The organism is Segatella copri (genome assembly GCF_019249795.2).
Classification (GTDB): Bacteria; Bacteroidota; Bacteroidia; order Bacteroidales; family Bacteroidaceae; genus Prevotella; species Prevotella copri_B.
This window is the reverse complement of record NZ_CP156891.1, coordinates 2,428,530-2,486,200: the sequence shown is the minus strand read 5'-3', so window position 1 is coordinate 2,486,200 and position 57,671 is coordinate 2,428,530. Positions and strand designations below refer to the sequence as shown.

General features: G+C 45.2%; 48 protein-coding genes and 1 pseudogene (1 of these 49 only partly in view). 14 read left to right on the top strand and 35 right to left on the bottom strand.

Features of this window, described 5'->3' with window-relative positions; genetic code table 11:
• Positions 1–13 precede the first annotated feature (13 nt).
• Together KUA48_RS10395 and KUA48_RS10390 are read right to left on the bottom strand one after the other, a co-directional pair.
• Positions 14–2,194 carry an alpha-galactosidase gene (locus KUA48_RS10395; RefSeq protein WP_218431824.1) on the bottom strand — a complete coding sequence of 727 codons (2,181 nt, stop codon included), beginning with the start codon at positions 2,192–2,194 and terminating at the stop codon, positions 14–16.
• Positions 2,195–2,258: 64 nt separating this feature from the next.
• Positions 2,259–4,538, bottom strand: a complete 2,280-nt coding sequence (locus KUA48_RS10390; RefSeq protein WP_153073302.1) for a TonB-dependent receptor — start codon at positions 4,536–4,538, stop codon at positions 2,259–2,261.
• A 330-nt stretch (positions 4,539–4,868) separates the two neighbouring features.
• Here KUA48_RS10390 and KUA48_RS10385 point away from each other — a divergent pair, with 330 nt between their 5' ends.
• The 6 genes from KUA48_RS10385 (at position 4,869) to KUA48_RS10360 (ending at position 12,364) form a co-directional block, all read left to right on the top strand.
• Positions 4,869–6,485 carry a DUF6377 domain-containing protein gene (locus tag KUA48_RS10385; protein ID WP_218431826.1) on the top strand — a complete coding sequence of 539 codons (1,617 nt, stop codon included), beginning with the start codon at positions 4,869–4,871 and terminating at the stop codon, positions 6,483–6,485.
• A gap of 118 nt (positions 6,486–6,603) precedes the next feature.
• Positions 6,604–7,740, top strand: a complete 1,137-nt coding sequence (locus KUA48_RS10380; RefSeq protein WP_218431828.1) for an ATP-binding protein — start codon at positions 6,604–6,606, stop codon at positions 7,738–7,740.
• Between the two features lie 165 nt (positions 7,741–7,905).
• Positions 7,906–8,082 carry a hypothetical protein gene (locus KUA48_RS10375; protein ID WP_006847554.1) on the top strand — a complete coding sequence of 59 codons (177 nt, stop codon included), beginning with the start codon at positions 7,906–7,908 and terminating at the stop codon, positions 8,080–8,082.
• 725 nt (positions 8,083–8,807) lie between these two features.
• On the top strand, positions 8,808–10,094 hold the full coding sequence (locus KUA48_RS10370; RefSeq protein WP_218431830.1) for a glutamate-5-semialdehyde dehydrogenase: 1,287 nt from the start codon (positions 8,808–8,810) through the stop codon (positions 10,092–10,094).
• Between the two features lie 57 nt (positions 10,095–10,151).
• A complete protein-coding gene (locus KUA48_RS10365; protein ID WP_022121112.1) occupies positions 10,152–11,114 on the top strand; it encodes an ornithine carbamoyltransferase in 963 nt (320 codons plus the stop codon).
• A gap of 182 nt (positions 11,115–11,296) precedes the next feature.
• On the top strand, positions 11,297–12,364 hold the full coding sequence (locus KUA48_RS10360) for a Rid family hydrolase (RefSeq protein WP_153073286.1): 1,068 nt from the start codon (positions 11,297–11,299) through the stop codon (positions 12,362–12,364).
• An 18-nt stretch (positions 12,365–12,382) separates the two neighbouring features.
• Here the strand turns inward: KUA48_RS10360 and KUA48_RS10355 are convergent.
• The 6 genes and pseudogenes from KUA48_RS10355 to rpmH all read right to left on the bottom strand — a co-directional run.
• Positions 12,383–12,661 (bottom strand): annotated as a pseudogene (locus tag KUA48_RS10355) (hypothetical protein); the annotation flags it as partial.
• Positions 12,662–13,256: 595 nt separating this feature from the next.
• Positions 13,257–14,405 (bottom strand): 1-acyl-sn-glycerol-3-phosphate acyltransferase, encoded by a 1,149-nt coding sequence (locus KUA48_RS10350; protein WP_117694657.1) that lies wholly within the window; start codon positions 14,403–14,405, stop codon positions 13,257–13,259.
• Positions 14,406–14,476: 71 nt separating this feature from the next.
• Positions 14,477–15,472: a D-alanine--D-alanine ligase gene (locus tag KUA48_RS10345; protein ID WP_006847565.1), complete on the bottom strand. Its 996-nt coding sequence runs from the start codon at positions 15,470–15,472 to the stop codon at positions 14,477–14,479.
• 5 nt (positions 15,473–15,477) lie between these two features.
• On the bottom strand, positions 15,478–16,536 hold the full coding sequence (locus tag KUA48_RS10340) for an RluA family pseudouridine synthase (protein WP_194253082.1): 1,059 nt from the start codon (positions 16,534–16,536) through the stop codon (positions 15,478–15,480).
• Between the two features lie 141 nt (positions 16,537–16,677).
• Entirely contained in the window at positions 16,678–17,412 is a 735-nt protein-coding gene (locus KUA48_RS10335) for a PASTA domain-containing protein (protein ID WP_153080081.1), read from the bottom strand.
• 226 nt (positions 17,413–17,638) lie between these two features.
• Positions 17,639–17,794 (bottom strand): 50S ribosomal protein L34, encoded by a 156-nt coding sequence (gene rpmH / locus KUA48_RS10330; protein WP_004351099.1) that lies wholly within the window; start codon positions 17,792–17,794, stop codon positions 17,639–17,641.
• A 221-nt stretch (positions 17,795–18,015) separates the two neighbouring features.
• On the opposite strand from rpmH, the gene efp reads away from it, so the two are divergent.
• The 5 genes from efp (at position 18,016) to KUA48_RS10305 (ending at position 21,694) form a co-directional block, all read left to right on the top strand.
• Positions 18,016–18,582 carry an elongation factor P gene (efp, locus tag KUA48_RS10325; protein WP_022121096.1) on the top strand — a complete coding sequence of 189 codons (567 nt, stop codon included), beginning with the start codon at positions 18,016–18,018 and terminating at the stop codon, positions 18,580–18,582.
• Positions 18,583–18,645: 63 nt separating this feature from the next.
• Positions 18,646–19,704 carry a glycosyltransferase family 2 protein gene (locus KUA48_RS10320; protein ID WP_218431832.1) on the top strand — a complete coding sequence of 353 codons (1,059 nt, stop codon included), beginning with the start codon at positions 18,646–18,648 and terminating at the stop codon, positions 19,702–19,704.
• 52 nt (positions 19,705–19,756) lie between these two features.
• Entirely contained in the window at positions 19,757–20,446 is a 690-nt protein-coding gene (gene radC, locus KUA48_RS10315) for a DNA repair protein RadC (protein ID WP_118063483.1), read from the top strand.
• 101 nt (positions 20,447–20,547) lie between these two features.
• On the top strand, positions 20,548–20,868 hold the full coding sequence (locus KUA48_RS10310) for a metal-sulfur cluster assembly factor (protein WP_006847572.1): 321 nt from the start codon (positions 20,548–20,550) through the stop codon (positions 20,866–20,868).
• A gap of 61 nt (positions 20,869–20,929) precedes the next feature.
• Positions 20,930–21,694, top strand: a complete 765-nt coding sequence (locus tag KUA48_RS10305; protein WP_153094877.1) for a UDP-2,3-diacylglucosamine diphosphatase — start codon at positions 20,930–20,932, stop codon at positions 21,692–21,694.
• Positions 21,695–21,729: 35 nt separating this feature from the next.
• Here KUA48_RS10305 and KUA48_RS10300 read toward each other — a convergent pair whose 3' ends face one another.
• The 6 genes from KUA48_RS10300 to KUA48_RS10275 form a co-directional block, all read right to left on the bottom strand.
• Complete coding sequence (locus KUA48_RS10300; protein ID WP_118154631.1) at positions 21,730–22,776, bottom strand: sugar kinase; 1,047 nt, start codon at positions 22,774–22,776, stop codon at positions 21,730–21,732.
• Between the two features lie 75 nt (positions 22,777–22,851).
• Positions 22,852–24,054, bottom strand: a complete 1,203-nt coding sequence (locus KUA48_RS10295; RefSeq protein ID WP_118154628.1) for an acetate kinase — start codon at positions 24,052–24,054, stop codon at positions 22,852–22,854.
• 106 nt (positions 24,055–24,160) lie between these two features.
• Positions 24,161–25,207 (bottom strand): phosphate acetyltransferase, encoded by a 1,047-nt coding sequence (gene pta, locus KUA48_RS10290; protein ID WP_118154625.1) that lies wholly within the window; start codon positions 25,205–25,207, stop codon positions 24,161–24,163.
• 245 nt (positions 25,208–25,452) lie between these two features.
• The gene (gene cdaA, locus KUA48_RS10285) at positions 25,453–26,223 is read right to left on the bottom strand and encodes a diadenylate cyclase CdaA (RefSeq protein WP_006847577.1); all 771 of its coding nucleotides are present in this window, start codon (positions 26,221–26,223) and stop codon (positions 25,453–25,455) included.
• On the bottom strand, positions 26,220–27,065 hold the full coding sequence (folP, locus tag KUA48_RS10280; protein ID WP_218431834.1) for a dihydropteroate synthase: 846 nt from the start codon (positions 27,063–27,065) through the stop codon (positions 26,220–26,222). The genes cdaA and folP overlap by 4 nt, the downstream gene beginning before the upstream one ends.
• A gap of 121 nt (positions 27,066–27,186) precedes the next feature.
• Entirely contained in the window at positions 27,187–27,408 is a 222-nt protein-coding gene (locus KUA48_RS10275) for a hypothetical protein (protein WP_089544490.1), read from the bottom strand.
• A gap of 143 nt (positions 27,409–27,551) precedes the next feature.
• Between KUA48_RS10275 and murF the strand changes: the two genes are divergently transcribed.
• Complete coding sequence (murF, locus tag KUA48_RS10270; protein WP_218431836.1) at positions 27,552–28,853, top strand: UDP-N-acetylmuramoyl-tripeptide--D-alanyl-D-alanine ligase; 1,302 nt, start codon at positions 27,552–27,554, stop codon at positions 28,851–28,853.
• A gap of 619 nt (positions 28,854–29,472) precedes the next feature.
• On the opposite strand, the gene pdxT is transcribed toward murF, so the two are convergent.
• From pdxT to KUA48_RS10215, 11 genes are all read right to left on the bottom strand, one after another.
• Positions 29,473–30,042: a pyridoxal 5'-phosphate synthase glutaminase subunit PdxT gene (gene pdxT / locus KUA48_RS10265; RefSeq protein WP_119227584.1), complete on the bottom strand. Its 570-nt coding sequence runs from the start codon at positions 30,040–30,042 to the stop codon at positions 29,473–29,475.
• Positions 30,043–30,108: 66 nt separating this feature from the next.
• A complete protein-coding gene (gene pdxS / locus KUA48_RS10260; protein ID WP_153073281.1) occupies positions 30,109–30,984 on the bottom strand; it encodes a pyridoxal 5'-phosphate synthase lyase subunit PdxS in 876 nt (291 codons plus the stop codon).
• Between the two features lie 486 nt (positions 30,985–31,470).
• On the bottom strand, positions 31,471–33,672 hold the full coding sequence (locus tag KUA48_RS10255) for a peptidase domain-containing ABC transporter (RefSeq protein WP_218431838.1): 2,202 nt from the start codon (positions 33,670–33,672) through the stop codon (positions 31,471–31,473).
• 2 nt (positions 33,673–33,674) lie between these two features.
• Entirely contained in the window at positions 33,675–36,311 is a 2,637-nt protein-coding gene (locus KUA48_RS10250; RefSeq protein WP_218431847.1) for a carboxypeptidase-like regulatory domain-containing protein, read from the bottom strand.
• Entirely contained in the window at positions 36,308–37,897 is a 1,590-nt protein-coding gene (locus KUA48_RS10245) for a thioredoxin domain-containing protein (RefSeq protein ID WP_218431848.1), read from the bottom strand. Before KUA48_RS10245 ends, KUA48_RS10250 begins: the two co-directional genes overlap by 4 nt.
• 10 nt (positions 37,898–37,907) lie before the next feature.
• Positions 37,908–38,750 (bottom strand): GLPGLI family protein, encoded by an 843-nt coding sequence (locus tag KUA48_RS10240; RefSeq protein ID WP_218431853.1) that lies wholly within the window; start codon positions 38,748–38,750, stop codon positions 37,908–37,910.
• 61 nt (positions 38,751–38,811) lie between these two features.
• Positions 38,812–38,967 (bottom strand): hypothetical protein, encoded by a 156-nt coding sequence (locus tag KUA48_RS10235; RefSeq protein WP_153096325.1) that lies wholly within the window; start codon positions 38,965–38,967, stop codon positions 38,812–38,814.
• A gap of 28 nt (positions 38,968–38,995) precedes the next feature.
• Positions 38,996–39,157 (bottom strand): hypothetical protein, encoded by a 162-nt coding sequence (locus KUA48_RS10230; RefSeq protein WP_218420224.1) that lies wholly within the window; start codon positions 39,155–39,157, stop codon positions 38,996–38,998.
• A gap of 26 nt (positions 39,158–39,183) precedes the next feature.
• Positions 39,184–40,008 carry a GLPGLI family protein gene (locus tag KUA48_RS10225; protein ID WP_218431854.1) on the bottom strand — a complete coding sequence of 275 codons (825 nt, stop codon included), beginning with the start codon at positions 40,006–40,008 and terminating at the stop codon, positions 39,184–39,186.
• Between the two features lie 73 nt (positions 40,009–40,081).
• Positions 40,082–40,240 (bottom strand): hypothetical protein, encoded by a 159-nt coding sequence (locus tag KUA48_RS10220; RefSeq protein ID WP_153096323.1) that lies wholly within the window; start codon positions 40,238–40,240, stop codon positions 40,082–40,084.
• A 132-nt stretch (positions 40,241–40,372) separates the two neighbouring features.
• The gene (locus tag KUA48_RS10215) at positions 40,373–40,504 is read right to left on the bottom strand and encodes a hypothetical protein (protein ID WP_256624401.1); all 132 of its coding nucleotides are present in this window, start codon (positions 40,502–40,504) and stop codon (positions 40,373–40,375) included.
• A 421-nt stretch (positions 40,505–40,925) separates the two neighbouring features.
• Between KUA48_RS10215 and KUA48_RS10210 the strand changes: the two genes are divergently transcribed.
• A complete protein-coding gene (locus KUA48_RS10210) occupies positions 40,926–42,089 on the top strand; it encodes a sensor histidine kinase KdpD (protein WP_218431855.1) in 1,164 nt (387 codons plus the stop codon).
• A gap of 46 nt (positions 42,090–42,135) precedes the next feature.
• A complete protein-coding gene (locus tag KUA48_RS10205; protein WP_153072517.1) occupies positions 42,136–42,816 on the top strand; it encodes a response regulator transcription factor in 681 nt (226 codons plus the stop codon).
• Between the two features lie 145 nt (positions 42,817–42,961).
• Here KUA48_RS10205 and KUA48_RS10200 read toward each other — a convergent pair whose 3' ends face one another.
• The 10 genes from KUA48_RS10200 to KUA48_RS10155 all read right to left on the bottom strand — a co-directional run.
• The gene (locus KUA48_RS10200) at positions 42,962–43,915 is read right to left on the bottom strand and encodes a hydroxymethylpyrimidine/phosphomethylpyrimidine kinase (protein ID WP_218431856.1); all 954 of its coding nucleotides are present in this window, start codon (positions 43,913–43,915) and stop codon (positions 42,962–42,964) included.
• A 95-nt stretch (positions 43,916–44,010) separates the two neighbouring features.
• Positions 44,011–44,493, bottom strand: a complete 483-nt coding sequence (locus KUA48_RS10195; RefSeq protein ID WP_182000867.1) for a lipocalin family protein — start codon at positions 44,491–44,493, stop codon at positions 44,011–44,013.
• Positions 44,494–44,540: 47 nt separating this feature from the next.
• The gene (locus KUA48_RS10190) at positions 44,541–45,278 is read right to left on the bottom strand and encodes a DUF1573 domain-containing protein (protein ID WP_218431857.1); all 738 of its coding nucleotides are present in this window, start codon (positions 45,276–45,278) and stop codon (positions 44,541–44,543) included.
• A gap of 11 nt (positions 45,279–45,289) precedes the next feature.
• Entirely contained in the window at positions 45,290–47,377 is a 2,088-nt protein-coding gene (locus tag KUA48_RS10185) for a subtilase family N-terminal domain-containing protein (RefSeq protein ID WP_218431858.1), read from the bottom strand.
• Between the two features lie 31 nt (positions 47,378–47,408).
• Positions 47,409–49,457, bottom strand: a complete 2,049-nt coding sequence (locus KUA48_RS10180) for a BACON domain-containing protein (protein ID WP_218431859.1) — start codon at positions 49,455–49,457, stop codon at positions 47,409–47,411.
• A gap of 21 nt (positions 49,458–49,478) precedes the next feature.
• Positions 49,479–52,163 (bottom strand): DUF4458 domain-containing protein, encoded by a 2,685-nt coding sequence (locus KUA48_RS10175; RefSeq protein ID WP_218431869.1) that lies wholly within the window; start codon positions 52,161–52,163, stop codon positions 49,479–49,481.
• Positions 52,163–53,770, bottom strand: a complete 1,608-nt coding sequence (locus KUA48_RS10170) for a DUF5003 domain-containing protein (protein ID WP_218431870.1) — start codon at positions 53,768–53,770, stop codon at positions 52,163–52,165. Before KUA48_RS10170 ends, KUA48_RS10175 begins: the two co-directional genes overlap by 1 nt.
• 18 nt (positions 53,771–53,788) lie before the next feature.
• A complete protein-coding gene (locus KUA48_RS10165; protein WP_218431871.1) occupies positions 53,789–54,691 on the bottom strand; it encodes a DUF4984 domain-containing protein in 903 nt (300 codons plus the stop codon).
• Positions 54,692–54,706: 15 nt separating this feature from the next.
• Entirely contained in the window at positions 54,707–56,233 is a 1,527-nt protein-coding gene (locus tag KUA48_RS10160) for a RagB/SusD family nutrient uptake outer membrane protein (protein WP_218431872.1), read from the bottom strand.
• 17 nt (positions 56,234–56,250) lie between these two features.
• Positions 56,251–57,671 carry the 3' end of a TonB-dependent receptor gene (locus KUA48_RS10155; protein WP_218431873.1) on the bottom strand. It continues 1,516 nt past the right edge of the window, so the window shows 1,421 of its 2,937 coding nt (coding positions 1,517–2,937); its start codon lies beyond the right edge, outside the window; it ends in the stop codon at positions 56,251–56,253.

Sequence of the window (57,671 nt, the reverse complement as noted above, 5' to 3'; positions counted from 1 at the left end):
AATAGTTGATACGTTATTCTAATACCAATACATGGCTGGTTCCATCTGTCTGGCTGAATACATTCAAGCCGACCTTCATCAGATAGTCACCGCTGTACTGCTTGCCATTGCACTCCAAATCAGATTCCTTGCCAGGCATCAGATTGGTCTCCTTTACGGTATAAACCTTATCGGCATCCAATCCCTGCATCTTCACATTCATCACAGGCTCCTTGTAGCGTGGATGCAAGTCGTAAGCAAAGAGAACGGCACGCTGCTTGTCCTTACTTACATAGTTAATGGCACAGTGGTTGCCTTCGTATGGAGAAACCAGGCGATACTGGTCGCCCTCGAGAATCATAGGCTTCATGCTATCATAGTTCTTGACAGCATTCTGCACAAACTTGTATTCATCACCAGAAAGCGACTTGAGGTCGATATCAAAGCCCAACTTACATGAACTGCAAACATCGGTGCGGAACTTCACACTGGTATTCTTGTTCCAGTTGGTTACATGCGAACCCATGGTCTTGGCTGGGAAGAACTTTGACAGGCTCCACTGGATGTAGAGGCGCTCGTATGGATCCGTATCGTCTGAACACCAGAACTCTGTGAAATACTTCAGCATCTCGTAATCCATTCTGCCGCCACCACCAGAGCAAAGCATCATCGGCAACTTAGGATACTTCTTATGAATACGGGTAAGCACCTTGTAGATACCACGCACATGATCAATATAGAAATTACCCTGATTCTCCTTATGATATGGAGAATAGATATTGGTAATCACACTGTTGCAGTCCCACTTGAAGTAAGCCACATCCGGATTCTCAGTCATGATACGGTCCACGATGCCGAACACATAATCCTGTACCTTAGGATTACTGATATCAAGTACCAGCTGGTTGCGGTAATAATAGGTATCACGCTTTGGCTGCATGATGACCCAGTCAGGATGCTTCTCGAAGAGTTCACTCTTAGGATTCACCATCTCAGGCTCAATCCAAATACCAAACTTTACACCAGCCTTTTTGGCATCTCTTACCAATCCTGGTATTCCATCAGGCAGCTTGCTCTTGGTAGCCTCCCAGTCGCCGAGACCTGCATGGTCGTCCTTACGAGGATACTTGTTGGCAAACCAACCATCATCAAGCAAGAACATATCTACACCCAGGTCCTTGGCATCCTTCATCAACTCAGCAAGACTCTGCTGGTTGAAGTCGAAGCCGGTATTCTCCCAGTTGTTCAAGAGCGTAAGACGATCTTCCATACCCATGTTTACCTGATACTGACGAGCCCAATTGTGCAAATTACGGGAAGCCTCACCGATACCATTATCGCTCATGGCAAAGATAAACTCAGGGGTAGTGAACGTCTCACCAGCCTTCAGTTTATAATTAGAGGCGTATGGATTGATGGCAGGAATAACACGAAGGACTCCCACGTTATCTACCTCGAAGGTAAAGCGGAAGTTGCCAGGCCATCCGATGGTTCCAAGCATCACCTTGCCCTCATTCTCCTTGGCAGGCTCATCGAATCCCAGTTCAAAGAAAGGCTCTTCCTGCATGGCTGCACGGGTACCCAACTTGGTATCAACAATCTTCTTACCAGCAGTCAACTGGCAAGTTTCAGGCTGTCCTTCCTTAGCCCAGTCGCTATGATAATTGGTAACGAAATACTTGTTTGCCTTGAAATAAAGCATTGTAGAGCTATATCTCCAAAGCGTAACCGGAGCTTTCTCCTTATGAGAGATTTCGCTCCATGCCTTGATGACATTCTCCTTAGGATAAGCTGCATAGTGGAGTTTCACGGTCAGCGGATACACCTTGTCCTTAAGCGTGATGATGGTCTCAACACCTCCACTGATAGCCTTTTCTTCAGAAGACTGATAATATAAATAGGTGGTCATATTACCATCTGCATGGGTCACTGCCACTGCCGGCTCGAAGAAATCTTCAGCACCAGAGGTTGCATAAACCTCATGACCTCGCTGGCAGACGGAACCATCAGAGGCTGCATATACATCCCACTCCAGATGATTGTAATCTGAAGGATTCTTCAACTTGTCACCCAGATACACTTGGTAGAGGCGACCCTTAGGAGAAACCTGCATCACGAGGTCAGTCTTGTCTGTTGACACTCTGATGGTCTTTTGAGCAGATGCCATAATAGATGTCATGCACATCGCTGCGATAATCATAAATACCTTTTTCATCGTTCTTTGGTTTTTATGTGATTGCTTTGTTATAATTAAACGCTATAATACTTTCGTTATTATCTTAGAATTTGATTCCTGCAGAGAATTCCACCGTGAACGGACGGAGATAGCTACCACTCATGTACTTGCCGTCATATTTGCCAGCTTCCTGCTTGGTAATCAGCTCAGAGCCGCTAATGGTACCCTTGGCACCCTTCTCGTTAAAGATATTGATGACACTCACGCCAAGGCTCAACTTCTTGTTCACATTCCAGTTGATTCCGCCGAAAGTCTCCCAGTGACCATTGAAGTAGAGTGCCTCCTGAAGGTTGGCATAGGTCTTACCAAAGTAACGGAAGCTCAACCAGGCATTCAGATTCTTGGTGATATCATACTTAGGGTCCAACTCGATAAGAACCTGAGGAATCTCCTTGACAATCATGTTATTGGCATTCACACCCATAGACTGACCGTCACTGAACGTTACGCTCGCATTATAGTTCTTATACACCGGCTTCTGATAAGTGAAGAGTGCATGCATGTGGAAGTTCTTGAACGGATTGATTTCTGCCGAGGTTGTCCAACCCAAAGTCTGGATGTTATAGATGAGCAACACGGTCTTGCCCTCTGTAGTGCCAGGCTTGGTAAGATTCTGCTGGTCGATATTGTTCGACTTTGATATGTAGGTCACCATTGAAGAAAGGTCAATCCAATCGTTCTTGTAGAAAATACCACCACGAATCAATGGAATGGTTACTCGCTTATACTGCTCCTCGGTAGGTCCTGTTCCTGCATACTCGCTGATGCGTGGGAAACGGGTGGCGATGGTAGCATCGGCTGTCAGACCAAACTGGCGGGTAAGGTTATACGTCAACTGCAAGGTGGCTGCATAATTCAATTTATCCTTGGTTACGTTCTTTGCTTCGATGCTGTGCTCAGTAGCAACAACAGAACCATCAGCAGCTGTGGCGTATGTATTATAGTTACCCATGTGGAATCCTGAGAAACGTGGGGCAGAAATCTGCTCGGCAGACATGCGGTAGTACTCCAATCTACCACCATAGAACACCTTGAACTTAGGACTTACCTTCCATTCGTCGGTAAAGTAGAGTGCCAACTTGTTCTCTGAACCCTTGGTGTATTCTGGACTCAACTCATTATAACCGAAAGTCTCAGAACGACGGGCTGTCTGTGTAGGATCAAGCGGATTGACATACATCTGGCTCAATGTGCGTGGATAAGCTTCTACGGTGCCTGCCCACTGGAACGAAGACGAATAGTAATTGAGATGGTAATACCACTCGTTCAATCCTATCATTAACTTATGGTTGTTCAACTGCTTAGAGATTTCGGTAGTCAAAAGCGCATTGCTCACCTTACCAACATGCAACCAGGTGCGACGGCCTTCAATGTAACCACTGTAGGCAGACCCATCAGAAAGCTGATAGCCATCAGCCTCGCTCACCTGAGAGATGGTACTTCCTCCGTAATCCACATAATTGGCACGTGGAGCATTCATATACTTGGCGTTGAATTTCCACAACCATCCATTATCAAACTGATACTGGCTGATGAGGGCAATTTCGTTGGCATGATTCTCACTGCCATCGCTCATATTCCATGTCTCCATCTTTCCTGACTTTGTATTCAAGTATTGGAAAGAACCTTGACGCTGCACGTATGAGTCCATACCAGGGTCAAAGCCATCAATCTTCTTGATACTGCCGTCGCCTGAATAGATAAATGGGGCTGCATTGGCAAAATTGCCAGGGTTCTTGCTGTTGGAATACTTATATAATAAGGAGACACGTCCCTTTCCATCATTCAAGATGCGAGTGATACCGAAATGATAAAGTTGGGTACGGTCGGCATAATCAGTAAAGCGAAGCTTGAAACTACCTGGATCGAAATTCTGATACATACTGGCTGTATAAAGCCAATTGGCACCGATTCCACCAGACAGGTTGAGGTCTACATTCTGCATACCAAAATGGTTTGCCTTATAGTTGAGCTTACCTTTGAACTCTTTCTGTCCCAACTCGCTGAAAGAAGAAACTGCATACGCAATATTACCTGTAGCAATGGCAGACTCAGATGGAGTCATCAAGTCGGTACCTTTCAGTGAGGCATCGCTACGCCAATGTGCAGACAGTTTGTGTACGGAAGAAGAGTAAACGGCAGGAAGACCGTTTTCATATACGGTTACATCCTCGCTTGGCAATCCTATCTGGATTTCACGAGGCTTGTTGGCATCAGATGCGTTGAGCATCACATTACGCTCTTCCTTTTTCTCCTTGTTTTCAGATTCGTCGGAAGGAAGTGCATACACTTGGCTTGCAGCAGACATCGCTACCAAAGCCATAGAAAATGTTCGGATTCTTAAGTTCATAATCTTACAGTTGTTTATTCTTAGTTTTACATGATTTCACTTGCTACCGAATGCGATTCGATTGCGGTTGCAAAGTTAAGGAGATTTTTCAGACATTGGCATCATGTGTAGGTTATGAGTAGATAAATATTAGGTTTGTTAAGTCTATAACCTTCTAATAATCAAGCTATCAAAGATATTAATACTTTTTAATAGAGTAGATGGTAAAAAGAGAAATAAATGTAGTATCTTTGCAGAAAAATACAATTATAAGGCACTCTAATAGCCTATCAGATAGTAACAAAAACAATTAAAAAAATAGTTATGAAAGTAGTATTGTGGTTCTTAATGATGTTTATGCCATTAATGGCAAATGCTTCTTCCGTAAACGAGGAACAGCTGTTCCATCGTTTAGACAGTTACATCGCTCAGCGAAGCAAGTTTACCCAAAGAAAAGAAGCGAAACTGCTAAGACTCAAAAAGCAACTATACATGACTTCCGACAAGCGCAGCCAGCTTAGTCTCTATAACCAAATCTACAGGGAGTATTATACCTACCGTTACGACTCTGCCATGACATACGCCAAGAAGGGCTACCAGCTGGCAGCACAGCTTCAGGATGATTATTTCATCAACCTGAATAAAATCAATCGTGCGGCAGTGCTGTCAACAGGCGGTTTCTACAGCCAGGCAGAAGACTTAATGCTCGCAATGGATGTGGAGAAAATGTCACCTAAGTTATTGCAATACTATTATTATACCTTGACTTGGGTATATAACTACTGGGAAACTTTCTGCAACAAGTCGGAGTTTCAAGAAGGATTAGAAGCCAAGAAACGTTTTTATTTAGGCAAGACTCTTGAGCATATCGGCAACAAGGAATCCGCTCTTTATTACTATCTTTCAGGAGAGTTTGAATTTCTAAAGCAGCGTACAAGCAAAAAAACACTTCAGTTCTACATGAAGGCGCTTTCTGCCAGTCCCCTGAACAGCCGTGTGCATGCCTCATCGGCTTATTGCATAGCCCGCTATTATTATGATACCGACCAAAAGGATTTATATGAAAAGTATATTGTAGAAGCAGCCATCTCAGACCAGATATGTCCCCTGAAGGAGAATCTTGCCCTTCAGGAGTTTTCCACCTATCTATATAATAAGGATGCCTCCTATGCAAAGAGGGCTTCCAAATACATCTATTGCTCCATGGAGGATGCCCAATTCTACAACAACCGTCTCCGCATGGTAGAGATTTCCCGCATACTTCCCCTTATCACAGAAACGAACCATCAGGCAGAAGTACGCAAGAACCACATCGTAACAGCATCCCTCGTCATCGTGAGTATCCTGTCGCTAGGATTCCTTGCCATGGCTTTCTTTGCATTCAAGATGAACAAGCATCTAGCCAAGAGCCGTAGGGAGATAAAAAGCCAAAATACACTCTTGGACGAACTGAACCAGAAGCTGCTCAACACCAATAAGCGAAGAGAGACCTATATGCATTTATTTATGGACATCAGTGCCGTATATATCAAGAAACTGGATGATTATCGCAAATTGGTAAGCCGCAAAATCAAGGCAAAGCAAACTGCCGATCTTCTGACTGCCATCAACAGCTACAAGCTGGCAGAAGAAGAGGCAGCCAACTTCTATATTCGCTTCGACAAGGCATTCATTGACTTGTATCCGAATTTCGTGGAAGAGTTCAACCAACTGCTGTTGCCAGAAAAACAGATAGTTCTCCCTGCCCCTAACAGTCTCACCAAGGAACTGCGTATCTATGCACTGATGCGACTGGGAATTACGGATGGGCAGGAACTGGCCACCCTCCTGTTCTATTCTACCCAAACCATCTATAATTACAAGGCAGCCATCAGAAAGCGAGCCAAAGACCTCACCACTTTTGATGCAGCCATCAACCGACTATGCAATGTGATAGGCTAATAAATGGCAGAAAATTGAGAATGTTCCTCAATTTTCTGCCATTTTCTTTTGCCCATTCAAGAAATAGTTGTATCTTTGCCATTACATAAAAGTTGTAACACTAAAGATGTAATGGCGTATGAAACTAAGAAACAAGAAATTAGCAAATCCTTTCATCTATCAAGGTTATGAAAGTCCTGAGTATTTCTGCGACAGAGAAGTGGAAACAAAGACTCTAATGTCGCACTTGAAGAATGGAAGAAACGTTACCCTCATTTCTCCTCGAAGACTAGGAAAAACTGGGCTTATCAAGAACACTTTCTATCATCTGGAAAAAGATGAGAAGGATTCCGCATGCCTATACCTCGACATATTCGCTACCAAGAACTTGCACGACTTTGTGGAACAATTTGGAGTAATGGTTATCAATGACATCGTCCGCAAGAACACCTCATTCATAGAGAAAACCATCGCCTTCTTCAGTGCCTTGCGCCCTGTACTCAGCATGGATCCATTGACTGGTGAGCCTAGTGTATCAATCACAATTGAGCCATCCCAAGAAGACATCACCATCCGCAGCATCTTCAACTATCTCAACGAGAGTGGGAAAGAGGTATATATCGCCATCGATGAGTTTCAGCAGATTGCAGAATATCCGGAGAAAGGCACAGAGGCATTGCTACGTTCTTATATCCAGTTTGCCCAACATGTGCATTTCACCTTCTCTGGCAGCAAGCATCATCTGATGGCTGAGATATTCGGCTCGCCGAAACATCCATTTTACCAAAGCACTGAGATGATGGGACTTAAACCATTGAGAAACGATGTTTATTATGAGTTTTGCCAAAACTTCTTCAAGCAGAAAGGTGGCAACTTATCAAAAGAAACCTTCGACTACATCTATCAACAATTCGAGGGCCACACATGGTATATCCAATGCATCATGAATCGCCTCTATGAAACCGAAATACAAGTTGATAGTATCAAGCAAGTAAATGCAGCAATTCTTTCAGTACTCGAAGGTAGAGAACCACAGTTTGAGAATATGGTACAGTTCTTCACAGAGAACCAGTTCTCGCTTCTGAAAGCTATAGCCAAGGATAGCATTGTTGCCCAGCCTACCTCTGGCAAGTTCATCAAGGAGCACAAGCTGAGTGGAGCCAGCAGCGTAAAGGCTGCCCTCAAAATCTTGGAAGACAAGGAATTAGTATATAGGACTAATGAAGGATACGTCATCTACGACAGATTCATGGATCTGTGGTTAAAGAGAATATAAACAAAAAAATGTGCTTTAAACGTGCGGAATGTGCTTAAAAAAGACACATTCCGCACGTTTAAAGCACATTTCTCTCCTAGAAAGCCGTACATCTTACAATGATTACGACCATGGGATTATCCGGCAATCCTTATGCCTGGGATGTTCAGTCGGCAGTAACAATGGATGACTTGTTTGTTCTCTAAACGTCCTAACTATATTAAGTTGGAGGAGATGGCAACAGAATCTGTTCTGAAAGCATTCTGCAAGGCATTAAAGATAAAGCTCGTAAAAGAGCGCCTCCCTTTACGTGATTTGAACGATGCTTGGGAATATCTTCACAACTACACTATGGATATGTAGATTCCCTAACTGCTTTAACAAGCCAGAGAATATGGTTGCTTAAGTAAGAGTATGTGGTTGCTTAAGCTTACGGACACTGAATCTCGGATTAACGGAGATAGCTTCTTGAGTTAGCGGAGACAGTTTCTTGGGTAAGAGAATACTGCTTCTCGGAGTTTGCCACTAGGCTCAGCAGCTCTGCCGACTGCAGTCAGCACATCTGCTGACTATAGTGACAACACCTTATTGTTGTACAATAACACACCTTATAATTGTACAACTTTATCCCCCATAGTTGTACAACCTTATACACTATAGTTGTACAACTACAAACTCAGATACAGAGATACTACTTTCTTTTGGAAATACAATTATTATCTGCAACTTTTTATCGAAAAAAGTGAAGAGAAAGATTGCTTTTTCGATATAAAATCGTATCTTTCAAGAAGTTCTATCTGAAATTCAAAGAGTTAACAATTCCTCAGACACTGTCTGAGGAATTCAAAAAGCAAAAACAGCAGACACTGTCTGCTGAATCTTCTTTGCTACCCCAAAAAGGTCAAACGCTGTTTGACCTTTTTTAATATCATTTTCCGTATAACTATCCATTTATCTATAAAATCATCATTTTTTCTTGCATAAAGTTTGCAATTTCCGATATTTATGCTTACCTTTGCCGTTGTTAAGAGGGAACTCGTAACACATTACAAAATATCTTATCATAAAAATAAGAAAGGAAATAACGAATGGAACTGAAAGAGACTTTCCAAAAAGTGAAGGCAGCTAGCAAAACACTTGGTTTGCTAACAGATGAACAACGTAATAAAATTCTGCAGGCGGTGGCTGACGCTATCATCGCTGAGACTCCTGCGCTTCTCAAAGCGAATGCAGAAGACTTGGCGAAGATGGACAAGGCGAACCCGCTCTACGACCGATTGCAACTCACAGAGCAGCGACTCCAGGATATTGCTTCGGATATGAGACACGTCAGTACACTGCCCTCACCGCTCGGAAGAGTTCTCAAAGACAAAACACTCGAAAATGGTTTGCACCTACAGCGAGTAGCCGTTCCATTCGGAGTTATCGGTATGATTTATGAAGCCCGTCCTAACGTAACCTACGATGTTTTCTCACTCTGTTTCAAGAGCGGAAATGCGTGCGTACTGAAAGGAGGAAAGGACGCAAACGCCTCAAACTCAGCGGGTGTCGAACTTATCCACAGGGTGCTGATAACTTTTGGTATTGATCCGAATGTTGTTACACTACTCCCTGCTACCCATGAGGCTACCGGCGAAATGCTGAATGCCGTGGGCTATATCGACCTCTGTATTCCTCGTGGCGGAAAGAAGCTTATCAACTTCGTCCGTGATACTGCCAAAGTTCCGGTTATCGAAACCGGAGCCGGTGTGGTACATTGTTACTTCGACAAGGATGGCGACCTGGAGATGGGCAAGCGCATCATCACCAATGCCAAGTGCCGAAGAGTGAGCGTATGCAATGCGCTCGACTGTCTGCTGATTCACGAAAGCAGATTAAGCGACCTCCCTGCCCTCTGTGAAGGACTCGCCGAGAAGCAAACCAAGATTCATGCAGATGCCAAGGCTTACGAAGTCTTAAAGGGACACTATCCAGACACCTTATTATATAAGGCAGAGGAAAGCGATGCAAAGATGAAAGAGGCTGATGCCAACGTGAAGAGTATCTGGAACACCGAATGGCTCAGCATGCAGATGGGAATCAAGGCCGTGGTTTCAGAAGATGAAGCACTCGACCATATCGCCACTTACGGAAGCGGACACAGCGAGAGCATTGTTTCCAACAATGAAACTGCCCAGAAGAAGTTCCAGGCGATGGTAGATGCAGCCTGCGTTTATGTGAATGCTCCAACCAGTTTCACCGATGGCGCACAGTTCGGATTGGGCGCAGAAATTGGCATCAGTACCCAAAAGCTTGGAGCACGCGGACCAATGGCGCTAGAAGAAATTACCACCTACAAGTGGCTGATTACAGGAAATGGACAAACAAGGAAGTGAAGAGTGAAGAATTCAATAGCTTTATATTAGAAATAACAAATAAAAAACGAAATAACAATGAAGACATTCTTTAATGTTGAAGACCTTGGCGACCTGAAAGCAGCGCTCGCCGAGGCACAGGAAGTGAAAGCAAACCGTTTCGGTTATCAGGAGTTGGGCAAGAACAAAACCTTGCTGATGATATTCTTCAATAACAGTCTCCGTACCCGACTGAGTACACAGAAGGCTGCGATGAACCTGGGCATGAATGTTATCGTACTCGACGTGAACGCAGGTGCATGGAAACTGGAGACAGAGCGTGGCGTTATCATGGATGGCGACAAGAGCGAGCACCTGCTGGAGGCTATCCCTGTGATGGGTAGCTTCTGCGACCTTATCGGTGTTCGTAGCTTTGCCGGTTTGAAAGACCGAGAGTATGATTATGCCGAAACCATTGTAAACCAGTTTGTAAAGTACAGCGGCCGCCCTGTCTTCGCTATGGAGACTGCTACCGTTCACCCACTCCAGGCATTCGCCGACCTCATCACCATTGAGGAGCATAAGAAGGTGGCTCGTCCTAAGGTAGTCCTGACCTGGGCTCCTCATTGCCGTGCCTTGCCTCAAGCTGTACCAAACTCATTCGCCCAGTGGATGAATGCAGCCGATGTAGATTTCGTGGTTACTCACCCTGAGGGATACGAACTCGATCCTAAGTTCGTAGGCAATGCCAAGGTAGAGTACGACCAGAAAAAGGCGCTGGAAGGTGCAGACTTCGTTTATGCCAAGAACTGGAGCTGTCCGGGCGTGAAAGACCCAGCACAGTATGGCGAAATCCTGAGCAAGGATATGAGCTGGACCATCGACGAGGAGCACATGAGCTGGACCAACGATGGTTGCTTCATGCACTGTCTGCCAGTTCGCCGTGGCTTGATTGTAACCGATGATGTCATTGAAAGCAAGAACAGTCTGGTGATTCCAGAGGCAGCCAACCGTGAGATTTCAGCCGAGGTTGTCATCAAGCGTATGCTCGAATCACTCTAAAGCAGGAAATAAGAAAAAGATAGGGGGAAGTAAAGGAAAACAAGCCTTTATTTCCCTCTTTTCCGTTCTATCCAGCCTGTTCCTATCCCCATATCTCGGTATTTTTATCTTTTCATCCTGTCTATATTCTTATATCTCAGATATTATCCGTACCTTTGCTGCCGAAAAAAAAGAAAAACAAGATGGACAAATACATAATACTTTCACCAGAAGCTAAGGGTTCATTCAATGATCGCCTTAACTTTCTGTATCTAAAACTAGGTAACTTTCTCGATACAGAGAAACTGGAAAACCGTACCTTGCAATATTGTAAGGTATTCCTCAGCGATGCCCAGAACCAGATAAAAGAGTTAGAAGAATCTCTCCTTTATCAGGAGTTTCTGAAAGGCGCAAACCTCACTATCGTGGAACAGACTCCACTGAATGGCAGCAAGGTGAGTCTGCTGATCAAGACAACGGACTCCCAGACTCCCATTCTCTTCCACAGTCTTCGCCTTACAGAGGAGGAGGCTAAGGGAAAGGATTCGTACGAACAGACCCGTCTTCTCTTCAATAAATACCTGAAGACTATCGAAGGTACGGATATGACAATGGAACGCAACCTGATTCGCACCTGGATATACGTCACCAACATCGATGTAAACTATCAAGGCGTAGTAGAAGCCCGTAATGACATCTTCGATAAAGAGGGATTGACAGCCGACACCCACTACATCGCCAGCACAGGTATCGGTGGCGCCACTCCGGTACGCCATGCAGCTGTAGCCATCGACTTCCTCACCATCCCCCATATCAAGGAAGAGGACAAGAAGTATCTTCAGGCACTCGAACATCTGAATCCTGCCCATGAATATGGAGTAGCCTTCGAACGAGGAACCCGGCTTACGCTACCTACCCATACTCTCCATCCAGAAGGAAGCCAGCAGTTCAAGCAACAATACTTCATCTCCGGTACAGCCAGTATCGACAAGCATGGAGATGTGGTCTATGAAGGAGACATCGTGCGCCAGACCGGCAGACTGCTTGAGAACATCGGCGCCCTGCTGAAAGATGGCGATGCCACGATGAATGATATCCAATACTTCATCATCTATCTGCGCGACATCTCCGACTATCATACGGTTGACAGACTGATGCAGCAGTTTTATCCACAAATCCCCCGCATCATCGTGGAGGCAAAAGTATGCCGCCCCGGCTGGTTGATAGAAATGGAATGCATTGCAGAGAAGGAATTATGTTCTACAGAATAAGGAATTATAAAGATTCTGTTATCTAACCTTTGTCGGAATCCTCTTATCACTCATGATTTCATTTCCTGCCGCACGGGCATCCAGCTCTACTGGCTTGGATGTGAAATCAGGGGTATTATAGGAATCCAGCAACTCATCGTAGTATTTCTTCGGATTGCGCTGTGGCAAGAGGAACGGCTTGCTTACATTGCCCTTGTCATCAATGCAGGCAAGATAAAGACGGGTATAGAGACCGTCACCGCGACGGGATGTAAAGACAAACCAATGGGAATCCTTGCTCCAGTTGTGCCAGCTATCGATGGCACTGCCCAGAATATCACGACCGCCACACCGAAGAGCAGCGACAGCAGCGGTTTCCAAGTTTTTATCATCAAATTCTTCATGAGATTATATTTTAAATTCATGTTCTTTCCACAACGCCCGTGGACGATTTAGGACATTCCTTATACCCGTACAAAGTTACAATAAAATATTGTAACTTCCAAACAAAAACATGCAATTCAACAAGATAGTACAAAAGAAAAGCAATAAAAGCCAAATCCTGCTAACGTAATGATACGAAAAGCCCCGACTACATAACGGCAGTCGTGGCTTAGACCTATTCCGTCAGAAACTCTTCACCGCCTGGAATGCCGATAAACACAAGGGATTCCGAGCGAAAGGTGAAGAGTATTTCTTCGTAAGCTTCGCATAAAAACGAAACAAAGGCATTGGGGAAGGCTGTTCTAGGCGAACAGTCCACTAGCGGCTATAGCGCCAGTAGGCTGTCTGTGGTTTGCCTGTTAACTGTCTGTCGTAAACAGCTTATGAATTACCAATTAGGAGTCTGATTAAAACAGGCAGATAATAACAGTTTCCAACATCATCAAACAGAAAAAGTATTACCTTGCCGCTATTGAGCAGCAAGGTAATTACGTACAGGATTGGCATACATCTCGAGAATTCTCTCTCTCAAGTAAGCTTCATCCTTATTTGGAAGGTCAATTTTCGCAAGCTGACCAGCCATATATTTTTCAAATTTTGCCTTATCTTCGGCAGTATATTCTGCCTGATGAGCAGTTGAGTTTTCAAGCAAATCAAGAGCCACATAGTTGCCCGGATAGAGGCGGTAGTTCTTGAATATCTGCTCATCCATGTAGGCGGCTACCTTATTATATATATCCTGCTTAGGCATATCAGGATCAAGACTGTCCAGATAATCATCAAGACATGGGGCTGCATGATAATGCACATGACCCTTATAACCGAAGATACCGGTCTGCATGCTTACCAGGTCATCCATAGGTCCCTTCTTCCAATCGGCATTATCGCGCTTCTGCTGGAACTCCTTTGCCTTCAGGAAATCGCATGGATCATATTCGTAACTGATAGAGAGCGGTACGAGATGAAGCTGTTTCAGGCGGTCGATAATGCTGCCCTCGCCACCCATCGACATCATCTGCAGAATACTCTTCTGGGTGCGGTCATTACTGTCCTTGGCCCTACCCTCGCGCTGGGCTATCCAGATATTCTCGTTCTTCTCCTTGATGGCGAAATGCATATAGTCGGAAAGACGCTTGCTCGACATCAGCATCTGTCGCATGCTCAGGGCACGCTCTACGATAAACGCCTTGTTGACACGTACCAGGTCCTTGACCCAAGGAAGAGAAAGGAGATTATCACCGATGGCAATCTCACAGGTGGTCTTAAAACCGTTATCGATAAGAAGGACATCGAGGATGGCTGAATCGAGCACGATATCACGGTGATTACTGATGAAAGTATAATTACGGGTATTATCGAGCGATGTACAATCCATCTCGCAGCCTGTTGCTGCCTTCTTCAGAATGCCATGAACAAAATCGTAAGCAAAAGCCAACTGGAAATCCAGATTGGTCTTACATGCCTTCAACTTCTGGGCAATCATCTCGAAAGGTACTTGTGGATAGAGATAGGCAAGCACTTGTTTAAACTGATCGTTTGAAAGCAAACGGTCGAATACCTCTGGGAGATCTTCAGGCTCCCAAGGACGGATGGTATCAAATTCTTGAGGGATATTCATAATATATACCTATTTAATATATATATATGGCTCTGCGAAAAAATCGCAGAACCATATATGAGTTTGTTATTCTAGAACTGATTCTCCACAATTTCGCTGAGCACATCCTTGATATCAAGACCTGCTGCACGAACCTGCTGAGGAATGAAACTGGTAACGGTCATACCTGGAGTGGTATTGATCTCCAGCATGTTCACCTTGTCTTTACCATCCTTATCCTTAGAGATGATATAGTCGATACGGATGATACCGTTGGCATGAAGAATGTCGTAGATGCGGGATGTGGTCTTGGCAACCTCTTCTGCGGTCTCTGGAGAGAGACGGGCTGGAGTGATTTCCTGTACCTGACCGTTATACTTGGCATCGTAATCGAAGAACTCGTTGGTGGTCACCACCTCTGTAGCCGGCAGTACAACAGTCTTCTCGGCTGTCTTGTAGATACCCTGTGAAATCTCGGTACCATCAAGGAAGCCCTCGATCATTACCTCATTGCTCTCCATGAAAGCCACACGGAGGGCTGGAGCCAGCTGGTCAGCATTCTTCACCTTGCTCACACCAAAGCTACTGCCGTCAGCAGCAGGCTTTACGAAACAAGGCATACCGATGCGCTTGGCAATCTCTTCTTCATCATAAGCTTCACCGCGACGGAGCAAGATACTGTCTGCTACGTTTATACCGAAACCGCGCAGATAATTATTGAGCACATACTTATCAAAAGTCATTGCCTCTACCAGAACACCGCTTGTAGAGTATGGCAGATGGATAAGGTCGAAGTAGCCCTGCATCACACCATTCTCACCAGGCTGTCCGTGGATGGTGATATAAGCATAATCGAAATAGACATGCTTGCCGTTCATAACGAAAGAAAAATCGTTCTTGTCAATCTCGATAGTCTCACCATTATCCAAAGCGACATGCCAGTCGGTACCCTTCACATCGACGAGATAAATATTGTAGCGCTCTTTATCAAAGAAAGAGTACAAACCCTGTCCTGAGCGCAATGATACGTCGTGCTCAGAAGAATCACCACCACATACGATGGCTATCGTTCTCTTGCTATTTTCCATAATTACTAAATATTTTTGAATGTATCTTGTGTGGTGCCAGCGATGAAACCGCGCCACTTTTCTATTAATTGTCTAAAATCTTCCGGCCACTCACTGTCAAAATCCATCTGCTGCTTGGTTGTAGGATGCACGAAGCCGAGTGTCTTGGCATGGAGAGCCTGACGCGGACAGAGTTTGAAGCAGTTCTGGATAAATGCCTTGTAGCTGCTACTGCGCTGACCTCTCAGAATCTCTGTTCCGCCATACGTTTCGTCCATAAAGAGCGGATGACCGATATGCTTCATGTGAGCACGAATCTGATGGGTACGGCCTGTTTCAAGCACACACTGCACCAAGGTGGTATAACCGAAACGCTCCAACACCTTGTAATGCGTAACCGCCGTCTTGCCTATTCCGCTGTCCGGATCGAAGACCTTCATACGGAGGCGGTTCTTCGGATCACGGCCGATATTGCCTTCTATGCGACCTTCATCTTCTACAATGTTGCCCCAAACGAGCGCATTGTAACTGCGATGGGTAGTCTTGTTGAAGAACTGCTTACCCAGTGCAGTCTTTGCCGTAGGAGTCTTTGCCACAACGAGCAGTCCGCTGGTATCTTTATCGATACGATGCACCAAGCCCACTTCCGGATCATTGGCATCAAACTCAGGCATATCTCTTAAATGCCAGGCTACCGCCTGAATCAAGGTTCCATGAAAGTTGCCCGCACCCGGATGCACCACCATACCTGCTTCCTTATTGACCACCATCAGCTGATCGTCTTCATAAACCACATTGATAGCGATTTCTTCAGGTTTGATACTCGTTTCATGACGAGGACGGTCGAGCATCAGAGTAACCAGATCATTAGGGCGTACCTTATAGTTGCTCTTTACCGGTTTACCATTGACATGGATGAATCCGGCATCAGCAGCCTGCTGAATGCGGTTACGGCTCTGATAGGCCATCTTATCAGCCAGGTACTTATCGATACGCACCGGATCCTGGTTGGCATCCACCTGAACCTTCCAGTGCTCATAGAGTTCATCTCCTCCTTCACCAGAAGCAGCGGTTTCTTCCTCCATTTGGAGTTCATCATCCAGTTCGTCCATATCTCCTGCATCATCAAACCCGAAGTCATCCTCTACAGGAGCATATACCTTATTATATATATAATCTAAAAATATCATTCGTATTACTATTGAATTCTTCACTTTTCATTTCTCCTACTCCACCACTTCCTTCTGGTGGTGTTCATGCGAAGGAGCAGGCTCTGTGGCTTCCGTACCAGGAACCACCTCGAAGTTGTCTTCATGAGTTTCTCCGCTCATGTCACCTTCGCCTTCCATCACATCTTCTTCGCCGTGATAAACCGGATCTACCACATCGATAGAATCATCAACGCTCCGTTTACCATTACCAACCTGTATGACAAGCACATTATCGATAGAAACCTTATCACCAGCTACAACATGCTTACCCTTAACGAGGATACCATAAACCCAATCCTCTTCGCCAGGAATATATTCAGGTGTACCCAGTTTGAATCCCATAGCAGTAAGTTTAGCCATTGCCTCTCGCAACGAACTGTTGTCAATGACATCAGGAATGGTGATACGTGGAGAATGATCAGAATTGATGGTAACATAGATAACATGTCCCGACTTTACCACTTCTCCGAAAACCGGAGTCTGCTCCAGAATGACATCAGGCGGCAAAGAGCGGACATATCCCGTATCCGTTACAACAATTTCCAATCCCGCATCGTCGAGGATATGTGTAGCATCATCGATATTCTTATATCGAATATCCGGCACACGGATGGCCTCACCATGATGGGTATAGATATCAATGCCGTACTTGACACCGGCACAGAGCAACACCAGCACCAGAATCATGGCACCGATATTCCCCCAAAGGTACTTACTCTTAAACTTATTTATAAACTCTGATGAAGTCATATATTATTTTTTGGTGCAAAGATACAAGTATTTGGGGGAAGAACAAAATAAAAAGGAAAGTTTTTGCACTCTCACCACCTAATTTTATGATATAAAAACAAAACATCTTTGTTCCCAAAAGAGCAATCTCAGAAAAGGAAGGGGCGTTATAAACAACAAAAAGCAGCAAAGAATACATCCTTGCTGCTTTTAATGTCATCGTCAACAGACGAATCTTTCCTCGGAATTACTTTCCGTGGTGCTCGTCAGATACAGTTAACTTCTTACGGCCATGAGCACGGCGAGAAGCCAATACGCGACGACCATTCTTAGTTGCCATACGCTCACGGAAACCATGCTTGTTTACGCGACGACGATTGTGAGGCTGAAATGTTCTTTTCATTTTTCTTATTTATTTTTTAATTAATATTCTTCACAAAAGTGCAAAACACGCCCTTTTTGGGCTGCAAAATTACGCATATTTTCTGAAATAACCAAGAAAACTACCAAATTTAGCTTAAATATTTATGTTTTTTTCGATATTTCCTTTGATTTTTCATGTTTTTGCCGTAACTTTGCACTCGATTTTGAGATTATTATAATAACATTCAAGATAAACAAGAAATGATTAATTCACAGGAAATTAAGATTGGTACTTGCATCCGCATGGATGGCAAAGTATGGGTTTGCATCGACTTTCAGCACAGAAAGCCAGGTAAAGGTAACACCGTAATGAACACAAAATTGAAGAATGTTGCCGACGGTCGTGTATTGGAACGTACATTCCAGGTAGGTTTCAAATTGGAGGATGTTCGCGTTGAGCGCCGCCCTTACCAGTACCTCTACGAGGACGCTACTGGTTGCATCTTCATGAACCAGGAGACTTTCGAGCAGGTGCCTATCGCTAAGGAGAACGTTACTGGTGGCCAGTACATGAAGGAGGGTGACGTTGTTGAGGTGGTTACTGATACAACTGATGGTACTATCCTCTTGGCTGAAATGCCAGTGAAGACTACTTTGAAGATTACTCACTCTGAGCCAGGTGTAAAGGGTAATACTGCTACCAACGCTACAAAGCCTGCTACATTGGAGACTGGTGCTGAGGTTCGTGTTCCTTTGTTCGTCAACGAAGGCGAGACTATCCAGATCGACACCCGTGACGGTAGCTACCTCGGTCGTGTAAGCGAGTAATACATCCTCCAACAGAAAGATTGTGCTCTTATTGAGTAAAACTAACCCTTAATAGTAAGAAGAATGAAATATTCCATCATAGTACCTGTATTTAATCGTCCTGACGAAGTGGACGAACTTTTAGAAAGTCTGACTCATCAATCAGAGAAAGACTTCGAAGTTGTCATCGTTGAGGATGGCTCACAGACTCCCTGCGAGGAGGTGTGCAAACGATATGAACACATGATGAATATACATTATTACTATAAGGAGAACTCTGGTCCGGGCCAGAGTCGCAACTATGGTGCCGAGCGCGCCAAGGGTGAGTATCTTCTGATACTCGATAGCGACGTGGTCTTGCCAGAAGGTTATCTGAAGGCTGTAAGTGATGAGTTGAGCCGTGAGCCAGCCGATGCTTTCGGCGGTCCCGACAAGGCGCACTCATCATTTACAGATACTCAGAAAGCCATTTCTTATTCCATGACTTCTTTCTTTACCACCGGTGGCATCCGTGGCGGAAAGAAGAAGATGGATAAGTTCTATCCCCGTTCATTCAACATGGGCATCCGCAGGGATGTTTATCTCAGGTTGAATGGCTTTTCCAATATGCGTTTCGGTGAGGACATTGATTTCTCTATCCGTATCTTCAAGGCAGGCTGCCGTTGCCGTCTGTTCCCTGAAGCATGGGTATGGCATAAGCGCCGCACCGACTTCCGCAAGTTCTGGCGACAGGTCTACAACAGTGGCATCGCCCGCATCAATCTCTACAAGAAATATCCAGAGAGTCTCAAACTCGTGCATCTCCTTCCTATGGTCTTCACCGTGGGCGTAATAGGCACGCTGCTTCTGCTCTTCTTCGGCTTCCTGCCATACATGCTTGGCACCGTTCACGTATTCCCAACCTTGGGCAATGCGATGGCAGCATTGGGCTGCATCGGTCTCGCCGGCATCATTCTCTATACTATCGCACTGTTTATCGACAGCAGCAGAGAGAACCATAGCATCAAGATAGGCTTGCTGAGTATTCGCGCTGCCTTCACACAGCTGATGGGTTACGGATGCGGATTTCTTTCTGCATGGTGGAAGAGATGCGTACTGGGACAGAGCGAATTCAGCGCATACAACAAGACTTTCTACAAATAAGACTTCCCCGCCAAAAGAGAAGCCAATAATAATCTACTAATCAGTTATTATTATGGCAGAGAAACTAACCATTGCCAATTGGGCAGAAGAAGACAAGCCTCGCGAGAAACTGGAGCGCTTGGGAGCCTCAGCTTTATCCAATGCCGAGCTCTTAGGTATTCTGATTGGTTCGGGATCTACTGACGAAAGTGCCGTAGACCTGATGAAACGCATTCTGAAGGATTGCGACAACAACCTGAACCAGCTAGGAAAGAAGACCATCAGAGAACTGACGCAATATAAAGGAATGGGACCCGCCAAAGCCATCACCATTCTTGCAGCCTGCGAACTGGGCAAGCGCCGTGCTCTCGATAAGATTGGCACACGTCCCGACTTAGGCTCATCCCTTGCCATCTACAACTATATGCTTCCGAAGATGCAGGATTTAGACACAGAGGAAGCATGGCTCCTGATGATGAACCAGAACTTCAAGCTCATCAAAGCGAGCTGCATCTCAAAAGGCGGCATTACAGAAACGGCAACCGACATCCGGCTCATCATAAAAGAAGCGGTGCTCAACAACGCTACTATTATCGCCTTCTGCCACAATCATCCCAGCAACAATCCTCAGCCAAGCAAAGCCGATGATGTACTTACCCAGAAGATTGCCAAAGCCTGCGAAATCATGCGCCTCTTCTTTATGGACCATGTCATCATAACCGACGGTGCCTTTTATTCATATCACGATAAAGGTAAATTGTAGTCTATTTGGGGTATATTAGACCTTCGGCAAGAAAAAAACAGCTTTTCTTTTTGTTTTGTCTGCAATAATTATTATCTTTGTAGGCAAAAACAAAGATTATTATGACACAAGAAGAAAAGACAAAGATAGAAGAAAAGATCGTAGATGTACTTAAGACCGTTTACGACCCTGAGATTCCTGTCAACATCTGGGACCTCGGTATGATTTATAAAATAGATGTGAAGGACGATGCCACCGTAGATCTCGACATGACCTTCACAGCCCCTTCATGCCCTGCTGCCGACTTCATCCTGGAGGATGTAAGAAGCAAGGTAGACAGCGTGGAAGGCGTAAAATCTGCCAATGTGAACCTTGTATTCGAACCGGCTTGGGATCAGAGTATGATGAGCGAGGAAGCTCGCGTAGAACTCGGCTTTGAATAAAGACGAAGCTGTTGAACTCTTCACTCCTCATTCTTCACTCTTCATTTAAAAAGAATCGCTTATGAAAAATGTATATTTCCTCTCAGATGCGCACCTTGGCTCATTAGCCATTCCGCATGCCCGCATGCAAGAACGCCGCCTGGTCCGTTTCCTGGACAGCATCAAGACGAAGGCTGCGGCAGTTTATCTCCTGGGTGACATGTTTGACTTCTGGAACGAATATAAATATGTCGTACCAAAAGGCTATACACGCTTCTTAGGTAAGCTCTCGGAGTTGACCGATATGGGAGTGGAAGTACATTTCTTTACGGGTAACCACGATCTCTGGACCTATGGCTACCTGGAGGAAGAGTGTGGCATTACCGTACATTACAAGCCTCAGACCATAGAGATATACGATAAAGTATTCTATCTGGCACATGGAGACGGACTGGGTGACCCAGACAAGAAATTCAAGTTTCTGAAAAGAGTGTTCCAGAATCATACTTGCCAACGCCTCCTTAATGCGATTCATCCTCGCTGGGGAATGGCTTTGGGCTTGAACTGGGCTAAGCATAGCCGACTGAAACGTGCTGACGGAAAGGAAGAGCCTTATATGGGCGAAAAGAAGGAGTTTCTGGTGCGCTTTGCCAAACAGTATATGCAAAGTCACAAGGATATAGATTACTTCATGTTCGGCCATCGCCACATCGAACTGGATCTGATGTTGAGCAAAAAGACCCGACTGATGATTCTGGGCGACTGGATATGGCAGTTCACCTATGCCGTGTTTGATGGTGAACACATGTTTATGGAAGAATATGTGGAAGGCGAAAGCCAACCATAACAATAAAGGGCAGCTTTATGAGCTGCCCTTTATTGTTATCGCTGTATGCGACCTCCTGAAGAAGTCATGTTATTGATGATTTCTTCTTCTGTAACCAGATTCTGATCACCCGGAACCGTATTCTTTATCGCGCTTGCTGACAGTGAGAAATCCAGGCAATACTGGTTCTTGTCGCCCCACTTCTGATGGGCATGAATATAGGCAGCAATAAAGGCATCACCTACACCCATCGGATCAACAATCGGCTCAATATCATAGATTCTTGTAGTATAGAGCTGATCTTCTACAGCATCATAGAGCAAGCCGCTCAAGGTATGATGACTGCTGGCAATCTGATTTCTTACCGCCATCAGCATCTTCTTACACTTAGGGAAGAGCTGATGCATCTTGCGGAAATACTCCAGATAAGCCTCCTTGGCTATCTCATAGTCTGCATCCAAAGCCTCGAAAGGAATATGAGGCACACCGCTGGCTATCTCCCACTCATTCTGGTCACCAAAGATGATGTCGCTATACTGCATCATCTGGAATAGCACATCATGAGGCTCCAGACCATATCCCCAGAGATTCTTACGGTAATTAATGTCGCAGGCAATGGTCAACCCGTCAGAAACAGCAAGTTTGATGGCATCCATAGTTGATTCCATCGCATCGCGGCTGATAGCACAGGTAATGCCGGAGCAATGGAATACAGCTGCATCAGCCAGCACCTTATCCCATTTCACCATTCCGCGCTTCAGCGTATAGAAAGAAGAATTCTTGCGGTCGTAAACCACACGGGAATTGCGCATAGCTACAGCTTCCTCGAAATAATAAGTTCCGAGACGTTCACCGCCACGCACAACATGAGAAACATTCAGACCGTACTCTCTGAGATGCATCAACGCGGCCTCACCCATCTCACCGTATGGCACACGGGTTACATACTCTACATTATCGCCTAAATAAGCCAAAGAGATGGCTGCATTAGCCTCACTGCCACCATAATTGCCAAACATATGATGTCCCTGAAATAAACGTTGATAACCAGGCTTAGAAATCCTAAGCAATATTTCTCCGAAAGTTACAATCTTTGTTTTCATAATTCTAAAAATTTAAAAAGGTGAAGACTATTCACTTATGTTTCTAGTCTTCACCTTATTATATATAGCGTATGATTACTTGTTAGCAACCAACTCCATTGTATCGCGAGCGATAACAATCTCCTCGTCGGTAGGAACTACTACTACCTTCACCTTACTGTCGTCAGTAGAGATGATAGCTTCCTCACCACGAACCTTGTCATTTACTTCCTTGTTAATCTTGATGCCAAGATACTCCAGGTTCTTGCAAGCTTCCTCGCGCAGGCCGGTCTGGTTCTCACCTACACCAGCTGTGAATACGATAGCGTCAACGCCACCCATAGCTGCTGTGTAAGCACCAATGTACTTCTTGATGCGATACTCATACATACGGAGAGCCAGCTGAGCCTTCTCGTTACCCTCGTTGGCAGCGTTCTCGATGTCGCGCATATCAGAAGAAATACCTGTAATACCGAGCACACCACTCTTCTTGTTCAGGAAGTCAGCCATCTCCTGTGGCTTCATGTTCAACTTCTCCATCAAGTAGGTAACGGCAGAAGCATCGATGTCACCACAACGTGAACCCATCATCAAACCAGCCAATGGGGTCAAGCCCATTGAAGTATCCAATACCTTACCATTCAATACAGCAGCTACAGAGCCACCGTTACCGATGTGGCAAGTGATGATCTTAGAGTTGTTCTGGTCGAGACCGAGAATCTCGCAAACACGCTTAGAAACATAGCGGTGAGATGTTCCGTGGAAACCATAACGGCGTACGTGATACTTCTCGTACAACTCGTAAGGAATTGCATAGAGGTAAGCGTAGTCAGGCATTGTGCTGTGGAATGCGTTGTCGAATACGCAAACCTGAGGAGTGCCAGGCATCAAAGAGTCAACGGCACGGATACCCTTCAGGTGACCTGCGTTGTGAACAGGAGCGAGGTCGCAAAGTTCCTCGATACCATCCTCTACGCTCTTGTCAACGATAACGCTCTCCTTGAACTTGTCACCACCCTGTACGACACGGTGTCCTACAGCGTCGATTTCTTTCAAATCCTTGATAGCGCCGATTTCCGGATCGAGCAAGCACTTGAACACGAAGTTCACACCTTCCTTGTGGTCAGGCATGTCGTGCATGATCTGCTTCTTCTCGCCGTTAGGCAATTTCACCTTGATGAAAGCGTTATCAAGACCGATACGCTCTACACCACCCTGTGCCAATACAGACTCATCGTCCATATTATATAATTTGTACTTGATAGATGAACTACCGCAGTTCAGAACCAATACTTTCATTTTGCTTTCAATTTAAAATTTATAGTTTACAGTCTATAGCATAAACCATCCATCTTACAGCAGCTTAGCCCTATAAACTGTTAACTGTTAACTATTAACTATATACTTACGCCTTCTTAGCATCCTGTGCCTGGCAAGCTGTGATGGCTACCATGTAGTAGATGTCATCAACAGAGCAACCACGAGAAAGATCGTTAACAGGACGGGCAATACCCTGGAGGATAGGACCGATAGCGATGGCACCACCCAAGCGCTGAACGAGCTTGTAGCCGATGTTACCAACCTCGAGGTTTGGAACTACCAATACGTTAGCCTTACCAGCAACGTCAGAACCTGGAGCCTTCTTGGCAGCTACCTCAGGAACGAGGGCTGCATCAGCCTGAAGTTCACCATCGAGGTGAAGCTCTGGGAACTTCTCCTTAGCGATAGCTACAGCATCCTTTACCTTGTCAATAATATAAACGCTCTTGCCAGTCTCCTTGTTGATAGCATCCTTTGCGCTACCCTTTGTAGAGAAGCTCAACATGGCAATCTGTGGATCAGTAATACCTGCCACTGACTGAGCTGTATGAGCTGTAGTATAGGCAATCTGAGCAAGCTGGTCTGCTGTAGGGTTTGGAGTTACAGCAACGTCACCCATTACTACAACGCCATCCTGACCATACTGCTTCTGGTCTGAGATGAGCAACATAGCACCACTTACGCAAGTGATACCTGGACTGCACTTGATGATCTGAAGAGCTGGACGGAGAGTATCGCCAGTAGTGCTCAATGCACCAGAAATCTGACCGTCAGCGCCCTCTGTCTTGATAATCATACAACCGAGGTAGAGGTTGTTCTTAGTTACGAGTTCACGAGCCTGCTCTACAGTCATGCCCTTCTTCTTGCGAAGTTCAGCGAGCTTCTCAGCATACTCCTCAGTCTTAGGGTTGTTTTGTGGATCAACGATAGTAGCCTTGTCGATGTTGTTAAGACCCCACTGAGCAGCGAGATTCTTAATATTGGCAGGGTTACCGATGAGGATGATGTCTGCGAGATCATCAGCCAAAACTTTATCGGCTGCTTTCAATGTACGCTCCTCTTCTGCTTCAGGGAGCACGATGCGCTGCTTGTCAGCTTTAGCGCGAGCTACGATTTGCTGTAATAAATCCATTTTACTTTTTAATATTTTATATATTTTGTTGTTTCCTAAGTAGATCTGTCAAAGTGTTAGGTGATGTTATCTTGTTTTTCACCTTTTTGCCACATCGACTTTGCAAAAGTACACATTTTCTTTGAAATAGCAGCGATTAAAATGTGTAAAAAAAGCTAAATCGGGAGATTATTCATATCGTAAAGGTTTACGTAGCAGGAAAAGTGATGAATTCTTCACCCTTCGTTCTTCACTCTTCACTTAACTTATATCATTTCCAGAGTAAGGATGCTTTCCAGTTCCTCGGCAGAGAGTCGGAGTTTGAACTCGCCCTTGATGGCCACGCTGATTCGTCCGGTCTCCTCGGATACAATGACGGCGATGGCATCACTGCTCTGGGATATTCCGAGAGCGGCACGATGGCGGAGTCCCAGTTCCTTCGGAATATCGAGGTTATGACTCACAGGCAGAATACATCCGGCTGCCATGATGCGCTTATTGCTCACCACCATGGCTCCATCATGAAGCGGCGAATTCTTGAAGAAAATATTCTCTATCAGCCGCTGGTTAATCTTGGCGTCTATCTCCTCACCCGTATCCATGATGTCCTTCAGTGGAACGCCTCGCTCTATAACGATAAGAGCACCTACGTATTTCTTTGCCATACTCATACACGCCATCACAATCGGCATGATGGTCTCCTTGTTAGCCTCCTTCTGGCTCTCCTTGCTGGAGTGGAAGAAGCGAACCAGCCGGCGCATACCTTTCTGCGAACCGATTTCATAGAGGAATCTACGGATATCCTCCTGGAAGATGACGATGAGGGCGATGACTCCCACGCTCACCAGTTTATCCAGGATAGAACCCAGCAGGCGCATTTCCAGTATCTGACTCACAAAGAGCCAGATTAGCACGAAGAGCATGATGCCCACGAAGATGTTCAGTGAGCGCGATTCCTTCATCAAACGATAAACATAGAACAGCAGCGAGGCTACCAGGAGAATATCGAGAAAATCTTTGATGCCAAATTCTATCATGTACGTCCCTCCTTCATTGCTTCTATTATCTTCACAGCCTCAGCAGCTTCTTTCACATCGTGCACTCTGAGGATGCTGGCGCCCTTCATCAGAGCGATGGTGTCGAGCACGGAAGTTCCATTGAGCGATGTCGTAGCATCTCCACCCAGCAGCTTGTATATCATACTCTTGCGGGAGATGCCTACCAGAACCGGAAGTTCCATCACGTTCAACTTCTCCATCTCATTATAAATCTGATAATTCTGGATGAGATTCTTGCCGAAGCCGAAGCCCGGGTCGAGGATGATGTCCTTGGCTCCCAGGTCGCGCAACTGCTGCACCTCTTTTGCAAAGCCCTTCATCATCGTTTCGAGTGTAGGCTGCACTGACATTAATATATAAGGTACCTTCAGTTCGCCCACCACACGGAACATTTCAGGATATTCCTCCTGTCTCTGCTCCAGCGGTACATTGGTGATGCCTGTAATTCCACCTTCTGATACATCGTTGATGATGTCAGCTCCCCACTCCTCGATACACTTACGCGCCAAGGTAGGGCGATAGGTATCTACGGAGACGGCAGCATCCGGTTGCTCCCTGCGAACGATGTCGAGAGCGAACTTCAGGCGTCTTCCCTCCTCCTCTTCCGATACTTCATCGGCACCGGGACGGGTGGAGAAAGCGCCCACATCAATGATGCTTCCACCTTCTTCTATAATCTGATTAGCTCTCTGAGCTATCTCCATTTCTGTCTGTTTTCTACTGCCAGAGTAGAAACTGTCGGGCGTAACGTTCAGGATGCCCATCACCTGAGGGGTACTCAAATCCATCAAGCGCCCCTTGATATTGATTGTATATTCCATCGGATTATAACTCCTTAAGCCACTTTTTACCTGGCTTTGTGTAAGTCCAGGCAAGAAAGCTTCCACCTATGATTGTTCCAACCACAAAGAAAAACAATAGTCCATTGTAAACTTCCATAACTTAATATTTTAAAATTCGATTAGCAATGCCCGCAAAAATGAAGGTCATTACTATACCAAATATAATTACTACATAATTTTTAACTCCAAACTCTCCTTGCAGAATTGGAGCAATACCACCAACCCCAGTTCCAGTAAACGTTAACTGAGATAAATTAAAGAAATAGCCTGCCAGCTTTTCCTTCCTTACTTTCGTTTTATCTTTTTCATCTCTACTACCCATAAAGAGCCTCACTTTCTAAAGATTCATCGAATATTTCTGCAAAAATAGAAAGAATATTCGAGATTACCATCATTTTTTGGGAAAATTGTTTGTTATGTCCATAATTTAGATTACTTTTGCACCCAAAATAACAGTTATAGACTATGGATATTTCAGAACTCTATCAGATTTACCAAGCGCACCCAGTGATTACCACTGACAGCCGCGACTGCCCAGAGGGCAGCATCTTCCTGGCTTTGAAGGGCGCATCGTTTGATGGCAACAAGTTTGCCGACATGGCTTTGGAGAAAGGCTGTGCCTATGTGATTGTTGATGAAAAAGAGTATGCCAAGGAAGGCGACGAGCGCTACATCCTCGTAGAGGATTGCCTCACCACCTTCAAGGAACTAGCCCGTGAGCATCGCCGCCACTTCGATATTCCTGTAGTAGGAATCACCGGAACCAACGGCAAGACCACCACCAAGGAACTCGTCTCTGCCGTTCTCGGCGAGAAGTTCAACGTGATGTTCACCCAGGGCAACTTCAATAATGATGTAGGCGTACCAAAGACCCTCTTCCGTCTCTCTTCGGAAAATGAGATTGCCGTTGTAGAAATGGGTGCTTCCCATCCTGGTGACATCCGAAAACTCGTGGAATACGTGGAGCCAACCTGCGGTATGATTACCAACGTAGGCCGTGCCCACCTGCAGGGATTCGGCAGTTTCGAAGGCGTGAAGAAGACCAAGGGAGAGCTCTATGATTACCTCGCAGCCAACGATGCCCTCGTCTTCATCAATGCAGACAACGAGCATCTGATACAGATGGCAGAGCAGCGCAACATCAACCGCCTCATCACCTACGGCAAGGATGAAAACTGCGATGTATGGGGAGAAGTCATTTCCTGCGCTCCTTTCCTGAAGTTCCGCTGGCGCACCGAGAGCTTCGACTGGCATGAGGTTCAAACCCATCTCATCGGCTCTTACAATATCGACAACATGCTTGCCGCCATCACCATCGGTCTTCATTTCGATGTGAAGCCTCAGCAGATAGATCATGCCCTGGAGAACTACATCCCAAGCAACAACCGTTCGCAGTTGGAAGAGACGGCGCACAATAAGCTGGTGGTAGATGCCTACAATGCCAACCCATCTAGCATGGCAGCCGCCATCGAGAACTTCCGCGTGATGGATGTGCCTCATAAGATGGCAATTCTCGGACAGATGGGCGAGCTCGGCGAAGTGAGCCACGAGGAGCACCAGAAGGTAGTAGACCAGTTGCAGGCAGCCGGTCTTGAGAATGTATGGCTGGTGGGCGATGAGTTCAAGGATATTCCATGCAGCTACCGCAAGTTCCAGAATGTAGAGGAAGTGAAGGAAGCGCTCAAGGCGAACCTGCCTCACGACCATTACATCCTCATCAAAGGCAGCAACTGTGTGAAGCTCTTCCAGCTTCCGGAGTTGTTATAAACGGTTATTATCGTACAACTAAAAGGTGTGTGGTTGTACGACTATAGGGTGTTGCCACTAGGCTCGGCAGATGTGCTGACTGCAGTCGGCAGACCTGCTGACTAGGCTCAGCAGAGCTGCTGAGCCTAGTGGGAATCTCTTAGAAACAGCCTCCTTGAACCTGATATTCCGACTTCTTGAACCTGAGCAAACGTATTCTTTCACTTGTTCAGTCATATCCTTGTGCTTGTTCAGTCATATCTGTAGGCTTATTCGGATGGCTCATTGAGTTCACTCAAGCACATTGTTTCGCTCACTCAACAGGCCCACAGCCCCATCTACATGAATTCTGCAACAGCTTTTTAAATACAAAAGAATTTAACTGTACCATAAGCATTTACATCATTATGAGTTTTACGTAACGAAGATTTCATAATGCAAAGATACGATGAATATTTGCAAACGGCAAACATTTATCGGAAAAAAGTATCAGACATTCAATAAAAAAGTATCTTAGGATACTTGCTCATGTATCTTAAGATACTTGGCAATGTATCCTAAGATACTTTGCAATATAGCTTCATGTGCCCATGAAGCCTGTTCATCGGTCAACGAAGTAAGTTTCAACATAGGATGAAGCCTACTTGCTGCACATCCCCAGAAAATACTTATGAATCTCCAGACTTTCGTTCAGTTCAGGATGAAAGGCAGTAACCAGCTGGTTACCCTGGCGGGCAGCCACAATCTTGCCATCTACTTCAGCCAGAACCTCAGCATCTCCCCACACCTCTTTAATATAAGGAGCACGGATGAAAGTCATAGGGACATTTCCCTCGATGCCCTTCATCGGAGCCTCGATGTAGAAACTGCCCAACTGGCGACCGTAGGCATTTCTCAAAGCCGTGATGTCCATCGAAGCAATGCGCTGGCTAGGCTCGCCCTCAATCTTCTTGGCAAGAAGAATCAAGCCGGCACAAGTACCATAAACAGGCAAGCCGGCAGCAATCGCCTCCTTCACAGGCTCCATCAATCCCAGTTCATTCAAGAGTTTCGCCTGGGTGGTACTCTCACCGCCCGGAATAATCAAGCCATCCTTTGGCTGGTCCCAATCCTTCAACTGGCGAACCTCGAAACTATCCACGCCCAACTGAGCCAACTTCTGTCTGTGCTCAGCAAAAGCGCCTTGTAAAGCTAATACTGCTATTCTCATAACATACTTATCTAATATAAAAGCCCCTTCTTGTGCAGGAGGGGCTCTTATCCGTTATCTCATTTATTACTTACCTCTTTCAGCCATGAGCAAAGCAATCTCCTGCTCATTGATACCTACCATTGCCTCGCCGAGATCCTCGCTCAACTCAGCCAGCATCTTAGGATCGTTGTAGTTGGTAACAGCCTTCACGATAGCCTGTGCACGCTTAGCAGGGTTACCGCTCTTGAAGATTCCAGAACCTACGAATACACCCTCGGCACCGAGCTGCATCATCAGGGCAGCATCAGCTGGAGTAGCCACACCCCCGGCAGCGAAATTAACCACTGGCAACTTGCCGTTCTCGTGAACATACTTCACCAGCTCGTAAGGAGCCTGCAACTGCTTGGCTGCCTCGTAAAGTTCATCCTCGCTCATAGAAACGAGGCGGCGGATTTCGCTCTGCATCATACGCATGTGGGTAACAGCCTGAACCACATCACCTGTTCCTGGCTCACCCTTGGTACGGATCATGGTAGCACCCTCAGCAATACGGCGGAGCGCCTCGCCCAGATTCTTGGCACCACAAACGAATGGCACGTCGAACTGAGTCTTGTCGATGTGATAAACATTATCTGCTGGAGAGAGCACCTCGCTCTCGTCAATATAGTCGATTTCGATAGCCTGAAGAATCTGAGCCTCAGCGAAGTGACCGATGCGGCACTTAGCCATTACAGGGATAGAAACAGCCTCCTGAATACCCTTAATCATCTTAGGGTCGCTCATACGAGAAACACCACCTGCTGCACGGATATCAGCTGGAATACGTTCCAGCGCCATTACTGCGCATGCACCTGCTGCCTCTGCGATTTTTGCCTGTTCTGGAGTTGTTACGTCCATAATCACACCACCCTTGAGCATCTGAGCCAAGTTGCGATTCAATTCTTGTCTATTTTCTGCCATAATTCTTATATTTTTATTCAATTACGGCTGCAAAGGAAACATTTTTCACTGAAAACAGAAAAAAATGTTCCATTTTCTGCAAACATTGAGTCATTTTGTATAAAGAGAGATTCGCAAATATATAAGAGATATTCCTGAATATATAAAGCAGTACACAGATTGTACTGCTAAGAGAAACCGAGAGGAGTTCACCTTCTGAACTTCTACATTTTTTGTATCTTAGCGAAAAATTTCGTAACGAAAAATTTCGATTATGGAATATAGAAGACCCATTCTTCAGGAAATGGATACTCAAGAACATGATTGAGTAAGATTATATACAGAGAAATCGCCAGCGAAGCCTTTCTACAGCATCGCTGGCGATTCTGCAAGAGAGATTTATCTATGTGTCAACAAAAAAACTCGCTCCAAATTGGACATTGATAGAATATCAAGAAGTTTCAACTCTATATTATTTGATTCTTTTTATTCCATCTCAAACGCATTTTAGTTTCCCAATTCCAACTGATTCTTCACAAGATTATAATATGCCCCTCGCTTGGCGGTTAAAGATTCATGGTTGCCAACCTCAACCACCTTTCCCTGGTCAAGGACCACGATTTGGTCGGCATTCTTCACCGTGCTTAGGCGATGAGCAACTATCACAACTGTCTTACCTTGATAGAACTTATCCAGGTTTTCCACAATATTACGCTCATTGTTGGCATCAAGCGAGTTGGTTGCCTCGTCCAGGAAGATATAGTCTGGGTTCTTATAAACAGCTCTCGCTATCAGGATGCGCTGTTTCTGGCCCTGGCTCAGTCCCACGCCATCACGCCCAATCTTGGTGTTGAACTTCAGCGGCAAGACCATCACATAATCCTTGATGCAAGCTATCTCTGCAGCTCTCATCAAACGTTCCTGATCTATCTCTGCATCATCCACTGCTATGTTGCGCCCGATGCTTTCCGAGAAGATGACGCCCTCCTGCATCACAACTCCACACTGTCGGCGCCACCATTTCCTGTTGAGCTGATTGATATCGGTATCGCCGATGGTGATTTTTCCTTCCAACACCGGGTAGTACCCCAGCATCAATCTGATGAGCGTGGTCTTTCCACTGCCCGATGCTCCCACTATCGCCGTCACCTTACCTTGAGGAATATGAATATCCACCCCGTCTATCGTCTTTCTGAGGGCATGAGGATCATACTTGAACATGATGTTGCTGATATGGATACCATCCTCAGGATGATCAAGATCAGTCAGCAAGCCATCCTTCCCGTTCTCATCATCCATCTGGTGAATCTCATTGATTCGTTCCAGACTGATTTTCACATCCTGAACGGAATAGAAGAAGTTCATGAGTTGCTCCACCGGCGAGTTGAGCTGTCCGATGATATATTGCACGGCGAGCATCATACCCAAGGTCATGTGCCCTTGGATTACCGCCGTTGCAGCAACCACCGTCACAACGATATTCTTCACCTCATTGATAAAAATACTTCCTGCCTCCTGGGTCTGCTGTAGTTTTAGAGATTTCTGCTGCACTCTGAAAAGATTCACCTGAGTTTCCTCCCACTCCTTTCGCTTGCGCTGCTCACAATCCTGCAACTTGATTTCCTGCATCGAAGTGATGAACTCGTATGTCCTGTTGTTATTGATGGCCTGCTGCTCGAAGAGTTCATAATCGAGCACCTTTCTTCGACGCAGGAAGAGAGCCATCCATCCGCCATACAGTATGCTGCCAAGCAAGAAGATGGCAAACACCACCTTATTATATATAAAGAGCACCACCGAAAATACCACGAAGGTAAGCATGGCAAAGGTGATGTTGAGCGTCTGCTGGGTGAGGAAGTTGTTCACACGGCTATGATCGTTCATCCTCTGCATCAAGTCGCCCATCAGTTTGGTGTCGAAGAACGACATCGGCAGTTTCAGCAGTTTGATGAAGAAATCGCTCACCAGGGAGATGTTGATCCGCATGGAGATGCGGAGCAGGAACCATCGGCGAGCGAAGTCTATCGCAGTTCGGCTGACGGTGAGCATCAACTGACCTAAGAGTATGAGCCAGATGAATCCAATGTCTTGGTTCTTGATACCGACATCCACGATGGATTGGGTAAGGAACGGCAACACCAGCTGCAGGGCGCTGCCCGCAAGCAGTCCCGAGACAATCCAGGAGAATGCCTTGCGGTATTTCTTGAAATATCTGAAAAGGAACTTGAAGGAACGCTTCTCCTTCTGTCTATCTTCTCCTTCTATCTGATAGGTGAAGAAGGCAGGAGTGGTCTCGAAGAACATGGCGATACCCTTGTCCTCGTCATTAGAGCGAGTGCTTATCCAATGCCGTCTGAATTCTTCAAGATTATAAGTTGTCTTACCCTTGCCAGGGTCTGCGATATAGAACTTCTTGCCCTTTTTCACCTTATATAATACCACAAAATGGTTTTGGTTCCAATGAAGGATGCAAGGTAGTGGAGTCTCGCTCAGTTCCTCTATTGTAGCCCTAGCCGAAACCGTTTGGAATCCCAATATTCTTGCAGCCTCGTTGATGCCCAGCATGGAAACACCTTCCGTTGTTGCAAAACAAATCTTCGACAGAGAGTTCAACGAGTACTCCCTGCCGAAATATCTACAAATCATCTGCAAGCAGGTGATACCGCATTGCATGCTGTCATACTGATGTTCTATCTTTATATGTGCCATTACTAAAAATGAAAGAATATAGACATTAATATTGTTCTACCTCGCAACTGATACTCCTTGCCCGTACGTGTCAACCCAGAATAAATAGTATAACCGTAGGTGCGCTGATTGAAAAGATTAAGCGCTGTCAGGCTCAACTCCATACCATTCTTAAAGCCATAACTGGTGGACGCATCGGCAAGAGTAAGATTCTTGTGCTGATGATCTGCTATCTGATTGCGATAATGCTCTCCATGCAACTTGATGAACCATGACTTCAATGGCTGGAAGTTGAAAGTGAGATTCTGGGCAAGATTGGTAGAGGAAGAATCGAAACCCAAATTCTTCAATACCATCTTATCCTTATCCCAGTTCAGCTCATAGGTGAAATTGAACCAATCCACAGGACGACCACTCCATTTTGCCGACAACATATAGTTATCAGATGAATAGGCTGAAGGAGAATCGTTCTGACGCAGGAAACCATCAAACCTCAGATAATCAAAACCTACGCTAACGAGTCCATGCATGAATCCCAATCCCTTACTTACCTTTCCACCAGCCATCAGGTTTTCAGAACTGCTGCTGTTGGAGAAATAGGAGTTGATGATATAATCACCCACAAAATTACGAGCCACCGTAAGATGACTGTCAGACCAGCTCTTGCGGATGTAGGCATTGGCAAAGACGGTGGCAAGAGGACGCTTATAGCTGATGTTGAAGGAAATATGCTTGCTCTTGTCGGCGGTATAATCCACGAAACCCGTATAAAGATTACGGTAATCACGCATCAGCAGACCCTGATAGAAATTCTGTTCATCCACTTCCCGCTGAGCGATTCCACCGGAAAGCGTAGCCTGCAAACGGGCTGTAAGGAAATAGCTCACGCTGAGTTGAGGAGCAACCAGTGTCTTGCTGGCATTCTCTTTCGCTCCCATCAACTTATCATTATAATAATAAGGTGTAAAGGTGATGGGCATCTGGAAACGGATATGCCAGCCACCCTGATTATACTCTGCCTCCGGCGATGCATAGGCACGGAAGAAGGTCATGCCTATCTGATTGCGCATATTTCCCAGGGAATCGGGTACTCCCTCCAGATGACTCTTCATCGTTCTGCTCAATACCTGCAAGCCAACCTTCATCATCACAGTAAAAGGCTTGAGGAAAAAGCCGAGCGAAGTATTGGTATGACTGAAGAATGCTGCCGAACGAACACTTTGATAAGCCGTTTGCTGCGAATTATCAACAGACAGAGAGTGCGGATTCACCATATAAGCATTATACGTGTTGAAGGTATAGGTTCGCTTACTACTCCGATGCAACAGTTCCAGCTTGTCTGATACTTTATATTTCGGCATATTGACCTGCTGATGATTAGGATAAGAGCCGGCAATATCCATCATGACATCATTCCAGGCCAGGTCGGCGGAAAGCTGATTGGCAACATACGCCTTTTCGCCATTCGAAGTCAGCGTAAAGTCGGCAACCAATCTGTTCTGCTTCTGCTTAGCCTGTTCATCCTCTACATCATAAATGGTTGAATCATTCAGGAAATACTGGGTATTACTGAATGAAGAAGAAAGAAGACGGTCGTGGGTATAGACAATCTGAGAAGACAAATCTGTATTTTTGCCTAATACCCAGAGATTATTGATTGTGAAAACATGAGTCTGGTTCTTACGCACACGGCTGTCTGAAATATCCGTCAGCTGGTCGGGAGAAACATTTACGTAATCCTTCAAAGTATAAGAATTTCCCATCACTCCAGTGCCATCATCAGAAAAAAGGAGATTGCCCTCACCGGTTACATCCGTACCTATATTATTACTCTTGAAGGTATTGAGCGACTGGGCTTTCTTGGCAAAGCGCATCAACGACATCTCGCCTTCCCAGACATTCAGCTTACCAAACTTCTCCCCTTTCTTCTGCTCCATACCGCCACCTGCCTTCAACGTTCCTACCAGACGGCTCTTGGCAGATTCCTTCAGTTTGATGTTGATGGCAGGGTCTTGCGAAAACGACATATCTTCCAAAGCCTTGATAGGTTGATGATTGGTCATCACCTCTACCGAACCGACATCCTTCTGATGGATATTGTTGGTGGCGATGGAATAGCGGCCGCCGAGCATATCATGTCCTTCGATATAAAACTTATTGATAGCCTTTCCGTTATATTTGATTTCTCCCTTGTCCGACACCTCCATTCCCGGCATCTTCTTCAAGACATCAGCCAGACTCTTGTCGTTGGCATCGGCAAAGCTTGCCACATTGTAGGAGATGGTATCGCCCCGCTGTCGGATACTTGGAGCCTTCACCACAACATCCTTCAGCTTTGTTGCCTGCTCCGTCAGGAGTACATCATACTGGATAGTATCCTTTGATAAGGGGATAACTTTCGTAGCATATCCCATCATCGAGAAATGCAGCACGTTGTTTCCTTCAGGCATAGCATTAAGATTTATCTTATAACTTCCATCCTCTTGTGTCTTGGAAAATTTCAAAATCCGATTACCTCCCTTTGGTCGGATAGTAACCATCACTCCCTGCAATCCCTTACCAGTATAGGCATCCTCAACTTTACCCGACAAAGTAACTTGCTGGGCATAAGTTAAGGTGTTTGCACAAATCAAACATATTAATACTATCAACTGTCTCATACTTTTTTTTCTTGAGAATAAATCATACATAAGTCGAGTAACACATAAGGCAAATCGGCTAGAGAATAGCAAGAAGGAAAAATTCGGTTGTTTATCCATACTATAGGCACCTGCCTTTCATCTGCCATGGCATCTAGCTGATTGTTAAATCTTTCCAAGATTGCCTCTATGTCTTTTGATGTCATTTCAATCTTTGTCTGCAAATCTTTTATTGATTTCTTCTTATACCAATATTTTAGAACCGCAAGTTTTCTATTCGTGTTCTCCCCACTAGCCAAATACTGATATAGATAGAGTTGAGGTAAATTTACTTCATTAACAAAAGTGGCTTTCACCCCATCAAAGTAGATTTGCCAATTAATGTAATCTGGATATTTACGAAGCAACTCTATCATTTCAAAGGCAACCTTTTTACAGGTCTTACACCAAGGACTCATATAAGTCGTAATAGTCAATGGTGCTTCTGAGTCGCCAAGCATTATTGAATCTTCATTTGCCAGAAGCGTTGTTTTTGCCATAAAGGAATATCCCAAAACACTCTGCATTCGTTTTATTCGCAGTTCATTTATTCTCGTTGAGAAAGCTCGTTGCTTTGCACCTGCATAATATTCACACATATAAAGAAGACCACTACTAGCCAAGACAACCATAAGGAAATACAATCCTACATCTAGAGAGAAAGAAGTCGGAATACCTTTGACAGGAAAAGCCAATATACTATTAACAACAAGAATCCCCATTATCCCCAAACATAAGAGACAGAAACGTTTAGCAAATAGTTGATATGATATTGACACGACAGCTAACAGCAATAGTCCCATCGAGGTTATTGCCAACCAATCATATATTGCTGATGGATTAGGACTACTAACTGCCAGCACAGTAGCCAAAGTACAAGAAAAGAAATAAATAAACCCCATTCGTCCCAAATTGACCTTACGAAACAGCACACCCCAGCGTCCCAAGTCCAATTTCTGACAGTCAAGCCTAGTATTGGCTATGCAAAAATGTTCAAAAATATTATAGTAAGGAGATGAAGACTGCATTATTACCCCAAAGCAGAGTATGCCTCCCATCACATCCAATAAACAATTGACACTTGCCAACGTTGACAAATGTGGACTGATTAAAAACAATACCACTATACAAAGTAATAAAGAAGAGTGTATAAATGTTTTAAGTCGTTCCTTTTCTTGATTTCTTTCTTTGATATTTTCAATAGCGACAACTATTCCCGTCCATTCTTTCTTAAAATCACTTGCAGAGACTACTCTCTTAAGCCTTCCCTCATAATAAATAGCATCAGTTTCTGTTATTTCTTTCACAAAGACAAACGAATCTTTACCATCATGGCTCAATTGTCCCAAGAAAGGTTTCCCCCATTTTATAGTAGAGGCATAGTCTGCCCGAAAAACACTAGCCTTAGCCCCCAAACAAGTATAAGTCTGAACGATGGATAGTGCAGTAATATCCATTGGAGAAGACAACAAACATAATTGCAACTCCTCCATACGAAAATGTACAGAAGCAGTCTTAAGATGTTTAGAAAGAATTTCCACCAAATAGGTTAAATCCGTTTTTCTCATAATGCAACTCTTATTCTCTTTCTATTAAATCATATTTTAGAGCTTCATCCACGCTACCTAGAGAGATACCTGTAGAAGCCTCATTTATACTATTTTGATTCCTCAAATATCTATACTTTGATAACAAGAAGTCTTTTCTATCTGTTTTCTGAAAATGTTTAAAATCTTTATCTAATATACCAAAAGTGATTGGTGTTGCACTAACCTGTTGCATTCCATTAATACAAAAGTAGTATTGCTTTCCTCTATCATATACTTCCATGATTAACCCAGGGAGACCACAGAATTTCAAAGGTCCATCACTTACAGGAACATCCAAGGCAAACCAAGCTGTCCATTTTCTTCCTCTGAAACTACAAGTAGCCTTTTGACATTCATGTCCAAGAACAACTTTCATGCTGTCACTTTCTATATTCCACTCCTGTGAGTTTAAAGCGTCTTCATAAAGGTAATATTGTCCCAGCAAGAAGTCGGTAACAGTTATCTTTCCTTGCGGATAATTCTTGTAGATGGTTGCTGACATTCGGCGGTGTGGTATGGCATTGTGTAATTGCTTTCCTTTCAATCCTTTCCCAACAGCTTCTGTCAAGAAGCTATCCCATTGTTTATCACCATTAGGAGCTGCCATTAAAGAATCACACTGATATGTATAATAGCTATAGCATTTAGAGCACTCAGCTCCGATTTGCAGATAGAGCAAGTCTTCCTTACGCAGTTGTTCTCCAGGCAGCGTATCCGTAAGATATTCATAAACATAGCTACACAGCATATTAGCCGTATCTATCTTCTTATTTTGGGCAAAGCCAATAAGATAAAAAGTTAAAAATAGAAATATGAAACTCTTTCTCTTCATAATTCCTTAATATAGGTTGCAGTCTATGCTCCCTATAAAGCATAGGCTGCAACATTTGACATTACATACAATTTCTATGATAAGCCTCAACTGCATTATCAAAGTTCTTGTCATCCATTTCACACTCGCGCATCATCTTCTTGAGCTGAGCGCAATACTCCTCACGTGAGATGCCACCAGCAATAGCCTGCATCTCAAACAAATTCATTTTCTCCATAACCTTTATATTAATTCAAATATTTTAATTACATACAGTTCTTTCTATATATATTAATAACTGCTTCAAGAGTCCCTTGCTCTATATCACTATTCAATATCAACTTTTTTAGTTTTGTACATAATTCCTCATCATTCTTGCTAATACCACCAGCAATAGCCTGCATCTCAAACAAATTCATTTTCTCCATAACTTTTTCTTTTTAAAAATAAAATTCTATTCTCTTTCTATTAAGTCATAATTACGTTGAGAGTCTGACGAGTCCAGCAATATTCCTGTCATCGCCTCATTTATGCTATTTGAATTACGAAAGTAATTATATTCTAACTTTAGGAAAGATTTTCTATCTATTTTTATCCGCTTTCTATTGAAAACATCAAAAACAATAGGGGTGTCAGCTACTTTCTGTAATCCTTTTATACAAAAATATTGCTGTCTTCCTTCATCATATACTTCCATTATCAACCCAGGGAGACCACAAAACTTCCAAGGACCATCACTAATTGGAACATCCAATGCAAACCATGCCGTCCAAGAACGACCACGGAATTTACAAGTTGCCTTCTGACAGTTGTAGCCTAAAATATTTTTAATGCTATCTCCGTCTATACCCCAATTCTGTATACCTAAGCTATCATCATATACATAATATTGAGACATGAGACAATCGGTCACAGTTATCATATTATCATGAGGATATTTTTTATAAATACATGTGGTCATTCGGCTATGTGGAAAAGAATTGGTCATATACCCTTCTCGCTTAATCGCTTCTTTAAACAATGCACGAAACTTTGCTTTGCCATCCACTGTAGATTTTAAAGAATCCGACTGATACGTATAATAGCTGTAGCATTTTGAGATATTTTTCCCGATAGCCAAAAAAAGCAAATCTTCTTCTTTCTCATCATTCTTTATCGTATCTTTCGAATAACAATAATAATATGAGCACAAAAATTGCCCATGATCTATAACCTCATTCTTAGCATGCAACAAAAGTGCATAAAAGAATAATACCGATATACTTATTAAAATCCTCATAATAACCGTATTTTTACAATGAACAGCCTCAATACCCCCTAAAAGATATTGAGACTATTACATAGATTTTTACTTAGCAATTCTGCGCAAATGATTTTGCAGCAGCTCTCTTTTCACTTTTAGTGAACTTACCCCAATTATCTGACATAATTGCATCAAGCTCTGCGCAATACTCCTCACGTGAGATACCACCAGCAATGGCTTGCATCTCAAACAAATTCATTTTCTCCATAATTTTTAAAATTAAGAGTTTATACCATGTTAACTATCTTGAAAGACTATCGTGCTTCTTAGAAGGTACGCCTTTGAACAGTGAGGTCTGCAAATAATATCGTCGACTTTATTATTTTTCTTATTTTAATGACTATTCCCAAATGATGTCATCACCATCAGGTTCTTCGTCACTTGGATTATAATGCCAATAACCTGCCGAATCTTGCCACCAGTATCCACCGCCGAGAACTTGGCTTAAATCTAAATTTTTCAATATATCCATACTATATACCAATTAAATTGATTAAACTTTCTGGCTGCAAAATTATCTCAAATTGCTCAAACCACCAAACTTTTTACATCAAATTTCACATCATTTTTACCCCCCCCCCCCGATTATGATATAAAAATGATGTAAGAATGTACGCTCTTTTAGAAAAAAAAACGTACCTTTGCATATTAAAAGTGTAACTACAAAAGTATAACGCATGAAAAAGTATTATTATATAACAATTTTAGCAATTATGATTATCACATTGTTGCAAGGATATAACATTTCCCTGCAACACAAAAATTATATCTTCAACGAAACAGATAAGATAAATTCTGAACTAAAAGTTACCGTTGATGAAGAATATGCTATCCGAGCATATCAAAATTACACCCAGTATAAAGATGGAAAACAACGACTTTACTATAAAGATATGTCCGAAGAAGACTTTCTGAAAGCTAAACCTAAAAAGGAAGATATCATCAATATTAACGAGATAAACATTCAAGAATTAAGAGACAAAGGTATTGTAGAAACAGAAGCAGAAGCTATGGGATTATTGACAAAAGACAGGCTCACCGCCAAAGGCAATCCCATTAATCTCAAGAAACTCTCTCAAATATTCAAGAAGAATCTAAATGAGGATTTCTCTTATACCTTATTGATATTAGATGAGAACAAAAAGGTCATTAAGAGTTATGGGCAAACAAAGGACATTGAGACTTGGCAGGCTAGCAAGCCTATCGCCATCGGACTCAAACCTATCCGTTTCGTACAGGCAAAGGTGGATATAACTCCATCTTCTTTCATCAGAAATTCTATAGAGACTCTAATCTCTACCATACTGCTAGCTCTTATCATCGTCTTCTGCGTAGGATACCAGATGACTGCCATCAGATACAAGGAAGACCTTCTGAGGAATCGTGAGGTAAGCCTTCATGGAACTGTACACGACTTGAAAGCACCATTGGCAAGCATCTTGCTAAAGTTGGGATTCATCAAAGACAGTATCAAGGATGCTGACTTGCAAGAGATGATTGATTCTTCTGAAAGACAAATCAAGAATCTTGCCAATACCATCAAGACGATACTGATTACCTCTAAGGCTAGTGAAAGCAAGTTGGTTATCAACAAAGAACAAATTGACATCATCGAGCTGACGAAACAAGCACAAGAACAAATAGATATCAACTATGCCAGCAAACCACATGCCATCGGCATCCACGACCATCGTGAAGAGAATGCACTGGTGTATGCAGATAAGTATCTGATAGAAAATGTGATGCACAATCTGATGGAGAATGCCGTTAAATATTCAGACAAGGAGGCAAATGTTGAAGTCAACATCAAACAGGATGAACATTTCACCATCATCAGCGTGTCTGACCACGGCGTAGGCATCGACAAAAAATATCAGAAGAAGATATTCGAGCAGTTCTATCGCATACCAGCCACACACCATAAGAGCGGATATGGCATAGGCCTTGCTATGGTAAAATATGCCGTCAAGGCACATGGCGGAACCATCAAGGTGGTGAGCGAACTCGGCAAGGGCAGCACCTTTACATTTACATTGCCGCTCAACGAAAAGCAATAAATCGTAATGGGCAAGGAACAAGATAAAACATTATAAAATAAGAAATATGGAAAAGATAAAAGTACTATTGGTCGATGATGACCTGGATTTCGGCAACACAGCAGTCTTGCTACTTAAAAAAGCAGGCTATGAGGTCTATTTTCAAAACACGCTGTTTGGAGTAGAAAGCCTTATCATGAAGCTGTCTCCCAACCTCATCATCCTCGATGTGATGATAGGAGAAGAGAACAGTCTGGAAAGAATCAACGACATCCGTCTTGCCGCAGAAGATATCCCTATCATGTGTGTATCTTCGTTACATGATCCAGAACTCAAAACCGAGGCTGCCAATAATGGTGCTATGATTTACATCGAGAAGCCTTTCGACAGCCGTGAGTTCCTGGGATGGGTAAACCGCTATGCCAAGCCTAAAGACTTCAGCAATTCCCGTATGATAAACATGGGTGCCTACACCGTAGATACAGAGAGCCATGTGCTCAGCTTCCGTGGCTGCAGCGAGAAGACGCTGGGCAATACCGAGTTTGCTACACTCAAGCTATTATGGATCAATAAGGGCGAAGTCGTGCCACGCCAAGACCTCAAGGATACAGTTTGGAGAGGTGTACACTGTAGCGAAGAAAGTCTGAATAATGTGATGTACAACTTGCGACGATATTTCGCCAAGGATGCCTCCATCCACCTGGAAACATTGCGCGGCGAAGGATTCAAGATGTGGATGGATGACTAGTTTTATGGTTCCTAAGTCTATGAGTTCCGTGGTGGAAAACATAGAGTTAAAAAGCAAAGAAAAAAACAACACGGACAAATTCAATTTGTCCGTGTTTCTAATTTAACTTAATTATTTTAATCTTTTGGTCAAAAGCCACCTGTTTTCAACCTTTCTGTCTGAAAGCAGAAGGCGTTACCCCTCTCATCTTCTTGAAGAACTTGGTGAGATGAGCCTGGGATGAGAAGCCGAAAGTGTTGGCTATCTCCTGCACCGTATGCGTGGTGGTAGAGAGTTCGCGCTCTATCTCCTTCACGATGTATTCATCGATAATCGCCTTCGGCGTCTTGCCGGAGATGCGGCGGGTAACCTGAGCCAGATAACGGCCACTCACATTCAACTGGTCGGCATAAAAATGAACATCGCTATAGGTGCGGCAGAAGTTATTGACCTGCGAGATAAACTGGTTGTAAAGCTCGGAACTCCTGCCCTGCAGATTGCTCTGGCGCACGAGTTCTACATTGATGAAATCCTGCGCCTTCGCCAGTGCCTCCCCCATCTTCTTGCCCTGATTCAGATAAACGGCAAGAGCTGAAGAAAAACGGTTGATGAGACCATGCGAATTGGCATTGTCGAGGCGATAGATCCGGAGTCCCTGCTTCTCGGCAAGGCTCAGCAGTTTGGAGTTCTGAAGAATGATGTCGCTCTCCTTCTTGCGTGCCACGACGACAGAACAGAGCGGCAGCAGACGGTATTTGATCTGGCTCACCACATCTTCCGTCATCAGCGCATCGCCCTGGCTCGACCAGATGGCAGGGGCATAGATGATATGGGCAGGACGGTATTTGGTCAGCGCATCGATGACCACATTCAGCGTTTCCACCCTGCGTATCATACCAATCTTCACAATATCAGGCTGCATATCGTTCATGATAGCCTCAATCTGCCCCGAAACAATCTCGGCAGGAATATCGAAGAACTCCTGAATACCGAGCGTATTCTGCACAGTGATGCTGGTTATTGCCGAAACAGCATAACCGCCCAACTCGGCAATCGTCCTGATGTCCGCCTGCACACCAGAGCCTCCGGTGCTGTCTGAACCTGTAATCGTTAATATCATATCCTTAAACTTTGAACCCGATGATAAGTTTGAGGGCAAAGATACAAAAAAAGAGCGAATAATCCGCAGAATTTGCAGATAATTCGCTCTTTTTTTTATTCTTCAGTGAGATCTTTACATTCCTTGAGTATCTCGGCAGGTACCTCATCGCAACGCTTGTAGCGGCTGATGTCGGTAACATCGTCCTTGGCGGTCCATATCATGGAACCCGATGCCAGGAGACGGGTTACGAGATAACTCTGGTTCCAGTCGCCCTTACCGTTATCATAGCTTCCGCTGATGATGTAACCCTGGTATGGATCGTTCTCGATAGCGAACGAACCGGTGATATGGCGACCATACATACTGTCAAACTTCTGATACATCTCGAAAGTCTGGTCCTTGCGGTTGAAAACGATGTAGCAGTATGTGCCCTCAGCAAGAGGTTCACCATTCCACTCAGCCAACTCCCATGTGCCATGAAGATTGGCAGGTGTAACTTCCAGAGAACGCTCCTCCGGTTCCTCATCATCGCTGCTGCAGGCTGCAAAGCCGCAGGCAAACAAAGCAATCACCAGGAGGGTGAAGAGTTTTTTCAAATATTTCATTGTCTTGGTATTTTTTTCTTTTTTACTTTTTTCCTTTTTTACCTTTTTACCTTTACAACGACCTGTATCGTTCTGTCAGACGGACGGGCATCCAAGCCCTCCAGAATAACAGGGAAGGTGAAGGATTCGGGCATCGTAGCCGGAATCTTATCGGCTATGATGGTGATGACGAGGTCAGCCTCATCACCCGGTTCTATCACCTCAGGTTCTGTCGTAAGACGGGCATAAGGAGGAAGAAGGAGGCTGGATATACGGAGCGGCTTGTCACCGCTGTTTCCGCAGAGGATACGTGCCGCAGGCTCTGTGCCCGGCTTTACCTCTGTGATACTTGCCTTCGCCTGTTTCAGTCTGAGTGCGCCCATCTTGTGCGGATAGCGCGCCCACTGGTCAGCACCCGGCAGCACCTTTCCCGTTAAGGCAAGCTTAACGGCAGGCTGTCCCTCTACCTCTTTCAGATAGAGATAAGCACCCGTATTGATGGTGCCCGGATAGCGGTTAGGCGTGAAGGTGATCTGCACCTGACAGGTATCGCCAGGCTTCATCACATCGCCCTTGACATAAGAACTGGTACATCCACAGGTGGTTCTCACCTGTGTGATGTGCAGTATCTTCTTGCTCACATTCTTACCTGTGAAGTTGAAGGTGCGAGGCGCATCGTCCTCGGTCATCGTACCTGCATCGATAAGCGGATGCTCAAACTTCAGCAGTTCCTCCTGCGCATTCACCGTAACAGGCAAAGCCAGGAAGAAAAACGATAGGAAAGCAAATATCTTCATATTACATCCAATTACATCCAACCATTGTTGCCGGCACTCTTTCTTACGGTCACAACTACGGTCTGGCTAGGGCCTTCGGCAGGTGTTACGGTGAGCGATGTGCTTCCGACAGCGAGTCCCTTCACGGTGAGCGTCTTGCCATCTACTGAAGCAGAAGCTACACTGCCATTCGCTACAGAGCAAGAGAATCCCTCTGTCTGACCTGCGAAATATGCAGCGAGGTTGAGAGAAACAGTCTTCTCGATGCCCACATACACGTTAGGCAACTTCATATCAGAACTGAGTTTCTTGTTCTTGATGTTATTCAAGAGCTGAACTGCATCAATCAGACCAGCACCCATCTTGCCGATGTACTTAGAGAGCTGTACAATCTCTGGCGAAGCACCTACGGTAGTATGGTTCATGTAGTAGGTTTTGGTTGCACCATTCTGATAATGACTATCCAATTCCTTTACAGACTTCTTCATCAGGGCTACGAAATCGGCAGCACGATAGTGACGGTTCGTCTTGGCAGCATAAGCGAGACCCAAGGCAGCCACACCCGAAACGTGAGGACAAGCCATAGAGGTTCCCTCCATGTAGCCGTAAGCAGGCTGACCGTTCTTGATCATCGTAGAGAGCACAGCACCTTTCTGCTCGGTTGTCTCTGCCCAGTATTCATCTTCCTGCTCGCCAATCTTGCTGTAATATTCCAAGTCGCCACCAGGAGCGCTCAGGGTTACGAGCGAACCGTAATCAGTGTAGCAGGCTGGAGTATAGTCGGCAGCTAATGAAGATACGCTGACGCACTTAGAGTAAGCACCTGGGAAAGCAGGATTGCCAGCATACTCGTTACCGGCTGCGAAGACTGGAATACCGCCGTCGATGACACCATTAGGCGAACCGGCATTGTTGATGAAGTAATCCAGAGCTTCCTTCTCCAGCGGATAGGTCTCAGCCCATTCCTTCTCGGTAGCAGGACCCGGAGTATAACCGTTGATGATGCTAGACTCTGAAGAGTTGTAACCCCAACTGCACTGCAGGATGACAGCACCATTATCGGCAGCATACTTGATGGCTCTCGCCTCGCCTGCCAAGGTTACACTGTTCTGGCCGGAGAATACCTGACAGGACATAATCTTCACACCAGAATTAGGAGTACCGTCACCACCAGCTATACCACAAACACCTCTATCATTATTATTTACGGCTGCAATAGTACCAGCTACGTGAGTACCATGACCGGTGTCATTCGCATCAGTCCAGGTAATATCGCCGCTCTCTGTTACGAAGTTGTAGCCATGAAGGTCGCCCTCATAACCGTTTCCGTCGCCGTCAGTCTGGGCACCCTGAACACTTTCGCCCGGGTTGCACCACATGTTGGCTGCCAGATCAGGGTGCGTATACATCACGCCCTCATCGAGAATAGCCACGATGATAGAAGGATCACCTTTACAGGTCTTCCATGCCTCAAGTGCATTCACGTCACATCCTGCCTTAGCACCCACGTGATTATTGTTGAGGTTCTCAAAGTCATAGTGGCCCTCACCCAGGTTACGGTAGTGCCACTGGCTGGCAAAGCCTGGGTCATTAGGCTCACCATTGGCTGCTGAGCGGGTAGACTTCTGCTGAAGTGCCTTATCGCTGAGATAGATGCGCTTGCTGTCTGTCTTGTAAGCACGCTTGATGCGACCGTTGGTCTGAACCTTTGAGATTTCGCCCAACTGCTTCAGGCGCTCGGCAGCCGCCTTCAGGTCGGTTCCCTTATTAAACTTCACCGTATACCAGAGGTGGAGTCCCGCCTCGCGGGTTCTTGCCTCAGTATTTGCATCAACCGGGAACACACGCTCGAAGCTGTAGCTTCCCAGGATGTCGAGCACCTCGTCGGTAGAAGGAATACCCGAACGGGTAGCCTTTCCGGCGCGGGTCTTGCTCAGTTGTGCCTGGTCGAGGATATCGCTCATTTCCGGACTGAACTTAATCAGCAGTTCACCCGCCTCAGCATCTGCAGGGATGGTGATTTCTGAATTGCCGTCAGAAGAGCCGATGGTTGACAGGCTGTCAGAACAGCCCGTCAATGCCAATGCGACCATTGCTATATAGAAAAACTTTTTCTTCATTGTTTGCTTCTATATTGTTTTTATGTTTATCTTACTTTTTCTTAGTTCTCCTGTACTTAGCCATCAGCGCAGCTTCATTAATATCGCCTGCTGCCACGTATGTGCGGTAGTAGAGCGGATAAGCTACACCCGGAACCTCCCAGTTGCTGCCTGGGTCGCTGGTTCCGTAATAGTAGTCGTAGCTGTAGCTGTCGTCTGTCATATTAGAGAAACCAACGGCAGCGCCATCGCTATTCTTACCCTTAGGCTGCTGGTTGAACACCATCGTTGGTGCATTCCATTCTACCAGGTGTGGATGGAAGAGAATCCAGTTTGGCACCTTTCCTGTAAAGAAGTTCAGGTTGAGTGACAACTGACGGCAGTTTGGCAATACACGTGGCACCTGAAGAGGATAAACATCCGCACTAACTACAGAACCATCCTTGTGTTTGCAGGTTACAGGATTATCCCAGCCTGAGAGCAACCACTTGCAGGTATCGCCTACCAGCTTGTCGAGATAATCTTCCTTGTTGGTAGAGAAGTCAGACTTGGTGTATCGGGTAGCCTTGCCGGCAGCCTCCAGTGCCTCAGTCATCTCTTCATCGGTAGGAAGTTCACCCTCCAGGAAGCAGTAAGACAACTCCAGTGTATTCAACTTATCCCATGTCAGGAGCTTGAGAAGCGCCTGGCGGTCTGGGGTTCCGGCATTTACCTTACCATACAGTCCGATAGGATAGTTATTATAAACATAGACGCCTGATGCATTCTTTTCGCCCAGCGAAGCGATGTCGAAGAGAACATCCGTACGGCGCTGTGCGTAGAGAATGAGATTACGCAACTTAGGGAAGTTCTTCTCGTTGACGATATCGGTGATATCTGACAACTTGTTGAAGTTGTTACTTACCAGGTTGAGCGATTCAAGACTCTTGCCCAGATTAATAAAGTTAGCAGGCAACTGAGTCAGACCGTAAGCCTGAACGGTAAGATTCTTCAGATACTTCAGCGAGCAGATTTCATCACCGAGGTTCACCTCACGAATCTGGTTGTTCTCGTTGGAAGTAACAGAGAATGACTCCAGGAACTTGAGGTTGCCCACTTCCTTAGGAAGAGTTTCGCCACTCTTGAGGTTGAACATGCTGAACTTGACAGAACGTACACGTCCTAAAGCCTCAGGATGTTTTTTCACTAAATCATCAGTAGCTTCCCAGAGCGTTACGCCGCTCCAGTTGCGCATGTTATCGCTGGAATCGAAGGTAGCAATGCTACCCAGTTTCTGGTTGATCATGATGACAGAGAGAGAGTCACCGGCACGGTTGTCCTCAATCTTTGGTGCTGCCTTCTGACGAACGGTCAGGATAACATCATCTGTAGGATTGCCATCTGCATCTACCAGCTGGTCTTCAGCCTTGATTGGCACGAGATGAACCTTAGCCACACGAACGGCAGGAACCACGTTCATCGCCCAGCGGAACTTGAAGTTCACGGTGCGAGGACGGTACTTTCTGTCCAGCACGATACCCAGGTTAGTACCTGTCAGCTTATCTTCATCCTTACTGTTCAGGAGCCAGCCCTCACGCTCGCTCTCGTTCTCTGCCTTCTCGGCATCGGTCAGATCACCCTCAAAAGAATACTCTATCTTACCAATCTTGCATTCCACGTTGGCAGAAATCAGACTCTCGAAAGCACGGTTATCGTAAGAATCGGAGTTTTCGATTTCTACAACAGAATCCTTCAGGAAGATCTGCTTGCCATAACCGAACTGGGTGATGGTAAGCTTGCGACTCTGTCCGTTGGCACCCTGGAAACTGAGTTCTGTGCTGCGGAGCGTGTTGGAAAGAGTAGAATCCACCTTGATGGTACCCTCAACAGAACCCACGCCGTTGGCAGGCGAAAGCGTCAGCCAAGGCTCAGAGGTATTAGCTACCCAGTCCTGTGAGGCAGCGATGGCAATCTGCTCTGTTCCACCCTGAGGGCCTATGGCTATCTCCTTTTTATCGAGCGCCAGTCCTCCTGGGATATCGACATCATCCTTATCGCTGCAGGCTGTGAAAAGCCCGGCAGCGAGAACGATACCTAATGTCAGTTTATTCATATATTTCATATTACTACTTTCTTATAGGGTTTAATTTTCGAGATCCAAAGCATCGCAACCGCGGATGTCCTGATTCTTGTTGTAGAACAGCATATACATACCTGCCTTGATGTATGCGCAGACGCTCGTTACATCGATAGAGATGTTAGGGTTGTCTGCGATATTCAGGATATAAAGGTGAGAGGTCAGTGTCTCTTCTACCTTACGGATATCGTTGGAACCAATCTGGAACTGGATCAGGCTCGGACAGGTTGTGATTCCTGTAGGCCATGTACGCAGGCAACGCTGGTCGGTCTTCTCATCACGCTGGTGGTTGATGGCAAAGGCACGGAGCACGGCACTGTTCAATGGCTGGGTTGGCACCTCGGTGAAGCAGTTGTAGCTCAAGTCCATATTGGTAATGTATGGCAATGTGGTTGAGCGGAAGTCATCAGAGAGGGATGTCAACTTGTTGAATCGGAAGTCGATAACCTGCAGCAGATAAGCCTTCTTGCCCTTGATGGAACCCTTAGGGATGGTGCGCATCTGGTTGCCGCTCAAATCGATGGTTGTGATTGGCGAACCGGCAGTAAACAGCTCTGAAGGGAACTTCTCTATCTTATTGTTTGACAGACTGACAGAAGCTGCATTAATACCCTTGTAGGTACCATGACTATTATCTACACCTGTAATCTCGTTGTAAGAGAAGTCTACAGAACCCATCTCGCGAACAGAACTTGCATCGAAGATATTCGGAATCTTCTTCAACTTGTTATGAGCGAAAGTCAGACTTTCCACATCATCTGTAAAGGCACAGAGATTAGCAGGAATCTCTTCAATCTGGTTGTTGTTCAGATAGAGAGAAGAGAGAGCTACCTCAGAACCAAACGGATGTACCTTCTTGATATTATTGTAAGCCAGGTCGAGCAAACGGAGATTTACCATCTTTCTCAATGCAGAAGACTCAGGAAACTCCTCCAGGTTATTGTAACTCATATAGAGAATCTGGAGTGTCTTACCTGTCTTCTCCTCAGCTAAGCGAGTCCAATCTTTTCTCAACTGATTAGCAGAGATTCCCTTGCATCGTGCCAGGTTCATCGCCTGCAATTTAGGGAGCTTATAGTAGAAGTCTGGAATGCGACTGATCTTCGGACAGTTGTAAAGTTCGATATCGGTCAGGTTTTCCATCTTGTCCCAATCCTCTTCCTTAAACTCCTGTGCAAACTTACCATAAACAGGATCGTCAGGCTTGTAGAAATTCGCACAAACCGAGTCGGATGTGATAGAAGAGTTACCGATATAGAACTGCTGCAACTTTGTCAGGCGATAGATGGCCTTAGATACACCTGTAATCTTGTTGGTCAATGTACCGATCTGCGCATCCTTCAGGTTGATGCGGCTGTCCTTCTTAATTCTGTTCTTCGGTGCCACCTTAGGATCAGAGTTGTAGCTTTCTACAATCATATCCGACATGTTGGCACGTGGGTCATACTTCAGAAACTTGTTCTCATAGTCGTGACGCATGCTGCTCTTCTTTGCTGCAGTCAGACTGTTGGCATCATAATTATTGAAGATGTTGGCACCAATCTTCTCATCGTGAGAACCGAGGTTGAGCACCTGGAGTTCTGTCAGCTGTCCGATGGCATCAGGTACGATTCCCTTTGCACCGAAACCGGCGATAACGAGACCGATGACACGGCCGTTGCTGTTGAGCGTTACGCCCGGCTGTTCGCCCCACATATCGAGTTCCTTGTTGAAGTTCCAGTTAGCTCCCTTGAAGGTAGCATCGCCATAGAAGCTCCACTCCTTACCATGGAGAGATTCCCAGATAGCCTTCAAAGCCTCATAGTCCTTGATATACTCCTTTGTCTTGGAAAGGAGGATAGGCACCTGAGCCGTATCATTCAGTTGATTATCCTCTACGATAAACGCCTCACCCTTTACAGGCTGGGTTTCGTACTTGGTCTTCACCGCACCTGTCTTCCCGTAGGTGGTATAAGAGGTAACCTGATAAGTACCGGCAGGCAACCATACGGTAGAATCACAGTAAGCTGTACCTGTATCCATATACTTATCGTTCTCATTGTCAGGATTCTGATGCTCTTCGCTAGACTCCTTATATTTCACCTTCAGTTCAGGAAAGGTATAGGTCTCACGGGTAAAGAGGTTGGTTACGCTGACGTCAACGAGACGGATGTTAGAGAAGAGATACTCAGTACCACCGGCACGGGTCTTCTCCCACTCCTTCACGAGATTGAACTTCACCTTACCACGCTCCACAGTCTCCACCATAAGGTTCTGTACTTCCAGACCGCCACCTACTACAGTGAATGTTTCGCCGGCAGAAGAAGCCAGCAACTCCTCGTCTACCGCATCATAGAGATAGAAACCGATAACGGTGTAAGTACCCGAAGCGAGTTGCAGTTTTTCACTTCTCAGACCATACTCTGCATTCTCTGAATTATAAGAATTGAGCACCAGTGTCTGAGAGACAGTTGTACCGTTGTGCTCCATGACCACCTTGATTTTCTTGGCATCATCCAGTTTCTCAAGTTTGTCAAGGGCAGCAGCACGGGTAGCTCTAGAAGAAACCTTCTTGCTGAGTTTGAACTGCACATATCCGTATGTGCCGTCCCAGCCTCCGGTTTCATCATCCGAGCAACTTGTTGCTGCAAAGGTCAGGAGAGAGACCAAGAGCAACAAGAGTGCCTTTGAAAATATTTTCATTCTGTTCATTACTTTCTAATTTTTCTGATAGAAGTATGTTTCTTACTCATTCCCTCACCAGGAGATTCAACAACAAGAACCTTTACAGGAGTTCCGTTGTCCTTGAATACCATAAACATTGGAGTAGCAGCAGGAACATCTACGAAGAATATACTGTTATTATTCATATCCATACTAAGCTCTGCATAAACATCATTTCCGTTGTTATCCTTAACTGTAAGATAGCCTGTCTCCATCATAGTGTTAGGGTCCCAATCCTTGATATTAGGATTAACTGTAAGAGAGCTTCCTACTCCTGACTGAGCGACATATATTTCGTCACCATTGTAGCCAAATTTTTCTGATATGATAGAACCATACGTTGATTTATCCTTCTTGCACTCTACTGGCAAGTAGTTCATCTCCAAGATTGTAGGCGCTGCAGACTGATCATCAGCAGAAGAGTTGGCCTCCTTCTGTACAACTTCCATCAGGAAGCAGTTGTTGTAATCAATTTTCACGTCTGTGCAGTTGTTCTCCAGCATATCATCTAGGCCGTTCTCCAGACTCTCGAATACGCTCTGTGGCAAAGCATAAACCACGAATGTACGGCTTCCGCTGTTCAAAGGCTCAATTGTGAGTTTAACATTACCCTTCTCACCCTGCAACTTCACAGCGCCAATTTGATCCTCGAACAAACCATTCTTTGTTTTCTCGAAGACTACAAGCTGATAAGCATCATCCAAGGTCTTGAGGGTGAAAGGAACGAAGTTGTGGAATGTGAAATCGTTGGTCTCACCGCCATTCAGTTTAGAACCATTCTGAGTGAACACCTTACCATCGAGTGATACATTCCAAACATTCCACTTCGAAACAAGTTTATCATCATTAGGATGAGTAATTTCCATCATATTTTCAGGCATACCCTCAAAGATAACAGGTACGGTTTTAGCAGCCTTGCCATCCTCAGAAGTGAAGGTGATGGTGTAGTTACCGTCCTTGATGGCATACTTAGCACTTACGCCCTGATTCTCCTTGAAGGAAACTCCGCCTACAGCATCCTTGTTAGGTGTACCTACCATGAAACCACCTTCTAAGTCTACCCAAGCTGGAGTATTAGTAACCGCAAAACGATAGTTTGACTTTACGGTAAACTTGTTGTATATAGGCTGTTCTGCGAGGTCCTTGTAACCTACAGTGATACCTGTCTCGGTGATATCGTTGCCAGCCGCATCGAATACCTGCAACTTATAGCCGGCAGCCGAACGCTTAACCTCAGCGATGGCAACCTTCTGACCACCCATGTTCAGGAAGAGCTGAGCCACGCTCATATCCTTGCTGGCATCATCATCAGTAATCTTAACCTTGATGGTCTGCTTGCCTGCAGTACCATTGAGTACGAAGGCGTCTGTTTTCTCGCCCTGCACCAGTTTACACCAGATTTTGTCTGAAGAAAGGCTCCAGCTCTCGTTGGCATCGAAGGTGAAGTCCAACTCAGCACCAGCTTCACCGGCGATAGTCTGTACCTGTGGGAACACAGGAGTTACGGCATCGTCATCGCTGGAACAAGCTGTGAACAGAGTCACTGATACCAGCGCCATCAATACGAGCCAATATTTTGAAATCAATGTTTTCATTTTCTTTTTATTCTACGATTAATATCCTTGTTCTTTCAATTTCTCTGCCTCTTCATCGCTGATCCATTCATACATGGTGATGAAGGTTCCTACGTTGCCGAATAATGAACCATCTTTGTTGTTTACACTCATAACAACATACTGCAATACATAGTTCTGGCAGGTGTTATAATAAGAGGTATACAGAGAAGGCTGGCTGATGCGCAACTTGCCGTCTCCATAGATGGTACCGAACGCCTCGCCGGTTTCACCGGCTATCTGGTCGTCCATCTCTACCTTTGGCTCAAGAATGTTCTTGGTGCTGAACTTCAACTTCAGGTTGTAGCCCTTATAGTAAACATCCTTCAGCAGAACGGTATTCTCCTCGCCTTCCACTACCTCTGTCTTGATCAGACGGTTGGTTACGTTGTTCAGATACTGGCTGTAGAATGTAGATGTTACCTTGCACCAGCCAGAGAAGTTGTGGATATCGAAAGGACAAGACTTCTGCATTACCACGTGGGCATAGTCCTTATAGAGATCTGTCCAGTTATACTTCTCCGGAATCACCAGTTTCAGGGTGAAGCCGAGTGAATCGGTCTTGCCGATGTTATCATAGATACCCTGAACCTTCACATTTCCTACCATCTCGCCCGCCTTGATTGTAACGGTGTTGTTGAGGATGCGGTAATGCTTACCCTCGATGGCATTGCTCTGCTTGTCTACTACCTCTACGCCGAAGGTGCGGTCGTAGTCAGCTTTTTCGGTTGCAGATACAGGCACATTGAAAACCTCATTGCTTTCCTGTACAGCATACTGATAGAGCGTATCAGAGAACATGATATGACTTGAACCAGCATAAGTGGTATAATCCTGTGAACAACTCACAAGAGCGATGAGTGCAGCTACGGCTGCCAAACATCCCATCATTATTTTCTTCATGATCTTCTCTTTATTTTATTTGTTACTTTCATTAGGCTGAATCTCAGAACCTGGTGCCTCAAGCTCATGCTGAGGAATTGGCCAGACAAAGAGAGGGTCATCCTTTTCAACCTTCAGACTGCTCTGCACGAAGTTGGCAGCAGGCTGGTCGGCAGCCTTACGCTCAAATCCCTTGTGCCAGCGCTTGAGGTCGTTCAGACGGAAGCCTTCCATATAGAGTTCCTTCACGCGCTCTGCCTCGATTATCTTCATGGCGTTGTTCTCGCTCATCGAGGTGTTACCACCATATGAAGAGTAGCGGGCTGTACGCAAGGTAGAGATGTCCTTACCTGCCTTACCATAGTCCTCCTTCATGGCGTAAGCCTCAGCACGAATCAGATACTGCTCTGAGAGACGGAATACCATTGGCTGGTGAACATGCAGGATATTGCTGTTCAGGAATTCTGCATCGCCGAAATACTTGCTCAGCAAAGGCCACTGCAAACCATGCTCATAACCTGTTACACGGGTTGTGAAGATGGCTGCAGCACGGAGGTCCTTGCTGTCGAATGAGTTGATGACCCATGTCTCAGGCACATAGTCTGGACGATAAGTTACGAAGTTGTAGTTATCGAAGATGGTACCCAGAGCACCGCCATAGCTGTTCACGGTAAAACCTACCTTCCAGATAGCCTCACGCGAATCACCATAGGTCCAGATATACTTATAATCATTCACCTGGTTTGAATAGGTGTTGGAAGAAGCCTTCTCTAATGTATAATACTTACTGCCGATTACCTTAGATGCATACTTGATGGCATCATCATACTTGTGCATATATAAGGATACGCGCGCACGCAAGGCATGACAGGTATACTCGTTGAAGTAAATCTCGTTGTAGAGACTTCCTGTGAAGTCTTCGTCTACTTTCAGATATTCAGCAGCCTTGTCAAGATCTCTCAATACGAAATCGTATGATTCCTTCAGAGTGGCTCTCTTCTGTGGCTCATTGCCGTAATAGTGCTCTGTGAGTACAACGCCGAGTTCCTTCGCAGCCTGCTCATCGCTATCGTAAGCCTTGCAGAAACACTTGATCAGTTCTGAGTAAGCCAGGGCACGGGCGAAGTAAGCCTCGCCCTCATACTGCTCCAACTTATCAAGCTGCTTATCATCATTGGTTGCAGCCTTTACCTTTTCAACATTATCGAGCAGGAAATTGCATCGGTTGATCACATCATAAAGGTCGGCATATACCGCCTTGATGTCGGTGTTGGTAGCCTTGATATCTTTCCAACGGTAGATATCGCCATAGGCATTAGAGTAGCCCTTCACGCAGTACACGAAGTCTGCCTGCAGATCTGGCAGGATTGTCAGATTGCCCGAATAGAGGGCGCTGCTCTTGAAACTGTCGTAGATACCGTACACCAGCTTGTCCATGTCGTCCACCGTGTTGATAGCCTGGTCCATGAGGATAGAATCCTCAGGATACTTATCAAGACAGGAAGACATAGAGAGGGCTAGGATTCCCGACAGGATGTATGTCTTTATATTTTTGATATTCATTTTTTTTCCTTTCTTGGTTAGAATTGCAATTCAACACCCAGAGTAAACTGGCGTGATGCCGGATACTGTGCCTGGTAAATATTGGATGAAACCTCAGGATCCAGACCGTTGAAACCGGTTACGGTGAAGAGGTTCTGTGCCTGACCATAGATTCTGACCATAGAGAAGAAGTTGGTCTTGCGCAACAGACTCTGTGGCAATGAATAGGACAGACTGAGATTCTTCAGACGGAGGAACGATGCATTCTCCAAGAAGCGATCGTCGAGCTGGGTTACCTCGCCCCAACGTGGGATATCGGTAATGTCGCCTGGCTGCTTCCAGCGGTCGTACAACAGACGGTTTGACTGGTTGTAAGCAGTACCGAAGGTTATACCGCTCTCCTCGAAGTAACGGTCGTTGTTAATCACGTAGCGTGTACCAATCCAGCTGAACTGGGCAGAAAGCTGCAAGCCCTTCCAACGGAAGCTTGTACCGAAACCGCCCATCCAAGGTGCATCATAGGTCTTGCCTGTCATCACCTTGTCGCTCTCACGGAACTCGTTGGTCACGTTGCCGTTCTTGTCATACCAGAGCTGCTCACCATTCGCTGGGTTCACACCGGCATAACGGTTCAGGAAGAACTCGCTTACTGAGTGACCTACCACATACTTCAAACCGGTGGTTGAGTTTACATACTCGGTTACACTGTTATAGAGTTCCTTCAATCGGTTCTGGTTGTAAGATACGTTGGCACTTACATTCCAGGTGAAGTCGCGTGTGCGGATTACATCACCGTCAGCACTCAGCTCGATACCCTTGTTAGCCATCACACCTACGTTCTTCCAGCGATAGCCCTCGCCGGTTACGGTATAAGACTCAGGAACGCGCATCAGCATATTAGAGGTACGCTTGTAGTAAGCCTCGAAGCTGAAGTTGATTCTGTCGAGGAAGCCCAAACGGAGGGCGAAGTTGTTTGCCCATGTTGACTCCCAACCCAATTCCTCGTTACCACTCTGTGATGGATAGAAACCGGCAGTATTATCGTAGTTGGCACCACCCGATACCAGAGCCAGGTGATAATAGTTAGGAATCTCAGAGTTACCCGATGTACCGGTACTTACGGCAATCTGGGCTGTGCTGAGCCACTTCATATCCTTCAGCCAGTCGGTCGACTTCACGTTGTACATGAAACCGAGCGACCAGAATGTACCCCAGCGATGATCCTTACCGAAACGTGAAGAAGCATCAGTACGCAGAGAGAAATCGGCATAGTAGAGCTCCTTATAGTTATACTCGCCACGCATGAAGAATGACAGGTAAGAATAATCAGAAGATGAATCTGCCCAGCGGCTGGCACGTGTACCTGATGATACGTTGGTCAGGAGATCGCTGGTCTGACCCTTGGAATATACCTGGAAACCATCTGAGTGGAAATTGACAGCCTCCTGACCCAGCATCA

What these genes read in the sequence shown, in the direction of transcription:
- KUA48_RS10395 (WP_218431824.1), bottom strand. Translation starts at nt 2,194, where the DNA reads ATGAAAAAGGTATTTATGATTATCGCAGCGATGTGCATGACATCTATT.
- KUA48_RS10390 (WP_153073302.1), bottom strand. Translation starts at nt 4,538, where the DNA reads ATGGCTTTGGTAGCGATGTCTGCTGCAAGCCAAGTGTATGCACTTCCT.
- KUA48_RS10385 (WP_218431826.1), top strand. Translation starts at nt 4,869, where the DNA reads ATGAAAGTAGTATTGTGGTTCTTAATGATGTTTATGCCATTAATGGCA.
- KUA48_RS10380 (WP_218431828.1), top strand. Translation starts at nt 6,604, where the DNA reads ATGAAACTAAGAAACAAGAAATTAGCAAATCCTTTCATCTATCAAGGT.
- KUA48_RS10375 (WP_006847554.1), top strand. Translation starts at nt 7,906, where the DNA reads ATGACTTGTTTGTTCTCTAAACGTCCTAACTATATTAAGTTGGAGGAG.
- KUA48_RS10370 (WP_218431830.1), top strand. Translation starts at nt 8,808, where the DNA reads ATGGAACTGAAAGAGACTTTCCAAAAAGTGAAGGCAGCTAGCAAAACA.
- KUA48_RS10365 (WP_022121112.1), top strand. Translation starts at nt 10,152, where the DNA reads ATGAAGACATTCTTTAATGTTGAAGACCTTGGCGACCTGAAAGCAGCG.
- KUA48_RS10360 (WP_153073286.1), top strand. Translation starts at nt 11,297, where the DNA reads ATGGACAAATACATAATACTTTCACCAGAAGCTAAGGGTTCATTCAAT.
- KUA48_RS10350 (WP_117694657.1), bottom strand. Translation starts at nt 14,405, where the DNA reads ATGAATATCCCTCAAGAATTTGATACCATCCGTCCTTGGGAGCCTGAA.
- KUA48_RS10345 (WP_006847565.1), bottom strand. Translation starts at nt 15,472, where the DNA reads ATGGAAAATAGCAAGAGAACGATAGCCATCGTATGTGGTGGTGATTCT.
- KUA48_RS10340 (WP_194253082.1), bottom strand. Translation starts at nt 16,536, where the DNA reads ATGGAGGAAGAAACCGCTGCTTCTGGTGAAGGAGGAGATGAACTCTAT.
- KUA48_RS10335 (WP_153080081.1), bottom strand. Translation starts at nt 17,412, where the DNA reads ATGACTTCATCAGAGTTTATAAATAAGTTTAAGAGTAAGTACCTTTGG.
- rpmH (WP_004351099.1), bottom strand. Translation starts at nt 17,794, where the DNA reads ATGAAAAGAACATTTCAGCCTCACAATCGTCGTCGCGTAAACAAGCAT.
- efp (WP_022121096.1), top strand. Translation starts at nt 18,016, where the DNA reads ATGATTAATTCACAGGAAATTAAGATTGGTACTTGCATCCGCATGGAT.
- KUA48_RS10320 (WP_218431832.1), top strand. Translation starts at nt 18,646, where the DNA reads ATGAAATATTCCATCATAGTACCTGTATTTAATCGTCCTGACGAAGTG.
- radC (WP_118063483.1), top strand. Translation starts at nt 19,757, where the DNA reads ATGGCAGAGAAACTAACCATTGCCAATTGGGCAGAAGAAGACAAGCCT.
- KUA48_RS10310 (WP_006847572.1), top strand. Translation starts at nt 20,548, where the DNA reads ATGACACAAGAAGAAAAGACAAAGATAGAAGAAAAGATCGTAGATGTA.
- KUA48_RS10305 (WP_153094877.1), top strand. Translation starts at nt 20,930, where the DNA reads ATGAAAAATGTATATTTCCTCTCAGATGCGCACCTTGGCTCATTAGCC.
- KUA48_RS10300 (WP_118154631.1), bottom strand. Translation starts at nt 22,776, where the DNA reads ATGAAAACAAAGATTGTAACTTTCGGAGAAATATTGCTTAGGATTTCT.
- KUA48_RS10295 (WP_118154628.1), bottom strand. Translation starts at nt 24,054, where the DNA reads ATGAAAGTATTGGTTCTGAACTGCGGTAGTTCATCTATCAAGTACAAA.
- pta (WP_118154625.1), bottom strand. Translation starts at nt 25,207, where the DNA reads ATGGATTTATTACAGCAAATCGTAGCTCGCGCTAAAGCTGACAAGCAG.
- cdaA (WP_006847577.1), bottom strand. Translation starts at nt 26,223, where the DNA reads ATGATAGAATTTGGCATCAAAGATTTTCTCGATATTCTCCTGGTAGCC.
- folP (WP_218431834.1), bottom strand. Translation starts at nt 27,065, where the DNA reads ATGGAATATACAATCAATATCAAGGGGCGCTTGATGGATTTGAGTACC.
- KUA48_RS10275 (WP_089544490.1), bottom strand. Translation starts at nt 27,408, where the DNA reads ATGGGTAGTAGAGATGAAAAAGATAAAACGAAAGTAAGGAAGGAAAAG.
- murF (WP_218431836.1), top strand. Translation starts at nt 27,552, where the DNA reads ATGGATATTTCAGAACTCTATCAGATTTACCAAGCGCACCCAGTGATT.
- pdxT (WP_119227584.1), bottom strand. Translation starts at nt 30,042, where the DNA reads ATGAGAATAGCAGTATTAGCTTTACAAGGCGCTTTTGCTGAGCACAGA.
- pdxS (WP_153073281.1), bottom strand. Translation starts at nt 30,984, where the DNA reads ATGGCAGAAAATAGACAAGAATTGAATCGCAACTTGGCTCAGATGCTC.
- KUA48_RS10255 (WP_218431838.1), bottom strand. Translation starts at nt 33,672, where the DNA reads ATGGCACATATAAAGATAGAACATCAGTATGACAGCATGCAATGCGGT.
- KUA48_RS10250 (WP_218431847.1), bottom strand. Translation starts at nt 36,311, where the DNA reads ATGAGACAGTTGATAGTATTAATATGTTTGATTTGTGCAAACACCTTA.
- KUA48_RS10245 (WP_218431848.1), bottom strand. Translation starts at nt 37,897, where the DNA reads ATGAGAAAAACGGATTTAACCTATTTGGTGGAAATTCTTTCTAAACAT.
- KUA48_RS10240 (WP_218431853.1), bottom strand. Translation starts at nt 38,750, where the DNA reads ATGAAGAGAAAGAGTTTCATATTTCTATTTTTAACTTTTTATCTTATT.
- KUA48_RS10235 (WP_153096325.1), bottom strand. Translation starts at nt 38,967, where the DNA reads ATGGAGAAAATGAATTTGTTTGAGATGCAGGCTATTGCTGGTGGCATC.
- KUA48_RS10230 (WP_218420224.1), bottom strand. Translation starts at nt 39,157, where the DNA reads ATGGAGAAAATGAATTTGTTTGAGATGCAGGCTATTGCTGGTGGTATT.
- KUA48_RS10225 (WP_218431854.1), bottom strand. Translation starts at nt 40,008, where the DNA reads ATGAGGATTTTAATAAGTATATCGGTATTATTCTTTTATGCACTTTTG.
- KUA48_RS10220 (WP_153096323.1), bottom strand. Translation starts at nt 40,240, where the DNA reads ATGGAGAAAATGAATTTGTTTGAGATGCAAGCCATTGCTGGTGGTATC.
- KUA48_RS10215 (WP_256624401.1), bottom strand. Translation starts at nt 40,504, where the DNA reads ATGGATATATTGAAAAATTTAGATTTAAGCCAAGTTCTCGGCGGTGGA.
- KUA48_RS10210 (WP_218431855.1), top strand. Translation starts at nt 40,926, where the DNA reads ATGTCCGAAGAAGACTTTCTGAAAGCTAAACCTAAAAAGGAAGATATC.
- KUA48_RS10205 (WP_153072517.1), top strand. Translation starts at nt 42,136, where the DNA reads ATGGAAAAGATAAAAGTACTATTGGTCGATGATGACCTGGATTTCGGC.
- KUA48_RS10200 (WP_218431856.1), bottom strand. Translation starts at nt 43,915, where the DNA reads ATGATATTAACGATTACAGGTTCAGACAGCACCGGAGGCTCTGGTGTG.
- KUA48_RS10190 (WP_218431857.1), bottom strand. Translation starts at nt 45,278, where the DNA reads ATGAAGATATTTGCTTTCCTATCGTTTTTCTTCCTGGCTTTGCCTGTT.
- KUA48_RS10185 (WP_218431858.1), bottom strand. Translation starts at nt 47,377, where the DNA reads ATGAAGAAAAAGTTTTTCTATATAGCAATGGTCGCATTGGCATTGACG.
- KUA48_RS10180 (WP_218431859.1), bottom strand. Translation starts at nt 49,457, where the DNA reads ATGAAATATATGAATAAACTGACATTAGGTATCGTTCTCGCTGCCGGG.
- KUA48_RS10175 (WP_218431869.1), bottom strand. Translation starts at nt 52,163, where the DNA reads ATGAACAGAATGAAAATATTTTCAAAGGCACTCTTGTTGCTCTTGGTC.
- KUA48_RS10170 (WP_218431870.1), bottom strand. Translation starts at nt 53,770, where the DNA reads ATGAAAACATTGATTTCAAAATATTGGCTCGTATTGATGGCGCTGGTA.
- KUA48_RS10165 (WP_218431871.1), bottom strand. Translation starts at nt 54,691, where the DNA reads ATGAAGAAAATAATGATGGGATGTTTGGCAGCCGTAGCTGCACTCATC.
- KUA48_RS10160 (WP_218431872.1), bottom strand. Translation starts at nt 56,233, where the DNA reads ATGAATATCAAAAATATAAAGACATACATCCTGTCGGGAATCCTAGCC.